This is a genomic window from Ramlibacter pallidus (assembly GCF_015070875.1).
In the GTDB taxonomy this organism is placed as follows: Bacteria; Pseudomonadota; Gammaproteobacteria; order Burkholderiales; family Burkholderiaceae_C; genus Ramlibacter; species Ramlibacter pallidus.
In genome coordinates, this window is record NZ_JADDIV010000001.1 from 880,148 (window position 1) to 929,898 (window position 49,751).

Sequence of the window (49,751 nt, forward strand, 5' to 3'; positions counted from 1 at the left end):
GGTCGACCATCGCCAGCCGCTCGACGATCTCGGGCCGCATCCATTCCGGCCGGCACAGCGCGGCCTCGCTCGTGAGGAAGACCACCAGCGTGAGGATGGCCAGGATGTGGGCGTACTGCAGCAGGGATTCGAGGATCATGCGTGTTGGCCGGCCATCCAGAAGTGCGGCTGGGCGTAGTGGTGTTTCAGGAAGTCGATCCACAGGCGCACCCGCAGCGGCAGGTGCTTGCGCTGCGGGAACACGGCGTAGATCCCGTTCGGGGGCGCGGCGAAACCGGAGAGCACTTCGACCAGCCGGCCGTCGCCGATCTCCTGCTCCACCTCCCAGGTGCTGCGCCAGGCGATGCCCCAGCCCTGCAGGCACCAGTCGTGCAGCACCTGGCCGTCGGAGCAATCCAGCGGCCCGGCCGGCTTGAAGTGCGCAATCTCCCCGTCGTCCAGCTGGAAGGCCCAGCCGCGCGTCTGCGAAGCATCGCTGGACAGCGTGAGGCAGTCGAACTTCACCAGCTCGTGCGGATGCTGCGGCGTGCCGTGCCGCTGCAGGTACTGCGGCGTGGCCACGCAGAGGCGGCGGTTGTCGGCGAGCCGCACGCTGACCAGCGACGAATCGGGGAAGTCGCCGACGCGCACGGCGCAGTCGAACCCCTCGCCCGCAAGGTCCACCACGCGGTCGCTCAGGTTCAGCGAGATGGTGACGTCGGTGTGCTGCTCGCGAAAGCGCGGCACCAGCGGCGCGACGTGGCGCCGCCCGAAGCCGGCCGGCGCGGTGATGCGCAGGTGGCCGCTGGCCTTGACGCCGCCGGCGCTCACGCTGGCTTCGGCGTTGGCCAGGTCGGACAGCAGCCGCTGGCAATCCTCGAGGAAGGCACTGCCCTCGTGCGTCAGCGTGATGCGGCGGGTGGTGCGCACCAGCAGCTTCACGCCCAGCCGCTCTTCCAGGGCGTCGAGCCGCCGGCCCATGATGGCCGGCGCCACGCCCTCGGCGCGCGCGGCGGCCGTGAGGCTGCCCTTGGTGGCGACCGAGACGAAGGATTCCAGCTGCTTGAGCTTGTCCATGCCGCGCGCATTATGCGCGCGCAGGTCATGAATCCGTGAGGGTCACGAAGGCATTGCGCCGCGGTCGACCGCCGCGATGCGTGCGATCGCGGCGGCGTCGTAGCCCAGGCCGCGCAGCACGTCCTGCGTGTGTTCGCCGATCTTCGGCGGGTGCAGGCGCACGCCGGGGCGCTCGCCGTCCAGCGTCACCGGCAGCAGCGGCACGCGGGTGGAACGCCCGTCGGGCAACTCCAGCGGTGCCAGCCCGCCGGTGGCGGCGAGGTGCGGGTCGTCGAGCAGGTCCTGCGGACGCGTGATGGGTGCGAACGGCAGGCCATGGCGTTCGAAGGTGGCGCTGAGTTCGGCGGCGGAATGCGAGGCGAGCCGCTGGCGCAGTTCGCCGAGCAGCCAGGCGCGCACGCGCACACGGTCGTTGTTGGTGGCCAGGCGCGGGTCGGCCGCGAGATCGTCGAAGCCGAACGCGCCGCAGAACGCCTTCCACTGGCTGTCGGTCACCACCGCCAGGAAGACCTGCTCGCCGTCGCGGACGGTGAACACGTCGTACACCGCCCAGGCGGAGATGCGCGCCGGCATCGGGTCCGCCGGCTGGCCGGTCACCGCGAACTGCATCATGTGCTGCGCCACCAGGAACACGTTGTTCTCGAACAGCGCGGACTGAACCTCCTGGCCGCGGCCGGTGCGCTCACGCTGCGCCAGCGCCGCCATCGCGCCGATGGCGCCGAACATGCCGCCCATGATGTCGTTGACGCTGCTGCCCGCGCGCAGCGGGTCGCCGGGGCGCCCCGTCATGTAGGCGAGGCCGCCCATCATCTGCACCACCTCGTCGAGCGCGGTGCGGTGGTCGTACGGCCCGGGGAGGAAACCCTTGAGGCTCACGTACACGACGCGCGGGTTCAGGCGCGACACCGAGGCGTAGTCCAGCCCCAGCTTGGCCATGGTGCCCGGCTTGAAGTTCTCGCAGACCACGTCGGCCTGCGCCACCAGCCTGAGCGCCGCCTCCCTTCCCTCGTCCGACTGCAGGTCGAGCGCGACGCTCTTCTTGTTGCGGTTGAACAGCGGATAGAAGCCCGCGCCGGAGCCGAGCAGCCGGCGCGTGTTGTCGCCGGCGGGCGGCTCCACCTTGATGACCTCGGCGCCGAGGTCGGCGAAGACCAGGCCGCAGGTGGGGCCCATGACCATGTGGGTGAACTCGACCACGCGCAGGCCGGCGTAGGGAAGCGGACGTTGCTCGGACATGCGGGCATTCTGCAGGAGCGCGCGGTTGCTGCTATGTTGCGCGCCATGACACGCCCCGTCCTCTATTCCGGTCCGCTCAGCATGTTCGGCGCCAAGGTGCAGATCGCCGCCCTCGAGAAGGGCCTCGACTTCAACGTCGTGATGGTGCCGTTCGACTTCCAGCGGCTCTACACGCCGAAGCACCCGGAGGTGCTGCGCGTGAACCCGAAGCAGCAGGTGCCGGTGCTGGTCGACGGCGACCTGGCGCTGTTCGACTCGACGCAGATCTTCGAGTACCTCGAAGACCTGCAGCCGCAGCCGCCGCTGTGGCCGGCGGAGGTGCGGGGCCGGGCCCGCGCGCGCCAGCTGGAGCACCAGTCGGACGAGGTGTACTTCCCGCACGTCATCAAGCTGATGGGGCTGCAGTCGCAGCTGCAGGAGCCGCCGGCGCAGGCGGCGATCGCCGCGGCGCAGGACTTCTGCCGCCGCATGGACGCGCTGCTGCGCGACCGCGAATGGCTGGCCGGCAGTTACGGCTACGCAGACATCGCCTTCTACATGGCGGCCCTGTTCGGCGAGCGGCAGGGCGCGCCGCTCACGCCGGACATGCCCAACCTGCTGGCCTGGCGCGACCGCATGACGGCGCGGCCGGCGGTCGCGCAAGTCGCGGGGGCGATGGCGCGCTACCTCGCGTCGGTGCCGCGGCCGGTGCCCGGGTTCCTGCGCCGCGCGATGTGACGCAGCCGGCCGCGCGCCCCCCCCGCCTGCGGTCACTCCGCCTTGAAGCCCGAGGCCTTGATCGGCGCTTCCCAGCGCTTCAGGTGCGTGGCCTGCGTTTCGCCCAGCTGGGCCGCGGAGCCGTGGTTCGGCACGAGGCCGAAGCCGTAGATCCGTTCCTGGATCGCCGGGTCGCGCAGCGCGTCGGCGACGGCACGGTCGATGCGCCCGACGGTTTCGGCCGGCATGCCGGGCGGGCCGTACAGGCCGAAGAACGCGTCGGCCTCGATGTTGATGCCCGCCTCCTTCAGCGTGGGGACGTCCGGGAGCGCGCGCGTGCGCTGGCTGCCGGTGACCGCCAGGATCCGCACCTTGCCGGCCTTGTGGTGCTCCAGCGTCTCGGAAGCCGTGTCGACCATCAGCGGCACCTGCCCGCCGATCAGGTCTTGCGCCGCGGGCGCGCCGCCGCGGTAGGCCACGTGCGTGAGCGGCACGCCCGCCACCTGGCTGAGCAGCAGGCCGGCGAAGTGCGGCACGGTGCCCGCACCGGAAGTGGCGTAGTTGGCACGCGCCGGGTTCGCCTTCATCCACGCCAGCACCGACCTGATGTCGCCGGCCGGCGCCGCGGGCCCCGCCGTCACGGCGAAGTCGAAGGTCACGATGCGCGCGACCGGCGTGAAATCCTTGATGGGGTCGTAGCCGAGGTTCGGGTAGAGCCAGGGCGCGATCACGGTGGCGCCGCTGGGCGACAGCACCAGGTTCTGCCCATCCGGCGTCATGCGCTTGAGCTCGCCCAGGATGAGCCGGCCGGCGGCGCCCGGCTTGTTCTCCACGATCACGTTCTGGCCCAGCGACGCCTTCATCTTCTCGGCCAGCAGGCGCGCAATGGTGTCGGCCGAGCCGCCCGGCGGGAACCCGACCCAGATGCGCATCGTGCGCTCCTGCGCCAGTGCCGACGGGGCGGCGAAGGCGGCGAGCGTGGCCAGCGCGGCGGCGGCGAGGGCGGCGAATCGACGGCGAAGCATGGGTGTCTCCTGCGGCTGCGTTTGAAGCCGCCGACGTTAGCAAGCTACCATTCCCGTCGCCATCCGGGCGCACCCGGAGAAGACCCGCAGGAGACAAGGAAAGCCATGACCGTGATCGACGTCCACACCCACATGTTCACCACGAAGTGGCTCGAGCTGCTGAAGGCGAAGGGGGGCAGCTACAACATCCAGACGCGCCCGGACGGCCAGCAGGAGATCTTCCGCGGCGACACGCCGGTGGTGATCCCGCAGAAGGGCCACTTCGACTGGGAACTGCGCATCCGGCACATGGACCAGGCGAAGATCGATGTCTCGGTGGTGTCCCTCACCTGCCCCAACGTGTACTGGGGCGGCGAGGAGGTCAGCGTGCAGGCCGCGCGCGAGGCCAACGACAACGTTGCCGACGCGCAGTCGCGCTACCCCGACCGCATCCGCTGGTTCGCCTCGCTGCCCTGGGAGTATCCGCAGCGTGCGGTCGAAGAACTGGAACGCAGCTGCGCGAGGGGCGCCGTGGGCGTGATGGTGCTGGCCAACGTGTCCGGCAAGAGCCTGACCGACCCGATGTTCGAGCCGGTGTGGGCGGAGATCGACCGGCGCGCGCTGCCGGTGCTCGTGCATCCCACCGACCCGCCGGGCGTCGACCTGATGGACATGACGAAGTTCGACCTGAGCTGGTCGGTCGGCTTCATGTTCGACACCACGCTGGCGATCACGCGGATGATCTTCGAGGGCTTCTTCGACCGCTACCCGAACATGAAGGTGATCGCCTCGCACGGCGGCGGCACCCTTCCGTACCTGGTGGGCCGGTTCGAAAAGGGCGACGAGGTCGAGCTGCCCTCGCGCCGCAAGATGCAGCGCAAGCCGACCGACTACCTGCGCCATATCTATTACGACAGCATCACCTACAACCTGGGCGCCCTGCAGTACCTGGTCTCGGTGGTGGGCGCCGAGCACGTCATGTTCGGGACCGACTGGCCGCACTGGGTGCACGACACGAAGGGATCGATGGCGAACACCGGCGCACTGCCGGAAGCGCAGATGCACGCCGTCCGCTCTCGCAATGCGGAACGTGTTTTCGGGTTCTGAGCCCGATTACCTGCGTGGAAGTTCAGGATTCAAGCGCATCGAGGTCATCAATCCGGGAGAAAGTTCGCAATAAAGTATCGCCATGGACCAACCCCAGGCGGTGCTGTTCGATGCCTATGGCACGCTGTTCGACGTGTACAGCGTCGGCCTGCTCGCGGAACAGCTGTTCCCGGGGCAGGGCCAGGCGCTGTCCGTCCTGTGGCGCGACAAGCAGATCGAATACACGCGGCTGGTCACCACCAGCAATGACGGCGCGCACTACCGGCCGTTCTGGGACCTGACCCGCGCCGGGCTGCGCTACGCGTGCAAGCGCCTCCGCCTGGACCTCACGCCGGAGCGCGAGCAGCAGCTGATGAACCAGTACCGGCACCTCTCCGCCTTCCCGGAAGGCCGCGAGGTGCTGCAGGCCCTGCGCACCCGCGGCGTCGTCACCGGCATCCTGAGCAACGGCGACCCGGAGATGCTGGGCATCGCCGTGCGCAGCGCCGGGCTCGATGGCCTGCTCGACCACGTGATCAGCGTGGACCGCGTGCGCAAGTACAAGACGCACCCCGACGCCTATCGCCTCGGCACGCAGGCGGTGAAGAAGCCGGCCGCCCATGTCCTGTTCGTCAGCTGCAACGCGTGGGATGCGCTGGCCGCCACCTGGTTCGGCTACCGCACGCTCTGGGTCAACCGCTACCAGCTGCCGTTCGAGGAACTGGACACGCAGCCGACCCGCACCGGCCCGACGCTCGACGACGTGCTGGCCTTCTTCGAATGACCGATTCCCAGAACCCTCCGCAGGAGAAAACGATGACAGCCCGTACCGCCATCCACGGCCTCCAGGTCGACACCGCGCTCAAGCGCTTCGTGGACGAACAGGTCCTGCCCACCGTGGGCGTGGACGCCGCGAAGTTCTGGCAGGGCTTCGACGCGATCGTGCGCGAGCTCTCGCCGAAGAACGAAGCCCTGCTCGCCGAGCGCGACCGCCTGCAGTCCGAGATGGACGCCTGGCACAAGAAGAACCCGGGGCCGATCCGCGACATGCAGGCCTACCGCCAGCACCTGGAGCGCATAGGCTACCTGGTGCCGGCCCCCAGGGATGCGAAGGCCACCACCGCGAACGTCGACGCAGAGCTCGCGCTGCAGGCCGGCCCGCAGCTGGTGGTGCCGATCCTGAACGCGCGCTACGCGCTCAACGCCGCGAACGCGCGCTGGGGCTCGCTGTACGACGCGTTCTACGGCACCGACGTGATCCCGGAGACGGGCGGCGCCGACAAGGGCCCCGGCTACAACGAGGTGCGCGGCGAGAAGGTGATCGCCCGCGCGCGCCAGGTGCTGGACCAGGCCGCGCCGCTGGAGAGCGGCTCGCATGCGGACGCCACCGCGTACCAGGTCGAAGGCGGCCGGCTGGTCGTCAAGCTCAAGGGCGGGAAGAGCGCGGGCCTGAAGGACCCCGCGAAGTTCGTCGGCTACCAGGGCGACGCCGCGGCGCCGTCATCGATCCTCCTGAAGAACAACGGCCTGCACCTGGACATCCAGGTCGATCGCAACCATTCGATCGGCCGCACCGACGCCGCGGGCGTCAGCGACGTCGTGGTGGAAGCGGCGCTCTCCACCATCCTCGACCTGGAGGATTCGATCGCGGCGGTGGACGCGCAGGACAAGCTGCTCGCCTACCGCAACTGGTTCGGCATCCTGCAGGGCACGCTGACCGAGCAGGTGAACAAGGGCGGCAAGAGCTTCACGCGCGGGCTCAACCCGGACCGCATCTACCGGTCCGCGCAGGGCGACGGCGAGGTGCGCCTGCACGGCCGCTCGCTCCTGTTCCTGCGCAACGTCGGCCACCTGATGACGAACCCCGCCATCCTTTGGGACGGCGGCAAGGAGATCCCCGAAGGCATCATGGACGCGGTGATCACCACGGCGATCGCGATGGTGGACCTGCAGGGCAAGGGCGCGAACGGCATCCGCAACTCGCGGCAGGGCTCCGTCTACATCGTCAAGCCGAAGATGCACGGTCCCGCCGAGGTCGCGTTCGCGTCCGAGCTGTTCGGCCGGGTCGAGCAGCTGCTGGGCCTGCCGGCCAATACCGTGAAGCTGGGCATCATGGACGAGGAGCGCCGCACCAGCGTCAACCTGCAGGCCTGCATCGCCGCGGCCGCCGCGCGCGTGGCCTTCATCAACACCGGCTTCCTCGACCGCACCGGCGACGAGATGCACACCGCGATGCACGCGGGCCCGATGATCCGCAAGGGCGACATGAAGTCCAGCGCCTGGATCCAGGCCTACGAGAAGAGCAACGTCCTCGTGGGACTGGCTTGCGGCCTGCGCGGCCGGGCCCAGATCGGCAAGGGCATGTGGGCGATGCCGGACATGATGGCGGCGATGCTGGAACAGAAGATCGTGCACCCGAAGGCCGGCGCCAACACCGCCTGGGTGCCCTCGCCCACGGCGGCCACGCTGCACGCCCTGCACTACCACCAGGTCGACGTGTTCGCGGTGATGCAGGAGCTGGAGAAAGGCGACGCGGCGGCCGAACGCGAGAACCTGCTGGCGGGCCTGCTCACGGTGCCCGTCGCGCCCGAAGTGAAGTGGACGCCGCAGGAGCGCCAGCAGGAACTCGACAACAACGCGCAGGGCATCCTGGGCTACGTGGTGCGCTGGATCGACCAGGGCGTCGGCTGCTCGAAGGTGCCCGACATCCACAACGTCGGCCTGATGGAGGACCGCGCGACGCTGCGCATCTCCAGCCAGCACATCTGCAACTGGCTGCTGCACGGCGTGGTGACCGAACAGCAGGTGATCGAGACCTTCCAGCGCATGGCCGCGGTGGTGGACAAGCAGAACGCGGGCGACCCGTTTTACCAGCCGATGGCCGGGAACTGGGAGACCTCGTTCGCCTACCGCGCGGCGCTGGACCTGGTGTTCAAGGGGAAGGAGCAGCCGAGCGGCTACACCGAGCCGCTGCTGCACGCCTGGCGCCTGAAGGTCAAGGCCGCGGCCTGATCAGGCCGGTGCCGCCGTGCCCGCCATGCGGCGCGACAGCGCCGAGCCGCGGGCGAGCAGGTAGGCGGTGAGGCGCGCCGGATAGTCCGGCCGCACCGCGTCCCGCACCGAGGGACGCGCGTGGAGCGCCTCGCGCCAGCGCTGCACCCGCGGGAGGCCGTCGAAGAAGCCGGCCTCGCCGACGGTCTCGAAGAGGTTGAAGTAGCGGAACACCGGCCCGAACACCGCATCGACCAGGCCGAAGCGCTCGCCGGCGAACCACGGACCGAGCGGATCCAGCGCCGCCTCCAGCCGTTCGAAGCGTTCCCGCAGCGCGGCGCGCTTTCGCTCCAGCGAAACCTCGTCCGGCGCGCCGTAGAAGGCCGCGACCGCGTCCAGCACCGCGGAGCCGAACTCCATCCAGCCGCGTTCGCGGGCGCGCTGCAGCGCGCCTTGCGGATGCAGCCGCGGCCCGGTCGCCTCGTCGAGGTATTCGCAGATCACGGCGGATTCGAAGACGGGCTGTCCGTCGACCAGCAGCACCGGCGTCTGGCCCAGCGGCGAGACGGCGAGGAACCAGTCCGGCTTGTCGGCCAGGTCGATCCAGCGGCGCTCGAAGCGGGCGCCCTTCTCGGCCAGCACGATCGCCGCGCGCTGCACGTAAGGGCACAGCTCGTGGCTCACGAGCACCAGGGCGCTCATGCCTTCACCAGCCCTTCGGCCTGCAGGGCGGCCAGCACCGCCGGACGCGCCGCGATGCGCTGGAGGTAGCCCTCGAGGCGCGGGTAGGCCTTGAGCGACAGGCCCAGCATCGGCGCCCAGCGCAGGATCGTGAACGCGTAGGCATCGGCGATGGTGAAGGCGTCCGAAGCGATGAAGTCGCGGCCGGCGAGCACCTGCTCGATCTCGGCGAAGCGCAGGGCCAGCTTGTCCTTCACGGCCTTGCGCGTCGAATCCGCGGTCTCCTTGTGCCACAGCCAGGGGCTGAACACCTTGTGCAGTTCGGTCGAGACGAAGGTCACCCACTCCAGCACCTGCAGGCGTTCGCGCGAACCGGCGGCGGGCAACAGCCGCGCGGAAGGCGCGGCGTCGGCGACGTGCTGCAGCAGCGCCGCGCCTTCGGTGTGGCGGCTGCCGTCGTCCAGCTCCAGCAGCGGCACGTAGCCGCGCGGGTTGACGGTGCGGTAGTCGGTGCCATCCGCCAGCTTCTGCGTGGCCAGGTCGACCGCCACCAGCTCGGGCTGGACACCGGTTTCGCGCAACGCGATGTGCACGGCGAGGGAGCAGGCGGCGGGAGAGAAATAGAGCTTCATCGGGGCGTCCTTTGTGGGAGGGAGCCCGGACTGTAGGATTGCGCCGTTGCAATGAAAATACGCGGCTATGAAAACACTGATTGCACCTTCGCAATACGCGCCGACCGCCGCGGACCTCCAGGTCGTGCTGGCCCTGGCCCGTGGCCGCACGCTGGCGCAGGCCGCGCAGCGCCTCGGCGCCGATGCCTCCACGGTGTTCCGTTCGCTGCAGAAGATCGAGAAGAACCTCGGCCAGCGGCTGTTCGAACGCTCGCGCGAGGGCTACCTGCCGCTGGAGGCGGCGCAGGCGATCGCCGCGCACGCCGAACGCATCGAAGCCGAACTCGAGGCCGCGCGCGCGGTCTTGCGCGGCCCGGGCGAAGAGGTGTCCGGGCGCGTGCGCGTCAGCACGACCGACTCCGTGCTGCGGGGACTGGTGCTGCCCTCCCTCCCCCTGCTGGCGCGCAGGCATCCAGCGCTGCAGCTGGAACTCGACGCCACGAAGGAAGCGGTCAGCCTGACGCGGCGGGACGCCGACCTGGCGCTGCGCGCCACGCCCAGGCCGCCGCAGCACCTGGTGGGGCGGCACCTGGGCACCATCCGCTTCGTGGCCTGCGTCGGCAAGGCCATGCCGGCCGCGCAGCGCCGGCGCCCGCTGGAAGCCCACGCATGGATTGGCGCGGACGAGGGCATGCCGGAGCATCCCAGCGTGCGCTGGCGGCGCAAGCAACTGCCGCGCGTGACGCCCCGCCTGCTGGTGGACACCATCTCGGCCGTGGTGGACGTGGTGCGCGCCGGGCTGGGCGCCGGGGTCGTGCCGCTCTTCATGCTGGAGCGGGAGACCGACCTGGTGCCGCTCGGCCCGCCGCTGGAAGGCTGCAGTTCGGAGCTGTGGCTGCTGGCGCACCCGGAGTCGCGCCACCTGCGGCGCATCGCCGCCACATACCAGCACTTCGGCGAGCACCTCGTGCTGCCCTGAAAGCGCCTTCATCCCGCGGAACGCGCCGCTGGTCGTGTTCGCGTCTGTAACAGACGTGACGAAGGCGGCCGCCGTCAGGTATCGATGAGCCTGCGTCGCCGCTCCTGCATAGACTGCGGTGCTGAAATGGCCGCATTACCCGCCATCGCGAAGCAGTGCACGGATCTCGCCGGTGCCCGTGCGTCCGCCCTCCTGGGCCGGGCCATCGACCAGGCGATCGCGGGCCTGCAGCAGGAAGAACAGCGCTGCCCCCTGGTGGCGCAGCGCCGTGAACTGGCCGATGCATGGCTGGAACTCACCCGCCGGCGCGACGACTGGGCGCAGCGCTATGCCCATGCGCTCGACCGCGCCCGTGCGGAAGTGGAGCCCGTGGCGACGGCGAAGGCGGCCCCGGACCGCTTCGGCGGCCTGTCCCTGGTCGACGACGAAGCGGTGGTCCACGAGATCGAAAGCGCACGGGTGCTGCAGCTGATCGCACCCCGCCTGGAGCAACCGCTGACGGAACTCGACGGACTGATGAGCACGGCGCTCGGCCTCGAAACCGTCCACCCCGAACAGAACCCGCTGCGGCCGCAGGTGTTCGCGCGCGCCTTGCAGGAGTTGATGCAGGCGCCGCCGCAGCCCGGGCTGCCCAAGATCTGGGCGCGCCACCTTGCGGCACCGCTCGCCGAGGAGGTCGCGGGCCTCTATGGTGATGCGCTGAAGGTGCTGCGCGGGGCCAGGCTCGCGACGGCGACATACCGCGTGCTGCCCACCGCCTCCGCGGTGGCGGCCGCGGCCCCGCAGCCGACCGCACCACCCGCGCAGGCCGGATCGGGCGGCGGTGGCGGACAGGGCACCGGCACCGGCACGGGCGGTGGCAGCGGCCTGGCCGGCCACGACGGGCCAGGAGCGGGCGGTGGCGCCGGCCTCGGCAACTCCGGCGTGGGGGGTGCCGCTTCGCTCGGTGGCGCATCCTGGGCCGACCTTTCCGGCTACCAGCTCGGCGACGAGCTGTTCCAGAACTTCCTCTTCTCGCGCGCGCAACCTTCGACCCAGCCGCTGGCGCCTGCGTACTACGCACGCATCGACCAGCAGGTCGCCGCCGTCGAAGCAGGCGCGGAGAACTACGAGCCGTACGAGGCGCAGGTCGTCCACCAGCAGCGCACGCTGGCACCGGTCGAACGCCCGCCGCGCGCGGTCGCCACCACGCGCGAGCTGGACGACGCGGTCTGGGGCCGCTGGGCGCAGGCGCGCGAACGTTCGCTGCACCGCTCGCGCCTGAAGAAGGAAGCGAAGCAGGTCGGCCAGGTGCTGGGCCTGGAGGTGGTGCGCAAGCTCGTCGACCAGGTGGCGCAGGACCCGCGCCTGCTCGCGCCGGTTCGCGAAGCCATCGTCGCCGTCGAACCCGCGCTGCTGCGGCTCGCGCTGGCGGAGCCCCGCTTCTTCAGCGAGGAAGACCACGCCGGCCGCCGCCTCGTGGAGCGCGTGGCGGAGCGCAGCTTCCGCTACAACGACGAGTTCTCCAGCGAGTTCCAGGAGTTCTTCACCGGGGTCCGTTCCGCCTTCCAGGGCCTGAACGAACAGGACGTCCAGGACGACCAGCCGTTCGCGCAGGTGCTGCGCAAGCTGGAGGAGCACTGGACCGCCGAAGACACGGTGGAAGAGCGCGGCCGCAAGATCGCGGTCGACGCGATCCACTTCGCCGAGGCGCGCGAAGCCGAGGCCGCGCAGATCGCCTGGACCCTGAGCCAGCGCTCCGACCTGGAGGGCGTGCCGGCCGTGGTGCAGGACTTCCTGTACGGGCCGTGGTCGCTGGTGATGGCGCACGCGCGCCTCACCGAACCGGACAACAAGATGGATCCGGGCGGCTGGACCGCCGTGGTCACCGACCTGCTGTGGAGCGTGAAGCCGGAGCAGACCCTGCGCGACCCGGCCCGCCTGTTCACCACCGTCCCCGGCATGCTGGAGCGCCTGCGCAGCGGCATGAACCTGCTGGGCCAGGAGCATGCCGAGAACGACACCTTCTTCGGCGCCCTCGAGAAACTGCACAGTCCGGTGCTGCGCCTGCGGGCGAAGAGCCGCCGCGCGGCACAGGGACTCGAGGCGGTGCCGGAGGTCGACCCGGCGCTGCTGTCGACCGAACGCCAGAAGCCGCGCGCCCCCGGTGGCGATCCCTGGCTGTCGCGCCGGGAACTGCATGCGGCCGGCTTCGAGGACGAACAGCCCAGCGGCCCGGCACCGCTCGAAGCCCAGGGCGAGGCGGACGAGGACGTCAACGTCGCGGCCGTGATCGCCAGCCTGCGGCAAGGCAGCTGGGTCGACCTGTTCGCGCGCGGCCGCTGGCGCCGTGCCAGCCTGACCTGGGTCAGCAGCCGCGCGACCCTCTTCATGTTCGTCAGCAACGGCGGCCAGCCGCATTCGATGACGCGCCGCAGCCTCGAGCGGCTGCTGCGCGACCGCCTGCTGCGCCCGGTCGAGGCCGGTGCCGTGGTGCCGCGCGCCATCGAAGCGCTGTCCCAGCAGCGCGCGCACGCCGGTGCCCCGCCGCCGCCGCGGCGCATGGCCGGAGAGGTCCGCCTCGCCGCGTGAGCGGACGCTACACTGCGTCCGTGCCTGCCCTTCCCGCGTCTCCCGTGCAGCCGCAGCTCTGCCCCCTGTGCGGGCAGTCCAACCGCTGTGCCATGGAAGTGCAGCGGGAGACCGGCGTCCCCCAGGGCGACTGCTGGTGCACGCAGGTGGACTTCAGCGCCGAGCTGCTCGCGCGCGTGCCGCCGGCCGCGCAACGCCTGGCCTGCATCTGCGCCGCCTGTGCCGCCAAGGGCACGCCGGCCGCGTGACGGACCCGGGTTCCATCGCCGCCCTGCGCGAGCGCCACGGCGCCCGCTACCGCTGGCTGCTGCTGATGTCGGTGATGGTCGGCACGATGGCGTCGATCATGTCGTCGACCGTGGTCAACGTCGCCATTCCCGACATGACGCACCACTTCACGCTCAACCAGGAGCGCGCGCAGTGGGTCAGCTCGGGCTTCATGGTCGCCATGACGGTCTCCATGCTCACGACGCCATGGCTGCTGGCGCGCTACGGCTACCGCAGGACGTATGTTGGCACCATGCTGCTGCTGATGGCGGGCGGCATCGCTGGCGGCGTCGCCGCGCATTTCCCGGTGGTGCTCGCCGCCCGCGTCGCCGAAGGCCTGGCCGCCGGCGTGGTGCAGCCGATCCCGGCGATCATCATGTTGCGCGCCTTCGAGCCGCACGAGCAGGGCCGCGCCAGCGGCATCTTCGGCATGGGCGTGGTGCTCGCGCCGGCGCTCGGGCCCAGCATCGGCGGGCTGCTGGTGGACTGGTGGGGCTGGCGCTCGATCTTCTTCATGGTGCTGCCCTTCTGCCTGCTGTCGATCTGGCTGGCGTACCGGTACGTGCCGACCAGCGCGCCGGGCGGCGCCGCGGCGCAGGGCAAGGGGCCGAGGCTCGACTGGCGCGGACTCCTGCTGGGAAGCACCGGCACGCTGTGCCTGCTCAATGGCCTGGTGGAAGTGCGCGGTGGCGACCCCTGGCTGGCGGCCGCGTTGCTGGCCGGCGCCGCCGCCGCGCTCGCCGCGACGCTGGCCTGGCTGCGGCACGCCGCGCGCAGCGGCCGCGAGCCGCTGCTGAACCTCGACCTGTTCGCGCACCGGACCTATGCCTTCGGCTCGCTGGTGGCCTTCATCTACGGCATCGCGCTGTTCGGCTCGACGTACCTGCTGCCGGTGTACATGCAGCTCGGTCTGGCTCTGCCCGCTTCGCACGTGGGAACCATCCTGCTGCCCTCGGGCATCGTGCTGGCGGTCACGATCGGGGTGGCGGGGCGCCTGACCAACCGCCTGCCCACCCGCGTCATGGTCGGTGGCGGGCTGGTGCTGCTGGCGCTCTCCTTCGCGCTCATGCCCACGATCGGATTGCAGAGCCCGCTGGCGCTGCTGGTGGCGTGGGCGATCCTGGGGCGCATCGGCCTGGGCTTCATCCTGCCCTCGCTGAACCTCGGCGCGATGCGCCCGCTGGACCGCGCGCAGATCGCGCAAGGCGCGAGCGCCATCAACTTCGTGCGCATGCTGGGCGGCGCCGCCGGCGTGAGCCTGTGCGCGATCGTGCTCGAATGGCGCATCGCCGCGCACGGGGACGTGCTCACCCGCGCCGGCACCAGCCCCGCGCGGCTGGCCGCCTTCAACGAGTCGTTCCTGCTGCTGGCCGCCATCTGCGCCCTCGCCGTGGTGGCGGCCTGGCAGCTGCGCGACGCGCCCCGCGCGGGCGCGGCTGCCCAATAATGGATCCATGTGCCAGCTGCTCGGGATGAACTGCAACACGCCGACCGACGTGACGTTCAGCTTCGCGGGCTTCCGGCAGCGCGGCGGCCGCACCGACCATCACGCCGACGGCTGGGGCATCGCCTTCTTCGAGGGACTGGGCCTTCGGCATTTCGTCGACCACCAGCCCGCCTGTGATTCGCCGGTGGCCGACCTGATCCGCCGCTACCCCATCAAGAGCCGCCACGTCGTCGCGCACATCCGCAAGGCGACGCAGGGCGAGGTCGCGCTGCAGAACTGCCACCCGTTCGTGCGCGAGCTGTGGGGCCGCTACTGGGTGTTCGCCCACAACGGCGACCTCCAGGACTTCCACCCGCGCCTGCACGCCAGCTTCCGTCCGGTGGGTTCGACCGACAGCGAGCGCGCGTTCTGCTGGCTGATGCAGGAGATGGCGAAGTCGCACGCCGGCGTGCCGAGCGTGGAGGAGCTGACGCTGACGCTGCGCGAGCTGACGCCCTGGATCGCGAAGCACGGGCGCTTCAACTTCCTGCTGTCCAACGGGGACGCCCTGTGGGCGCACTGCTCGACCCACCTCTACTACGTGGAGCGCCGGCATCCGTTCGCGCATGCGCAACTGACCGACGAGGACCTGAGCATGGACTTCGCGCAGCACACCACGCCGGACGACCGCGTGGCGGTCGTGGTGACCGCGCCGCTGACCGTCAACGAGCCGTGGACGCCGTTCCAGCCCGGGGAGCTGAAGGTGTTCGTGGACGGCCGGGCGCTCGCCTGAGCCTCAGAGCACCGTGCGGTCGCGGTCGACCGCTTCCTCCAGCGCGTCGATGAACATCGCCGGCACGTCGAAGCCGGCCTGCTGCGTGATCTCCTGGAAGCAGGTCGGGCTGGTGACGTTGATCTCGGTCAGGCAGTCGCCGATGACGTCCAGGCCGATCAGCAGCAGCCCGCGCTGCACCAGCAGCGGCCCGATGGTCTCCGCGATCTCGCGGTCGCGCTCCGTCAGCGGCTGCGCGACGCCCTTGCCGCCAGCGGCCAGGTTGCCGCGGATCTCGCTGCCCTGCGGGATGCGCGCCAGGCTGAAGGGCACAGGCTTGCCCCCGATCACCAGCACGCGCTTGTCGCCCTGGGAGATCTCCGGCACGTAGCGCTGCACCATGAGCGTGGTCGCGCCGTCGTGGTTCAGCGTCTCGATGATGGACCCGAGGTTCATGCCGTCCGGGCCGACGCGGAAGATGCCCATGCCGCCCATGCCGTCGAGCGGCTTGAGGATGATGTCGCCGTGCTCTTCGTGGAAGCGGCGCACGTCGGCGGCCTGGCGCGTGACCAGCGTCGGGCTGACGAACTGGGGGAACTCCATGATCGCCAGCTTCTCCGGGTGGTCGCGCAGCGCCGCGGGCTTGTTGAACACCTTCGCGCCCTCCCGCTCGGCCTGTTCGAGCAGGTGCGTCGCATAGAAGTACTCGTCGTCGAACGGCGGGTCCTTGCGCATGACCACCGCGTCGAACTCGCGCAGCGCATGCACCGGGGTGCGCGCCTCCTGGAACCATTCCTCGTCCTCGCCCGTGAGCACGATCTCGCGCACCCTGGCCTCGACGAGGCTGCCCGAGCGCCAGCCGAGGTCACGCGGTTCGCAGGCGGAGACGCGGTGGCCGCGCCGCTGCGCCTCGCGCATCATGGAAAAGGTGGTGTCCTTGTAGATCTTGAAGACCTCGAGCGGGTCGGCGACGAAGAGGATGTTCATGGAGCGGATGGATCTTTCGCGTCACTGTCGCACAAATCGCCGTGCACGGCGCGCGCCGCCTCGTCCAGCCATGCCGCCGTCGCGGCTGCTGCGGTGACGGGCAGCATGTGGCCGCCGTCGACGACGCGCAGGTCCGCGGCGGGCAGCTTCGCCTGCAGCGCCGCGCCCTGCGCCTGCCAGTCCAGCACGCGGTCGCCCCGGCCGTACAGCACGTGCACCGGCAGGCGGATCTCGCCATAGCGCTCCTGCTGCGGCAGCAGGTCGGCCTCCACCGCGGCCATGTCCTCGGACGCCGCGATGAACGCGGAGGGCCGAAGGGTCATCAGCCCGCCGCCGCGCACCGCGAAATCGCGCGGCGCCCGGTCGGGCCCGAACAGCGCGGCCATCGCCGCCGGCGTGTTGGCGATCGCGACCGGCGCGGAGAACGTGTGCGCGAAAAGGCGCCGCAGCCAGGGCGTGCGGATCGCCATGGGGCGGAAAGGACGCGGCACGTGCGGCTGGAAGTGCGTCAGCGGCGCGATGAGCGCGAGTCCCGCGATGCCCTCCGGCTCCTGCAACGCGACCGAGAGGGCGATGGCGCCGCCCAGCGAATGGCCGACCAGCAGCGGCTTGCGTTCGAACCGCATGGCGCGGATGAAGCCGGCGACCAGGCGGGCCTGCGCCGCGATGCCGGCCTTGCCGGCATCGGCGCGGGGGGAGTGGCCGGCGCCGGGCCGGTCCACCAGCACCACGCGCCACCGCGTCGCGAGCTCCTTCAGCGGGAGGTAGTCGAAGTTGCGCGACTCGCCGGCCAGGCCGTGCACCAGCACCAGGGGCGGGCCATCGCCCAGGCTGCGGTAGTGCAGGCGTTCGCCGTCGACTTCCAGCCATTGCCCGCGCGGCGGAAAGGCCGCCGTGACGCGGCGCGCCAGGAAGAAGGTGAACAGCGCCACCACGGCGAGCGTGAACAGCAGCAGCAACAGGAAGTTCAGGACGGTCATGCGAGGCCTCAGCGCAGGGGTTCGCCGCGGCGGCCGAAGCGCAGCGCGCCGTCGCGCAGCGGGCCGAACTTCAGCGCGAACAGGTCGAGGAGGTAGTTCTGGTGGATGCGCCAGGGCTTGCGCGTCCCCTGCCGCGGAAGTTCGCCGGCGGCGCGTTGCGCGTAGCCGGAGCGCAGGTCGATCGCCGGCCGCAGTTCGCCGGCGGATCCATCGCGCACCGCCATGCAGACGTCCAGGCCCTTGGCACGCAGGTGGTTCAGGATGCGGCACACCTGCCGCGCGATGAGTTCGGCCTTCAGCGTCCAGGAGGCATTGGTGTAGCCCATCGACAGCGCGAGGTTGGGCACGCCGCTGAGCATCATGCCCTTGTACGACAGGGCATCGGCCACCTGCACCGGCCGGCCGTCCACCGTGAGGCGCGCACCGCCCAACATCTGGAGCTCGAGTCCGGTCGCGGTGACCACGATGTCCGCGGGGAGTTCCTGGCCGGAGGCGAGCCGCAGGCCGGCCGCGGTGAAGGCGGCGATCTCTCCGGTCACGATGTCCGCGCGGCCCGAGCGCAAGGCCCGGAACATCTGCGCGTCCGGGTCGATGCACAGGCGCTGGTCCCACGGGTCGTAGCGTGGCTGCAGATGGCGCGCCTCGACGCGACCGCCCCCCTGCTTCACGGCCTGCCGCACCAGCCAGTCACGCACGGCGGCGGGGCGGCGGCGCGAGAGCTGGAAGAAGGCCAGCGACAGCAGCACGTTCTTCCAGCGGATCAGTCCGTACGCCCAGCGCCGCGGCAGCAGGCGCTGCAGCAGGGCCCCGAAGCCGTCGCGCGCCGGCAGCGCGAGGATGTAGCTGGGCGAACGCTGCAGCAGGGTGACGTGCGCGGCCACCGCGGCGAGCGACGGCAGGAGCGTCACCGCCGTCGCGCCGCTGCCGATCACCACCACCCGCCGGCCCGCCAGCGCGAGGTCCTCCGGCCAGTGCTGGGGGTGCACGATGCGGCCGGCGAAGGTCTCCTGGCCCGGCCAGCGCGGCGCGTGGCCCTGCGCGTAGTCGTAGTAGCCGCTGCAGAAGAACACGAAGCGGCAGGTGATGTGCAGCAGCGCTCCCTCGGCCTGCACCTCCAGCGTCCAGCGCGCGTGCGCCGAGTCCCAATGGGCCGCGACCACGCGGTGGCCGAAGCGGATCTGCTCCAGCGTGCCTTCCGCCCGGGCCGTGTCCGCGATGTAGCGGCGGATGTCCGGGCCCTGCGCGATGGTGGCATCGCTCGTCCACGGCCGGAAGCTGTAGCCCAGGGTGAACATGTCGGAGTCGGAGCGCACGCCGGGATAGCGGAACAGGTCCCAGGTGCCGCCGATCGCGCCGCGTCCTTCGAGGATGACGAAGCGCTCCCGCGGGCAGCGCTGCCGCAGGTGGTGGGCCGCGGCGATGCCGGAGAGGCCGGCGCCGACCACGACCACGTCGAAGTCGGTGGACGTGCCGTGGGACATGCTGCTAGGGGCGGGCCGCCGCGCGCATGCGCTTCGCCCGCCGGACGACGAGCCCCTGGTAGCCGGGGCCGAGCGTGCGCGCCATGAGATCGAGCACCACCGCGTCGGGCCCGACCAGCACCCGGCGCGCATTGCGCCGCACGCCGGCAAGGATGCGGCGCGCCGCGGCGTCCGGGGCGGTGGTCTGGATCAGCCGTTCCGAGTCCTGCCGGAAGCGGGCCTCGTCCTGGCCGGTGAGGTGCAGCACCCGCGCGTCGACGCGTGCCGACCGCGCAATGGCGGTGGCCACGCCGCCGGGGTGCACGCAGGTCACGCCGACCGGCGCGCCTTCCAGCTCCAGCTCCATCCGCAGCGCCTCGGTGTAGCCGCGCACCGCGAACTTGCTGGCGTTGTAGGCCGACTGGGTCGGCATGGACACCATGCCGAAGACGCTGGAGACGTTGACCACGTGCCCGTCGCCGCTGGCCCGCAGGTGCGGCAGGAAGGCCTGGGTGCCGTGCACGACGCCCCAGAAGTTGATGCCCATCAGCCACTCGAAGTCCTCGATGCGCACCGCTTCGGCGGACGCCGTGAGGGACACGCCCGCGTTGTTGAAGACCAGGTTGACGCGGCCGTGCGCCGCGCGACAGTCGTCGGCCCACGCCAGCACCGCGGCGCGGTCGGCCACGTCCAGCCGCGTGCTGCGGCAGGGCGCGCCCAGCGCCTGCACCAGGCGCCCGGTTTCCGCCAGGCCCTCGGGAGCGATGTCACTGATGGCAAGGTGCGCGCCGGCGCGCGCCAGTTCCAGCGCGAGGGCCCGGCCGATGCCGGAACCCGCGCCCGTGACCGCCGCGACCTGGCCGCGGAAGTCCTTCATATCTCGACCTTGCTCCCCAGTTCCACCACCTGGTTGCTGGGCAGGTTGAGGAAGTCGGCGGCCGCGCCCGCGTTGTGGTGCATCTGCGCGAACAGCTTCTCGCGCCACGGGGCCATGCCGTGGCCGATGGTGGGCACCACGACGTCGCGCGAGAGGAAGTAGCTGGTGGTCATCGGCTCGAGGTCGCAGCCGTGGCCGCGCACCTGCTGCAGCGCCCGGGGGATGTCGATGTCGTTCTTGAAGCCGTAGTGCAGGATCACCTGCCAGCAGTCGTGGCCGAGCGACTCGATCTGCACCCGCTTGTCCAGCCCGATCCAGGGCACCTCGTGGTTGCGCACCGTGACGAACAGGTTGTGCTCGTGCAGCACCTTGTTGTGCTTCAGGTTGTGCAGCAGGGCGTTGGGCACGGTGCCCGGCTCGGGGGTGAGGAACACCGCGGTGCCCTGCACGCGCGTCGGCGGGCTGACGAAGACGGATTCGAGGAAGTCGCGCAGGCTGAACGATTCGCTGCGCAGCTTCTCGGCCAGGATCGCGCGGCCCTTCTTCCACGTCATCATCACCATGAACATGACCAGGCCGATCAGCACGGGGAACCAGCCGCCCTCGATGAACTTCAGCGCGTTGGAGGTGAAGAACAGCAGGTCGACGACGAAGAACAGGCTGGTGGCCGCGATGCACAGCCACAGCGGCAGCTTCCACGCATAGCGGATCACGAAGAAGGTGAGCACCGTCGTGATCAGCATGTCGGTCGTCACCGCGATGCCGTAGGCGGAGGCGAGGTTGGTGGAGTTGCGGAACAGGCCGACCGCCACCACGATGGTCGCGAACAGGATCCAGTTGACGGCCGGCACGTAGACCTGGCCGGTCTCGTGCACCGACGTGTGGCGGATCAGCATGCGCGGGAGGTAACCCAGCTGGATCGCCTGCTTGGTCACGGAGAACGCCGCCGAGAGCAGCGCCTGCGACGCGATCACCGTGGCGGCCGTCGCCAGCAGCACGAGCGGCATCAGCAGCCACTCGGGGGCCATGCGGTAGAAGGGGTTCTCCAGCGCCTGCGGGTTCTCCAGCAGCAGGGCGCCCTGGCCGAAGTAGTTGATCAACAGCGCGGGCATCACCAGGAGGAACCAGGCGAGCCGGATCGGCTTCTTGCCGAAGTGGCCCATGTCCGCGTAAAGCGCTTCCGTGCCCGTCACGGTGAGGACCAGCGCACCGAGCAGCACGAAGACGGTGCCGGGCTGCTGGGCGACGAAGCGCAGGGCGTGGTGCGGGCTGATCGCCCCCAGCACCTCGGGATGGGCCACGATGTGCGGCACGCCCAATGCCGCGATCGACAGGAACCACAGCGCGCAGATCGGACCGAAGAAGCGGCCGATCCCGCTGGTGCCGTTCTTCTGCACGTAGAACAGCAGGAAGATGATCACCAGCGCCGCCGGCACGACGTAGGGCGTGAAGTCGGGCGAGATCAGCGACAGCCCTTCCACCGCCGACAGCACCGAGATCGCCGGCGTGATGACGCCGTCGCCGTAGAAGATCGCCGTGCCGAAGATGCCGATGCCCAGCAGCACGTTGCGCAGCGCCGGCCGGTCCGCGACCGCATTGGAGGCCAGCGCCAGCATGGCGATCAGCCCGCCCTCGCCGTTGTTGTCCGCGCGCAGGATCAGCGTCACGTACTTCAGCGAGACGATCACGGTGACCGTCCAGAACACCAGCGACAGGACGCCGTAGACGTTGGCCGGGGTGAGCGGCACGCTCGACGTGGTGAACAGCACCTTGAGCGCATACAGCACGCTGGTGCCGATGTCGCCGTAGACGATGCCGATGGCGCCCAGGGTGAGCGCCGCGAGGGAGGACTTCGAGTTCTGCACGAACGGCCCGGTCCCGGCGCGGTCGCCGGCCGGGTCTTGGCCTTTGGGACCGTTATTGTGCGCCTGCCCGGCGGCGGGTGCCGCGCGATGTTGCGGCGCAGCAACCCGCCGTGGGGCTACTCGTAGACTTCCTGTTCGGGGTCCGTCGCTTCCAGTTCATAGCTGGCGGCCAGCATGGCCAGCCGGCCGATCACGCCGTACATGTAGAAGCGGTTCGGCGCGCTGGCGCCCGGCTTCTGGCCGGGCTGGGGTAAGCGCGTACTTTCCGCGAAAGCCAGTGGCACGAAGGAAGCACCGGGTGCGTTGAGGTTCTCGTCCACGCCGCGCTCGGCATGCACGCGGTAGAAGCCGCCGACCACATAGCGGTCCATCATGTACACCACCGGCTCGGCCACGGCATCGTTGATGCGCTCGGCGGTCAGCACGCCTTCCTGGATGATCACGTCGGTGATCGCCTTGTTGCCCTTCACGACGGGCGGCTTGGCCTTGGGGCGGCTCAGGATCGCGTCGAGGTCCTTCACGTCGCGCACGGTCATGATGCCCATCCCGTGGCTGCCGTTGTCGGCCTTGACGATCACGAACGGCTTCTCGTTGATGCCGTATTCCTTGTACTTCTTGCGGATCTTGCCCAGCAGCGCGTCGACGTTGGTGCGCAGGCATTCCATGCCCTCTTCCTTCGCGAAGTCGAGCTCGCCGCAGCGGTTGAACATCGGGTTCACCAGCCACGGGTCGATGCCGAGCATCTTCCCGAAGCGCTTGGCGACCTCCTCGTAGCTCTGGAAGTGCCGGCTCTTGCGCCGCACGGACCAGCCCGCGTGCAGCGGCGGCAGCAGGTACTGCTCGTGCAGGTCTTCCAGGATGCCGGGCGGGCCGGCGGTGAGGTCGTTGTTCAGCAGGATCGTGCAGGGGTCGAAGTTCTTCAGGCCCAGGCGCCGCTTGCTGCGCACCACCGGCTCCAGCGTGATCGTGTCCCCGCCCGGCAGCTCCACCGTCGTCGCCTTCTGGATGTCGGCGTCGATCGAGCCGACCCGGACGTTCAGCCCCGCCATCCGGAAGATGCGCTGCAGCTGCGCGATGTTGCTCAGGTAGAAGCTGTTCTTCGTGTTCTCCGGCACCACCAGCAGGTTCTTCGCCTCCGGGCAGATCTTCTCGATCGCCGCCATCGCGGCCTGCACCGCCAGCGGCAGCATCTCCGGCGTCAGGTTGTTCCAGCCGCCGGGATAGAGGTTGGTGTCGACCGGTGCCAGCTTGAAGCCGGCGTTGCGGATGTCCACCGAGCTGTAGAACGGCGGCGTGTGCTCCATCCATTCCAGCCGGAACCAGCGCTCCACCGCCGGCATGGACTCCAGGATGCGTTGCTCGAGCTCGTTGATCGGGCCGGTGAGGGCCGTGATGAGATGCGGGACCATGCGGCCTTCTTGTGATGGCGGGACTCAGCGGATTCTAGGAGCTGAGGGCGCCGGCGCGGCTTGCAAGGCCGCCGGCGGCGCTCAGGAGCGCACTTCCCCGTTGCCGAGCACGATCCACTTCAGCGACGTCAGCCCCTCGATGCCGACCGGCCCGCGCGCATGGAACTTGTCGGTGCTGATGCCGATTTCCGCGCCCAGCCCGAACTCGAAGCCATCGGCGAAGCGGGGACTCGCGTTCACCATCACGCTGGCCGAATCGACCTCGCGCAGGAAGCGCTGCGCGTGGACGTGGTCGCGCGTCAGGATCGCGTCGGTGTGGTGCGAGGAATAGCGGTTGATGTGGGCGATGGCCTCGTCGATCCCCGCCACCACCTTGATGCTGATGATGGGCGCCAGGTACTCCTCGAACCAGTCCTGCTCGGTGGCTTCCTTCAGGTTCGCGTCCGGCACGTGCCGCAGGATCTCCCAGGCTTCGGGGTCGCAGCGCATCTCGACGCCCTTGGCGGAGAACACTTCGCCGATGCGCGGCAGGAAGGCGCCGGCCACGCTGCGGGCGACCAGCAGGCCCTCGATCGCGTTGCAGGGGCTGTACTTCTGGGTCTTGGCGTTGTCCGTGACCCGCACCGCCATCTCGAGGTCGCAAGGGTCGTCGACGTACACGTGGCAGTTGCCGTCCAGGTGCTTGATGACCGGCACCTTGGCGTCGCGGCTGATGCGCTCGATCAGGCCCTTGCCGCCGCGCGGGATGATCACGTCCACGTACTCGGGCATCGCGATCAGGTGGCCGACCGCCTCGCGGTCCGTGGTCTGCACCAGCTGCACGGCTTCGGCCGGCAGGCCGCCCCCGGCGAGTGCCTGCTGCACCAGCCGCGCCAGCGCCTTGTTCGATTCGATTGCCTCGGAGCCGCCGCGCAGGATGCAGGCGTTGCCGCTCTTGATCGACAGGCTGGCGGCCTCGATGGTGACGTTCGGCCGGCTCTCGTAGACCATGCCGAACACGCCGATCGGCACGCGCATCTGCCCGACGCGGATGCCGCTGGGCTGCTGCTTGAGGCCGACGACGTCGCCGATGATGTCGGGCATCGTGGCGAGCTGCTCGCAGCCGACCGCCAGCGTCTCGATGGTCTTCGGCGTGAGCTTGAGGCGGTCCACCATCGGCGCGGCCAGGCCGGCGGCGGTGGCCCGCTCGAGGTCCTTCGCGTTGTCGGCCTGCAGCGCCTGCACGTTGGCGCGCAGCAGCGCGGCCAGCCCGCGCAGGACGCCGCTGCGGGCGGCCGCGCTCGCCGAAGCCATGCGGGCGGACGCTTCCCGGGCCTGCAGGCCCAGGGTGTGCATGTGCTCGGCGAGGTTGACGGCGTTCATGCCTGCATTATCCCTCCCCCTCCGGGGGAAGGCGGGGTGGGCGCTATCCCCGCGCCGGCCGCGCCTTGCCGGCGCACTCCAGGCACAGCCCCATGGCCAGCCGGTGCAGCGCCTGCCAGCCGTCGGTCGGCCAGCCGGGGGCCTTGAGTCCCTTCACAATGCCGTCCACCACGTGGGCGCCGTGCAGCAGGTTCTCCAGCGCGGTGGCGGACAGCCGCGGCAGCACGCGCTCGAAGAGCTTTTCCTTCAGGCCCCAGACCCGCTGCTCGCGCAGCGCCATCGGCAGCGGCCGGCCGGCCGCCATCGCGTCCTTCACCCGCTTCAGGGCGCGGATGTCCTCGGAGAGCGTGTAGTGCACCAGCACTTCTGCTTCGCCTTCGGCCTGCAGGCCGTCGAGCATCCGCTGCACCCGCGCCACCTGGCCGGCGAGCACCGCCTCGGACAGCTTGAACACGTCGTAGCGCGCGACGTTCAGCACCGCGCTTTCGACCTGCTCGAACCGCAGTTCGCCCGCGGGGAAGAGCAGCGCCAGCTTCTGGATTTCCTGGTGCGCGGCGAGCAGGTTGCCTTCCACGCGGTCGGCGAAGAACTGCAGCGTGCGCTGGCCCTCCTCGCCCGCCGCGACGCGCTGGCCCTGCTGGGCGAGACGCTGCGTGATCCATTGCGGCAGCGCACCACGCTCCACCGGCTGCACTTCGACGGCGACACCGGAGCCCTCCAGGGCGGCGAACCAAGCGGACTTCTTCGTCGCGAAATCCAGCCGCGGCAGCAGCACCAGCGTCAGCGTGCTGTCGTTGCCGGCCGCGCTCTCGGCCAGCTGCTGCAGCGCCGTGCTGCCGTCCTTGCCCGGCTTGCCGGAAGGGATGCGCACCTCGACGATCTGCTTATCGGCGAACAGGCTCAGCGAGCCGCCGGCCGCCAGCACCGCGCTCCAGTCGAAGTGCGCGCCGGCCACGGTGTGCACGGTGCGCTCGGTGTAGCCCTGCGTGCGTGCGGCCGCGCGGATGGCATCCGCCGCTTCCTGCACCAGCAGCGGCTCGTCCCCGTGCAGCGTGTACAGCGGCCGCAGCCCGCGTTGCAGGTGCTGCGTGAGTTGGGCCGGGGCGAGCTGCATGCCGGGAGTTTACCCAGCGCGCCCGCGGCGGCAAGGCTAGGCGATGATGGCTCGCTGGTTGCGGCGGCGGTCCAGCCCCAGCTCGTGGTGCCGCTCGCGCGCCACGCGATGGAAGATGTCCACGGCGCGGTCGATCAGCTCATGGGAGATGGTCAGCGGCGGCGCGAAGCGGATCACCGTGTCGTGCGTTTCCTTGGACAGCACGCCGTTGGCGGCCAGCCGCTCGACCAGGTCGCGCGCCGAGGTGGCGGCCGGGTCGATGTCCACGCCGATCCAGAGGCCGCGGCCGCGCACGTCGCGGACCAGCGGCTGCACCTGCGCCTGCACTTCGCGCAGGCGCCGGAACAGGTACGCGCCCTTCTCGGCGCATTGCGCGACCAGGCCCTCCTCCTCCAGCACCCTCAGGCCTTCCAGCGCCACGGCGGCCGCCAGCGCGTTGCCGCCGAAGGTGGAGCCGTGGCTGTTGGGGAGGAAGACGTCCATCACGCGGTCGTCGGCGCAGAAGGCGCTGACCGGCAGCAGGCCGGCGCCCAGCGCCTTGCCCAGGACCAGCGCGTCCGGCCGGATGCCTTCGTGCTCGAACGCGAACCACTTGCCGGTGCGGCCAAGGCCGGCCTGCACCTCGTCGTCGATCAGCAGCACGTCGTTCGCGGTGCACCACTCGCGCAGCTCCCGGAAGAAGCCCGGCGGCGGCACGATCACGCCGGCCTCGCCCTGGATCGGTTCGATCAGGACGGCACACGTGTCCGGCGTCGCCGCGGCCCGGATGCTGGCCATGTCCCCGTAGTCGAAGTGCTGGAAGCCGTCGCAGAACGGCCCGAAGCCGCTGCGGTACGCCTCCTCGCTCGAGAAGCCGATGATGGTGCTGGTGCGGCCATGGAAGTTGCCGCGCGCGACCAGGATGCGCTGGCGGCCGTCCGGGATGCCCTTGACGCGGTGGCCCCAGCGGCGGGCGCACTTGATCGCCGTCTCCACCGCCTCCGCGCCCGTGTTCATCGGCAGGGCCCGCTGGAAGCCCGTGACTTCCGACAGCTTTTCCAGCAGCGGCCCCAGCGTGGTGCCGTAATAGGCCCTGGACGTCACCGCCACCTTCTCCAGCTGGCGGTGCGCCGCCGCGACGATGCGCGGATGCAGGTGGCCGTGGCTCACCGAGGAGTACGCGCTCATCATGTCCACGTACTCGCGGCCTTCCACGTCCCAGACCAGGCAGTCCCTCGCGTGGTCCACCACCACCGGCACCGGGGCGTAGTTGCGCGCCCCGAAGCGCGCCTCCCGGGCGATGTGGCTCTCGGTCGCGTTCATGTTGCACATGGTGCGTGCCTCCCGTCGTGAGAGGACGAGCTTGGCACGCCGGCGTGCGGCCGAGGTGTAGGACGCGTCGGAGTCGCTTGCAGGCGCCGCGACGACGGCGCCCTGCGCGCGGTCTTACAGCGCCGGAAGCGCCGCCAGCCGGCGCATCAGCTGCTGCACGATGTCGTTCTGCATGTCGCGGTAAAGCAGCGCCTCTTCCGCCTCCTTGGCGAGCACCGCCGCTTCGTTGAAGCTGATGTCGCGCTGCTGCAGGAGCTCGGTTTCCGGCACGAGTTCGCGCCCGCCCGGCGTGCGCACGCGAAAGCGCACGCGCAGGCGCAGCTGGAACTCGCGCACCTGGCCGCTCGCGTTGAGGCCGACGACCACCTTCTCGCGCAGTTCGACCGGGATGTCGAGGATGATGTCCGTGCTGGCGGGCGCCGCGCCGCCACGAAGGACGGTGACGCGGCCGTCCGCGGACAGGCTGCGCCCCAGCTGGTTGGCCAGCGCGGAGTTCGGGTCGCCGTTGATGGCGATCTCGTCGAAGACGAAGTCGGGCGCCTTGCGCAGCTGGAAGCCACAGGCGCCCAGGGCGAGGACGGAGGCGGAAGCAAGCAGGAGTCGGCGCTGCATCGTCAGACCACCACGTTCACGAGGCGCCCGGGCACCACGATGACCTTCCTGGGCGCCGCGCCGGCGGCGAACTTCGTGAACGCCTCGCTCGCGAGCGCGACGCGCTCGATCTCCGCCTTGTCGGCCGTCGCCGGGACCAGGATCGCGCCGCGGTGCTTGCCGTTGACCTGCAGCACCAGCTCCACCTCGTCCTGCTTCAGCGCGCTTTCGTCCACCTGGGGCCACGGCGCGTCGAGCAGGTCGCCCACGTACGAGAGTCCCTTCCACAGCGCGTGCGTGATGTGCGGCGTGACCGGGTACAGCACGCGCAGCAGGATGCCGAAGCCCTCGCGCAGAGCGGCTTCGGCGCCGGGCTCGTCGGTGCCCTTGAAGTCCTCCAGCGCGTTCAGCATCTTCATCGCGCCGGACACCACGGTGTTGTACTGCATGCGGTGGTAGTCGTAGTCCACCTGGCGCAGCACCGTGTGCAGCTCGCGGCGCAGCGCCTGGACCGGCTTGCCGTAGCTGGCGGCCTTCGACTCGCCCGGGGTGAGCTTCAGGCCGAAGTTCCAGACCCGGCGCAGGAAACGGTAGCTGCCTTCCAGCGCCGCGTCGTTCCACTCCAGCGTCGCTTCCGGCGGCGCGGTGAACATCGTGTAAAGGCGCGCGGTGTCGGCGCCGTACTTCTCGATGAGGTCCTGCGGGTCCACGCCGTTGTTCTTGGACTTGGACATCGTGGTCCAGCCCTCGTACGCGACCGGCTGGCCGTCGGCCTTCGCGGTGGCGGAGACCACCTTCGCGTGCTCGTCGCGCACGATGTCGAGCTCGTGGGCCCAGAAGTACTGCTTGCCGGTGGTGGTGCGCGAGAACGCCTCGTTGAGCACCATGCCCTGCGTGAGCAGCTTCGTGAACGGCTCGTCGATCTTCACCAGCCCGAGGTCGCGCATCACCTTGGTCCAGAAGCGCGCGTACAGCAGGTGCAGGATGGCGTGCTCGATGCCGCCGATGTACTGGTCCATCGGCATCCAGTACTGCGTCCCTTCGCCGACCATCGCCCGGTCGTTCTTCGGGTCGCAGTAGCGCATGAAGTACCAGGACGAGTCCACGAACGTGTCCATCGTGTCGGTCTCGCGCCGCGCCGGCTTGCCGCACACCGGGCACTGGCAGGCCAGGAAGTCCTCGCGCTTGTTCAGCGGGTTGCCGCTGCCGTCCGGCACGCAGTCCTGCGGCAGCACCACCGGCAGGTCCCTCTCGGGCACCGGCACGGCACCGTGGACGTCGCAGTGGATGATGGGGATCGGCGTGCCCCAGTAGCGCTGGCGGCTCACCCCCCAGTCGCGCAGGCGCCAGGTGGTCTTCTTTTCGCCCAGGCCGCGCTGCTCCAGCTGGTGCGCCACCGCGTTCACCGCCTCGCGATAGCCGAAGCCGCTGAAGATGTCGGAGTTGATGGTGACGCCGTTCTCCTTGTCGGCGTACCAGTCCTGCCAGCGCTTGTAGTCGTAGTGCTCGCCGTCCACGTGCACCACCTGCACGATGGGCAGGCCGTACTTCAGCGCAAAGGCGAAGTCGCGCTCGTCGTGGCCGGGCACGCCCATCACGGCGCCGTCGCCATAGCCCATGAGCACGTAGTTGCCGACCCAGACCTCGACGGGTTCGTTGGTGAGCGGGTGCGTGACCTTCAGCCCCGTGGCCATGCCTTCCTTCTCGCGCAGCGCGAGTTCCGCCTCGGTCGTGCCGCCCTTCTTGCAGTCCTCGATGAAGGCGGCGAGCTTCGGGTTCGACTTCGCCGCGTGCGTGGCGAGCGGATGCTCCGGCGCCACCGCGCAGAAGGTGACGCCCATGATGGTGTCGGCGCGCGTCGTGAAGACGTACATGCGGCCGTCGCCGATCGGCTTGCCGTCGTCGCCCTGGATGTCGTGCGTGAAGGCGAAGCGCACGCCTTCGCTGCGGCCGATCCAGTTCTCCTGCATCAGCTTCACGCGTTCCGGCCAGCCGGGCAGCTTCTCCTGCACGTGCTCCAGCAGTTCCTGCGCGTAGTCGGTGATCTTGAGGTAGTAGCCAGGGATCTCGCGCTTTTCCACCACCGCGCCGGTGCGCCAGCCCTTGCCGTCGATCACCTGCTCGTTGGCCAGCACGGTCTGGTCCACCGGGTCCCAGTTCACGACCTGCGTCTTGCGGTAGGCGATGCCCTTTTCCAGCATCTTCAGGAACAGCCACTGGTTCCACTTGTAGTAGCTGGGGTCGCACGTGGCGACTTCGCGCGACCAGTCGATGGCGAGGCCCATGGCCTGCATCTGCCGCTTCATGTAGGCGATGTTCTCGTACGTCCACTTCGCCGGCGGCACGCCGTTCTTCAGCGCCGCGTTCTCCGCCGGCAGGCCGAAGGCGTCCCAGCCCATGGGCATCAAGACGTTGTAGCCGTTCATGCGCAGGTACCGGGTCAACATGTCGTTGATGGTGTAGTTGCGCACGTGCCCCATGTGGAGCTTGCCCGAGGGATAGGGCAGCATCGAGCAGGCGTAGAACTTCTTCCGGCCCGGCTGCTCCGTCACGCGATAGGCGTCGCGCGCGGTCCACTCGGCCTGGGCCGCCTGTTCGACGGCCAGGTGGTTGTACTTGTCTTCCATGATGGGGAAATTGTAGGGTGCGGGGCCGCTGGCCACCCGCTCAGGCGCTAGTTCTTCGCCGGTTCGGCCACGAAGCCGATGCGCGTCAGGCCCGACTGGTGCGCCAGGCCCATGACTTCCACCACCCGGCCGTAGGGCACCTTGGCGTCGGCCCGCAGCTGCAATTCGACGTCCGGGTTGCGCTTCGCCTCGGCCGTGAGCCGTTCGGCCAGCTGCGCCGGCGCCACCGGCTGGTCGTCCAGGAACACCTGGCCGGCCGGATTGAGCACCACGGTCACGAACCGGGGCGCGTCGGTGGACTGGGTGCCCTCCGCCTTGGGCAGGTCCAGCCGGATCGAGCTCGCCAGCAGCGGCGCGGTAATGATCAGGATCACCACCAGCACCAGCATCACGTCGACCAGCGGCGTGACGTTGATCTCGCTGATCGGCGGGTCGCCGCGGGTGCGTTCGAGGCGGCCGAAGGCCATGTCAGGACGCCGCCGGCGTGGGCGTGCCGTGGACCAGCAGTTCGCGCAGGTCGCGGGCGAAGCCTTCCAGGTCGGCCTCGATGCGGCCGATCAGGCGGCCGAAGACGTTGTAGCCGAGGACGGCGGGGATGGCGACCGCCAGCCCGGCGGCCGTCATGATCAGGGCCTCGCCGACCGGACCGGACACCTTGTCGATGGTGATCTGGCCGGCATTGGCGATGCCGGTGAGCGCGTGGTAGATGCCCCAGACGGTGCCGAGCAGGCCGACGAAGGGGGCGGTGGACCCCACCGTGGCCAGCAGCACCTGGCCAGACTGCAGCTTGTGCAGCACGCGGTGCAGGGCGTCGCGCAGCACCCGGGTGAGCTGTTGCGAACGGTCGCCGGCCGCTGCCAGCGAGCCCGGCGCCTGCGCCTCGGTCGCGGCCATGAGGGGCAGCACCAGCGCCTCGCGGTCGAAGGCGGCGACCTTCTGGCGCGCCTCGGCCACGGAGGCGGACTGCCAGAACGCGGCCGTGCTGCGGGCGACGTCGCGGCCGGCGCGCTGCAGCAGCCAGGCCTTCCAGAGAATGACCACCCAGCTGGAGACCGACATCGCGAACAGGAGGATCGCCACCACCCGGGTGACCGCGTCGCCCTGGCGGAAGAGATCTCCCAGGCTCAAGCGGCGCCCCTCGCGCTCACTTCAGCCCCAGCACGTCGAACATGTCGAACAACCCGCTGTCCTGCCCGGCCAGGAAGCGCACGGCGCGCAGGCTGCCTTGCGCGTACGTCGCCCGGCTGGAGGACCGGTGGGTGATCTCGATGCGCTCGCCGGTGCCGGCGAACAGGACCGTGTGGTCGCCGACGATGTCGCCGCCGCGGATGGTGGAAAAGCCGATGGTGGAGGGATCGCGTTCGCCGGTGACGCCCTCGCGCGCGAACACGCCCACTTCCTTCAGGTCGCGCCCGATCGCCTGGGCGATGACCTCGCCCATCTTCAGCGCGGTGCCCGAAGGCGCGTCGACCTTGTGGCGGTGGTGCGCCTCGATGATCTCGATGTCGTAGCCGGTGGCCAGCGCCTTGGCGGCCATCTCCAGCAGCTTGAGCGTGACGTTGACGCCCACGCTCATGTTGGGCGCCATCACGATGGCGATGTCGCGCGCGCAGTCGGCGATCTGGCGCTTCTGGGCTTCGTCGAAGCCCGTGGTGCCGATCACCGCCTTCACGCCCAGCTCGCGGCAGACCTGCAGGTGCGCCAGCGTGCCTTCGGGGCGGGTGAAGTCGATCAGCACCTGCGCGTGCGCCAGGCCGGCGGCGATGTCGGAAGAGACGGGCACGCCGCTCGCGTGGCCGAGGAAGGCGGCAGCGTCGTTGCCGATGGCGGGACTGGAGGCGATGTCCAGCGCGCCGGCCAGGCGGCAGTCGTCGGCCGCGCGGATCGCCTCGATCAGCATGTGGCCCATGCGGCCCGACGCGCCGGCCACGGCGACCTGGTGCTGCGTGGTGCCGGCGGGCGGGGGCTGGACGGCGCCGGCGACGGCCACGTTCTTCAGTGCCTGCGTGCCCTTGCCCATGCCGGCCTCAGCGTGCCGCCGGCTCGAGCGGCGGGTAGTTGGTGGCCGGCGCCGTGGCGGCGGGCACCGCCGGCGTGGCGACGGGCGCGGCGGGCTGCTTGCTGCTGAACGCGCGCAGCTGCTCCTCGGTGGCTTCCAGCGGCGGGATCTTGCCGGTCTTGCGCTTGTTGTCCAGCGTGGTGACGAATTCGGACTCGCTGGGCATGGTGTCGCCCTCGACGCGGTCCATCATGCCGTTGGCGAACCACACGGTCAGGCGGCGCTGCTGCGGGGCGAGGCCCTGGCGCTTGAGCGTGAACACGTAGTCCCAGCGCTCGCCGTGGAACAGGCTCGTCACCAGCGGCGTGCCGAGCACCTGCCGCACCTGGTCCGTCGTCATGCCCTTCTGCAAGGCCTCGACCTGCTCGCGCGAGACGAAGTTGCCCTGCACGACCTCCACCTTGTAGGGGGTGATCGCATCGAGCACGCGGGGGGCGGTACCGGACAACGAGCCGCAGCCGGCGAGGAGCGCGAGGGCCGCGGCGGCCAGGACGAGGCGCGACTGGCGCAGGGGCATGGCAGGCATGGGAGGGGGTGGCGATATGATCGGGGGATTGTAGCGGCAGCCCCCCATGGCCAACATCGACGAACTCAAGAGCACCGGCCTCAAGGCGACGCTGCCCCGCCTGAAGATCCTCGACGTCTTCCATCGCGGCACGCAGCGCCACATGACGGCGGAGGACGTGTTCCGCGTCCTGCTGGAGGAACGTTCGGACATCGGCCTGGCGACGGTGTACCGCGTGCTCACCCAGTTCGAGCAGGCCGGCATCCTGAGCCGCAGCCATTTCGAGAGCGGCAAGGCGGTCTACGAGTTGAACGAGGGCACGCACCACGACCACCTGGTCTGCCTGGACTGCGGCCGCGTCGAGGAGTTCTACGACGCCGAGATCGAGAAGCGGCAGCACGACGTCGCCAAGCTCAAGGGCTTCGAGATCGCCGACCACGCGCTGAGCCTCTACGCGCACTGCACGAAGAATCCCTGCCCGAACCGGGCGAAGTGACGCCGCAGGCGTCTTCCCCGGGCCGGCCGGGGAATCCGTTCCCTCAGCCGCCCTTTTCCATCGCGCGGCGGTGCCGCTCGACGAACTCTTGGTAGGTGTCCACGCCCCGCAGCTGCAGGATGGTGTTGCGCACGGCGGCTTCCACCAGCACGGCCATGTTGCGGCCGGCGACCACCGGGATCACGGCCTTGCGGATCGGCACGCCCAGCACGTCCTGCGTGAGCGGCTCGTAGGGCAGCCGTTCGTACTCGCGTTCCATGGTCTCGCGCCGCACCAGGTGGACGATCAGCCGCAGCCGCATCTTCCGCCGCACCGCCGTCTCGCCGAAGATCGCGCGGATGTCGAGCAGGCCGATGCCGCGCACTTCCAGCAGGTTCTGCAGCAGTTCCGGGCAGCGGCCCTCGATGGTGGTCTGGTTCACGCGATAAAGGTCCACCGCGTCGTCGGCGACCAGGCCATTGCCGCGCGTGATCAGCTCCAGCCCCAGCTCGCTCTTGCCCAGGCCGGACTCGCCCGTGATCAGCACGCCCAGCCCGAGGATGTCCATGAACACGCCGTGCATGGACGTGCGCTCGGCGAAGTGCTTGGACAGGTAGGCGCGCAGGACGTCGATGACGAAGGCGGAGGCGCCCTCGGTGGCGAACATCGGGATCTGGGCCCGCTCGCACATGGAAAGCAGCGCCTGCGGCGCCGCCTGGCCGTCGGTCAGCACCAGCACCGGCGGCTCCAGCGTCACGATGCGCGCGATGCGCCGGGCGCAGTCGTCGGCGGTGGCATTGGTCAGGTAGGCGATCTCGCGTTCGCCCAGGATCTGCACGCGGTACGGGTGGATGTAGTTCAGGTAGCCGACCAGGTCGGCGCCGGAGCGGGCAGCACGGACCGCGACTTCGTCGAACCGGCGCTCGGACGCGCCCAGTCCGGCGACCCATTCCCATTTCAGCTGGGCCCGGTGGTCTTCGAACAGGACGTCGGCGCTGACGACGGTGGGCTTCAAGCGCGCACGGCCTTCTTACTGCGGCTGGGCCGAATGCCAGGTGGCGATCAGGTCGTGCAGCACGACAGCGTCGCCGCTGGACTTGATCTTCTCTCGCAGCGGGGCATCGCTCAGCAGCTCGGCGATCTCCGAGAGGATCTCCAGGTGCTTCTGGGTCGCGGCTTCGGGCACCAGGAGGAAGATCAGCAAGTTGACCGGCTGTTCGTCCGGCGCGTCGAAGCCGATCGGGCTGGCCAGCTGGAACAGCGCCGCCATGGGCGCCTTCAGGCCCTTGATGCGTCCGTGCGGGATGGCCACGCCGTGGCCCAGCCCGGTGGAGCCCAGGCGTTCGCGCGCGAACAGGCTGTCGGTGATCAGCGCCCGCGAGAGGCCGTGCAGGTTCTCGAACAGGAGCCCGGCTTCCTCGAAAGCCCGCTTCTTGCTGGTGGCGTCGACGCCGACCAGGACCTGGGCGGGCGGCAGGATGGACGCAAGGCGGTTCATGGTGGCTGGGGCGGATTATGCACAGATGGCTGGTGCACCGCACCAAAACGGCCGCGCAGCCCCGGCGGAGGACGCCGCCAAGCAACAGGGCCCCTTGCGGGGCCCTGGTTCACGCGGCATTCACATGATGCGCTTGGGTGCGTCGTGGTGGTGTTCCTGCAGGCGCGTCTTGTGGCGTCCGACCTGCCGGTCCAGCTTGTCGACGAGTTCGTCGAGCGCCGCGTACAGGTCCGCGTGGGAGCTCTCGGCGAACATGTCGCTGCCCTTCACGTGGATCTTGCATTCGGCTCTCTGCCTTCGTTCCTTCTCGCGCTGCTTCTCGACGGTGAGCAGGACCTTGATGTCCACGACCTGGTCAAAGTGGCGGGTGATGCGATCGAGCTTGGTGGTCACGTAATTCCGCAGGGCGGGGGTAACTTCGAGATGGTGACCGCTGATCGTCAGGTTCATGGAGCCTCCTGTTGCACTCGGGTTGAGGGGCGCCGTTGCGGCGCGGGAAGGAACGCGAAGGAATCTGGAAAGCTTCGGGCCACTATGCCCCTCGCCCCTGCAAAAGTCCATTGATTTCCCTCAAGGCAGAGGCGCGAATTCGCAAGCGGATGCAGCGTCGCGCAGGAGGTCGCGCGGCGCGGTGCGGCAAGGAATCGAAGAGGGAAATGCGAAGCGGCCCCGGAGGGCCGCGCAAGGACGAAGACGGCCGCGCGGGCCGTCTTTCAGGAAGAAAAGGCGAGGATCAGCGGCGCCAGGCGGCGGCGTAATCCACCGGCGTCCAGCCGGCAGCCTTCGGGTGCGCCTGGGCGCCCGGGCGCTCCAGGTTGGCGTGCTCCACGCGGTCGGCCTGCGGCTTGTCGCGCGGCGTGTCGTTGAAGCGGTTGGTGGACTTGGGTTCCTTGTACATGACTGTGCTCCTTGCGGCGGGCTCTCAGCTACCGTTGTCGGTGCCGGGGGCGCGCTTGTGATCCTGCTGGGCGACGGGGCGGTCGGCATGCCGGCTGATGAACGGCCAGGCATGGCTGCGGGGACGGCGGGCCAGGGTGTTGTCCTTGGCTTCGCCCGCGGCGGGACGCCAGTTCGAGCGGCTGGCGTTCGGGTCGGTCGCTAGCTGGATCATCTCGGCTCCTTGCAGGTACTACCGGACAGCTGTCCGGGGCGATGGAGTCAATGTAGGGGGGCCTCCTGAGCCGTGGTGTCGGACGTTCTGGCCCAGCCGTGTAGGATTTGTCCTTCGGGCCCAGCCCAGCCGTACGCCGTCAGGCGAACACCCCGGCGGCCTCGCTGCAGCGCGGCATAATCGCGCCCATCCTCGAAGGAGCCTTCCTTGGAAATCGACCCTAGTCGGTAGCTTTCCGAGAATTGGGGTCAGATTCCAATTTCTCGGAGAGCTGCACTCACCCGCCCAGCCCCGCGTCCGGAATCCTGGAGTCCGAGCCCCATGCTCAACATCTTCACGCTCGTCAACGGCCGGCTCTTCCAGGAAGAGATCGAGTCGCTCGAGGAGCTCTCCCGCTTCAAGCCGATCTGGGTCGACCTCGAGTCGCCGACGCTGGAGGAGAAGCGCTGGGTCAAGCAGTACTACGGCCTGTCCATCCCGGAAGACGCGATGGACGAGGACATCGAGGAATCCGCGCGCTTCTACGAAGAGGACAACGGCGACCTCCACATCCGCAGCGACTTCCTGCTGGCCGGCGGCAACGACGACGAGCCTCGCACGGTGCGCGTCGCCTTCGTCCTGAACCTGCTGAACGACTCGGCCAAGAGCCATGGCGTGCTGTTCTCCATCCACGACGAGGACGTGCCCGTGTTCCGGCTGCTCCGGCTGCGGGCGCGCCGCGCACCGGGCCTGATCGAGGACGCGAAGGAAGTCCTGCTCAAGCTGTTCGACGCCGACGCGGAATACTCCGCCGACACGCTGGAAGGCATCTACGACGACCTGGAGAAGGTCAGCAAGCAGGTGCTGTCCGGCGAGGTGACCGACACCCTGGCCGGCGAGGCGCTCGAAGCCATCGCCCGGCAGGAAGACCTGAACGGGCGCATCCGCCGCAACATGATGGACACGCGCCGCGCGGTGAGCTTCATGATGCGCAGCCGCATGCTCACGGCCGAGCAGTTCGAGGAGGCCCGGCAGATCCTGCGCGACATCGAATCGCTGGACAGCCACACGGCCTTCCTGTTCGACAAGATCAACTTCCTGATGGACGCCATCGTCGGCTTCATCAACATCAACCAGAACAAGATCATCAAGATCTTCTCGGTGGCCAGCGTCGCCCTGCTGCCCCCCACGCTGATCGCCAGCATCTACGGCATGAACTTCCAGTTCATGCCCGAGCTCACCCAGCGCTGGGGCTATCCCTTTTCGCTCGGCCTGATGGTCGCTTCGGCGCTGGGACCGATGCTGTACTTCCGCAAGCGCGGCTGGCTGCGCTAGCCGCCGGCCAGGAAGGCCTCGACGATGGCGGCCGAATGCCGGCTCGCCACGTCCTCGATGAACTGCAGGAAATCGCCATGGGCCGCGTCGTCGGCGCGGTCGGACACGGTGCGCACGGCCGCGAAAGGCACGCGGTAGTCGTGGCACACCTGGGCGAAGGCGGCGCCTTCCATCTCCACCGCCAGCACGTCGGGCAACGCGAAGTGCAGCGCCCGGCTCTCCGCCGCGCTGGAGACGAAGCGGTCGCCGCTGGCGACCAGCCCCCGGTGCAGGTGGGTGCCCGGCAGCGCCCGGCGGACCGCGGCCTCCAGCGCCTGCGTCAGCGCGGCGTCGGTGGCGAACCGGTCGGTGCCGTAAAGCGGCACCTCGTAGCGCGGAAAGATCGGCGAGGCGTCCAGGTCGTGCTGCAGGAAACCGTTGGCCACGACCACGTCGCCCCGGTGCACGCCGCGGCCGATGCCGCCGGCCACGCCGGTGAAGACGATGCGGTCCACGTGAAAGCGCTCGATGAGGGCGGTGGCGGTGGTCGCCGCCGCCACCTTGCCGATGCGCGAGAGCACGGCGACCACCTCCTGCCCGTGCAGGTGGCCGACCCAGAACTCGCGGCCGGCCGCGGCCTGCTTCTGCTCGTCGGGCAGCAGCGCCAGCACCGCGGCGAGCTCCTGGTGCATGGCGGCGACGATGGCGGTGCGCATGCGGGGATTTTGCTCCCTCCCCCGCCGGGGGAGGGCTGGGGTGGGGGCGCCCCATCCGACCTTCCCCCGGAGGGGGAAGGAGGAGGAAACTACTTCTTGTCGCGCAGTTCGCGCCGCAGGATCTTGCCCACGGGCGTCTTCGGCATCTCGGTGCGGAACTCGACCACGCGCGGCTGCTTGTAGCCGGTGAGGTTGGCGCGGCAGTACTCCTTGACCTTCTCCTCGGTCAGGGACGCATCCTTGCGCACGATCACCAGCTTCACGGCCTCGCCGGTCTTCTCGTCCGGCACGCCGACCACGGCGCACTCCAGCACGCCGGGCAGCATGGCGACGACTTCCTCGACCTCGTTCGGGTACACGTTGAAGCCGGAGACCAGCACCATGTCCTTCTTGCGGTCGACGATCTTGAAGAAGCCGCGCTCGTCCATGATGCCGATGTCGCCGCTCTTGAAGTAGCCGTCGGCCGTCATGACCTTGGCGGTCTCGTCCGGACGCTGCCAGTAGCCCGCCATCACCTGCGGGCCCTTGATGGCGATCTCGCCCGGCTGGCCGACCTGCACCTCGTTGCCGTCGTCGTCGATGCACTTCATGGACGTGGACGGCAGCGGCACGCCGATGGTGCCGGTGAACTCGGTGCTGGTCACCGGGTTGCAGCTGGCCGAGGGCGACGTCTCCGACAGGCCGTAGCCTTCGCAGATCGGGCACTTCGTCTTCTCCAGCCACAGCCTGGCGACGGCGCCCTGCACCGCCATGCCGCCGCCGACGGAGACCTTGAGGTTGCTCCAGTCCACCTTGCCGAAATCGGGATGGTTGGCCAGGCCGTTGAAGAGCGTGTTGACGGCGGGGAAGCTGTGGAACTTGTGCTTGGAAAGCTCCTTCAGCACCGCCGGCAGGTCGCGCGGATTGGGGATCAGGATCAGCTTCCCGCCCGTGCGCATGGACAGCATCATCCCGACCGTGAAGGCGAAGATGTGGTACAGCGGCAGCGCGCAGATGCCCGTGGGCTGCTCGCTGCCGGGCACCTTGCTCATCACCGGCTGGTTCCAGGCTTCGGACTGCAGCACGTTGGCGATCACGTTGCGATGCAACAGCACCGCCCCCTTGGACACGCCGGTGGTGCCGCCGGTGTACTGCAGCACGGCGACGTCGTCGGGCTTGATCTCCGGCTTGCGCAGCGTGCCGCGCTGGCCCTGCGTGATGGCGTCGCGGAACTTCACCGCCTGGGGCAGGCTGTACGCCGGCACCATCTTCTTCACCTTGCGCACCACGTAGTTCACCAGCGAACCCTTCAGGCCGCCGAGCATGTCGCCCATGGTCGCCAGCACCACGTGCTTGACCGGCGTGTTCGCGATGCACTGCTGCAGCGTCGCCGCGAAGTTCTCGATGATGACGATCGCCTTGGACCCGGAGTCCTTCAGCTGGTGTTCCAGCTCGCGCGGGGTGTAGAGCGGGTTGACGTTGACCACGACGAACCCGGCGCGCAGGATGGCGGCCACCGCCACGGGGTACTGCGGCACGTTGGGCATCATGATCGCGACGCGGTCGCCCTTGACCAGGCCGAGCCCCTGCAGGAAGGCGGCGAAGGCGCGGCTGAGCGAATCGGTCTCGCCGAAGCTGACTTCCTTGCCCATGAACGAATAGGCCGGCCGCGCCGCGTACTTCTGGAAGCTCTCCTCCATCAGCTGCACCAGGGACTGGTACTGGGAGGGGTCGATGTCGTGCGGCACGCCTTGCGGGTAGGCGCCCAGCCAGGGGCGGTTGGTCATTCCGGGTCTCCTTCTCTGTTCTGTTCCGGTGCGCGATTCTCTATGACTTCAGCGCCGCCAGGACCTCGTCGAGCATCTTCTTGGCATCGCCGAACAGCATGCGGTTGTTGTCCTTGTAGAAGAGCGGGTTGTCCACCCCCGCATAGCCGGACGCCATGCTGCGCTTCATCACGATGGAGGTCTTGGCTTTCCAGACCTCCAGCACCGGCATGCCGGCGATCGGGCTGGACGGGTCGTCCTGCGCGGCGGGGTTCACGATGTCGTTGGCGCCGATCACCATGGCGACGTCCGTCTGCGGGAAATCCTCGTTGATCTCGTCCATCTCCAGCACGATGTCGTAGGGCACCTTGGCTTCGGCCAGCAGCACGTTCATGTGCCCGGGCATGCGGCCGGCCACCGGGTGGATGCCGAAACGCACCGTGACGCCCTGCTCGCGCAGGTGCCGGGTGATCTCGTAGACCGTGTGCTGGGCCTGGGCCACCGCCATCCCGTAGCCGGGCACGATGATCACGCTGCGGGCTTCGCGCAGCAGCTCCGCCGTCTCGACGGCGGCGATGGGCGACACCTCGCCCGCCGGCTCGCTGCCGCCGGCCGCAGCCGTCGGCGCGCCGCCACCGGTGCCGAAGCCGCCGGCGATCACGCTGAGGAAGTTGCGGTTCATCGCGCGGCACATGATGTACGACAGGATGGCGCCCGAGGAGCCGACCAGCGCGCCGACAACGATCAGCAGGTCGTTGCTCAGCATGAAGCCGGTGGCCGCGGCCGCCCAGCCCGAGTAGCTGTTGAGCATGGACACCACCACCGGCATGTCGGCGCCGCCGATGGCCATCACCATGTGGATGCCGAACAGCAGTGCGATGACGGTCATCACCAGCAGCGGCACCATGCCGGCGTCGATGCTGCCGGCGCGCAGGAACTCGCGCCCGAACCAGACCACCAGCAGCAGCCCGGCCAGGTTGATCCAGTGGCGGCCCGGCAGCAGCAGCGGCTTGCCGCCGATCTTGCCCGACAGCTTGCCGAAGGCCACGATGGACCCGGAGAAGGTCACCGCGCCGATCAGGATGCCGATGTAGATCTCCACTTCGTGGATCGTCTTCTCGGCCGGCGTCGGGAAGACGGTGGAGGTGTCCACGTAGCTGGCGAAGCCCACGAGGCAGGCCGCCAGGCCCACCAGGCTGTGCATCAGCGCGACCAGCTCGGGCATCTGCGTCATCTGCACCTTCTTCGCGGCGATGAGGCCGATGGCCGCACCGACGACGAGGGCGCCGACGATCCACGCGTAGCCGGCCGGCGTGACGCGCGGGCCCAGCACGGTGGCCAGCACGGCCACGGCCATGCCGATGATGCCGAACAGGTTGCCGCGGCGGGCCGTCTCCGGGTTGGACAGGCCCCCGAGGCTCAGGATGAACAGGATGATCGAGCCGATGTAGGCGACGGTGGCGAGGCTGGCGGTCATGGCGTCTGGGCTCTTCTTATTTGCGGAACATCGCCAGCATGCGACGGGTCACGGCGAAGCCGCCGAACATGTTGATGGCCGTCAGGGTCAGCGCCAGCACGGCCAGCACGAGGATCAGGCCCGAGGGCCGGTCGGCCGTGCCGCCGGCCAGCGGCGGGGCCACCTGGATCAGCGCGCCGATGGCGATGATCGAGGAGATCGCGTTGGTCACGCTCATCAGCGGGGTGTGCAGCGAAGGGGTCACGTTCCAGACCACCATGTAGCCGACGAAGCAGGCCAGCACGAAGACGGTGAAGTGCGCCAGGAAGCTGGCCGGTGCGAACAGGCCCACCAGCAGGAACAGCAGCGCGCCGACGCCGAACACGATGGCGAGCGTCTTCGCCGCCATCGGCTCGCCCGGTCCGTGGCCGTGCGCCTTGGGCGCCGCCGCGACCGCCGCGGGCTTCGCCGGGGGCTTGGCGGCCGGCAGCTTGGGCGGCGGGGCGGGCCAGGTGATCTCGCCTTCCTTGATCACCGTGAGGCCGCGGATCGCGTCGTCCTCCATGTTGACGTCGATGCGGCCGTCCTTGCCCTTGCACAGCTCCTCGGCCAGGCGCAGCAGGTTGTTCGAATACAGCGTGGAAGACTGCTTGGCCAGGCGGCTCACGAGGTCGGTGTAGCCGATGATCGTCACGCCGTGCTTCACCACCGCCTGCCCGGGCTCGGTCAGCTCGCAGTTGCCGCCCTGTTCGGCCGCCATGTCCACGATGACGCTGCCCGGCTTCATGGTCCGCACCATCTCGGCGGTGATCAGCTTGGGCGCGGGCTTGCCAGGGATGAGGGCCGTCGTGATGATGATGTCGGCGTCCTTCGCCTCGCGCGCATACATCTCGCGCTGGGCCTGCTGGAAGCCTTCGCTCATGACCTTGGCGTAGCCGCCGCCGCCGGAGCCCTCTTCCTCGTAGTCGACCTTCACGAATTCGCCGCCCAGGGACACCACCTGGTCCGCCACTTCGGCCCGGGTGTCGTTGGCCCGCACGATCGCGCCCAGGTTGGCCGCCGTGCCGATCGCCGCGAGGCCGGCCACGCCGGCGCCGGCGATGAACACGCGCGCCGGCGGGATCTTGCCGGCGGCCGTCACCTGGCCGTTGAAGAAGCGGCCGAAGGCGTTGGCCGCCTCGATGACGGCGCGATAGCCGCTGATGCCGGCCATCGAGGTCAGGGCATCCATCTTCTGGGCCCGCGAGAGCTGGCGCGGCAGCGCGTCGATGGCGAGCACCGTGGCGCGCCGGGCCGCCAGCTGCTGCATGAGTTCCGGGTTCTGCGCCGGCCAGACGAAGCCGACGAGCGTCGCGCCTTCACGCAATGCGTCCACCTCTGCGGGGCTCGGCGGGCGGACCTTGAACACGATGTCGCTGCGCGACCAGACCTCCGCGGCCGTCGGCACGACCTGCGCGCCGGCGGCGCGGTAGGTGTCGTCCGCGAAGTTCGCGGCATCGCCGGCGCCGCTCTCGACCGCCACGGAAAACCCCAGCTTGACCAGCTTCTGGACGACGTCGGGGACGGTGGCCACGCGCTTCTCGCCCGGGGCGGTTTCCTTCGGCACGCCGATCAGCAGGCCGGGCACGGCCACTGGCGGGGTGTCGGACGCGCGTGGTTCCGCCGCCGGGGTTCCGGCGGAGACGCCGATCTGCATGAGGCTTCTCCTCTGAGGATACGTTGATCTTGTCGCGTGCCCCTGCGCGGGACCGTTGCTGAACGCAAGCTTACATGAAAGGTTGTCGAGCTCTGCGTCACCAGGACGCAAGACACTTGCACCCGGCGCCGCCGCCCGCACCTGAAGGGACCTCCATGTCGCTCGCCACCCTCTTCGCCTTCTCCGCCGTCCTGCACCTGTACATCGGCGCGCGCCTCCTTCCCGACCTGGGCTCGACGCCGGCGGGCATCGCATTCGGGGCGGTCCTGGTCGCGTCGGCCCTGCTGGTCCCGTCGGGCATGGTGGCGCGCCGCCTGCTGCAGCCGCCGTGGACCGACCGCCTGGTGTGGGTGGGCATGGTGGCGCTGGGGCTGTTCTCCTCCCTGTTCGTCCTGACCCTCCTGCGCGACGTGTCGCTGCTGGTGGCCGGGCTCGCGGGCCTGGATTCCGCGGGCTGGCGCCGGGCCAGCGCGGCCGGCGTGCCGCTCGCGGCGCTGGCGTCGACCGCCATCGGCTTCTTCAATGCGCGACGCACGGCCGCCGTGCGGCGAGTCCGCATCCCGCTGGCGGGCCTGGACCCGCGGCTGGAAGGCCTGCGGATCGTGCAGATCTCGGACATCCACGTCGGGCCGACCATCAAGCACGGCTACCTGCAGAAGATCGTCGACCGGGTGAACGCGCTGCAGCCGGACATCGTCGCGGTCACCGGCGACCTGGTGGACGGCAGCGTGCCGGAACTGCGCGAGCACGTGGCGCCGCTGGCGCAACTGCGTGCCCGCCACGGCGTCTACTTCGTGACCGGCAACCACGAGTACTACGCCGGCGTGCACGCCTGGGTGCAGGAGGTGCAGCGCCTCGGGCTGCGCGTGCTGCACAACGAGCACGTGGTGCTGCGGCACGGCGACGCACCGCTGGTGCTGGCGGGCGTCACCGACTTCACCGGCGGGCACTTCGATGCCGGCCACCGCAGCGATCCGGAGGCCGCACTGCGCGGTGCGCCCGCGGGTGCAGCCCGCGTGCTGCTGGCGCACCAGCCACGCAGCGCAGCGGCGGCGGCGGCCGCGGGCTTCGACCTGCAGGTCTCCGGGCACACCCACGGCGGCCAGTTCTTCCCCTGGAGCTTCTTCGTGCCCCTGCAGCAGCCGTACACGGCCGGGCTGCACCAGCTCGGCCGTTTGAAGGTCTACGTCAGCCGTGGCACGGGGTATTGGGGTCCACCCAAGCGCTTCGGTGCACCATCTGAAATTTCGGAGCTGCTTCTGTCCCGCGAAGGCTGAGTCCTACAGGCCGGTGGGTGGGTGTCCGACGTGGATGAGCTAGACCGGTGCCGAACACTGACCGCATGGCACGAGCAGCTTTCCTTCCCTTCCCCCTCTCCGGAGCCGGCGCAAACAACGTCATCTACCTTGGCGCGGCGCATTGCCGCCGCAAGTTCGAGCTGTTCTATCCCGAAGGTTTCGAGGACGAGACCTACCTCGTCGCGGAGCGCGCGTACAAGGAGCGCGCCCACATCGAGTGGGAGGCCGAACTGGCGCCCGCGACCTTCCGCAAGCTGCTGGCACGCGGCGAATTCCGCGCCGTCGCGGATGCGGCCGTGCGCATCGAGTCACGCTCCAACCTGCTGTTCTCCTTCGAGCGCATGGCCCTGCGCGACGCGGTGAAGACCCCGGCCGGGGCGCGCCTGTTCGCGACCGAGCTGTATGCCTTCCTCTATGGGCACGGTTCGTCGCAGCGGCGCTTCAACGACTGGATCGAGGCGCTCGGCGACCTGCCGCAGCGCCAGAGCAAGGTGCTCACCTGGCCGGTGGCGACGGTGTTCGGTTTCATCGCGCGGCCCGACCGGCACCTGTTCTTCAAGCCCCGCGCCATGCGCAAGGCGGCCCACCTCTATGGCTACGCGCTCGACTACCGGCCGGCGCCGAGCTGGCCGCAGTACCAGGACCTGCTCACCTTCGCCGCCGTGGTGCGGCGCGACCTGGACCGCAAGCCGGGGTTCAAGGCCCGCGACATGATCGACCTGCAGTCCTTCATGTGGATCCAGGGCGCGCCGGAATACGAGACCTGAGGCAGCGCCGGGTTTCCTCGGCCATGGGCAGGAGGTTGCACAGGGCCACGGCCGCCAGGACGCCCGCGAGGTAGGCGGGCGGCCACGGCGCGGACTTCCATTTCGGGCCGAAGTCCGCCGCCCGTTCCCACCCGGTCACGGCCAGCAGCAGCAGCAGCGCGAGCGGCAGGATCTCCAGCAGGCTGTGCACCATCTGCTCGCCGGGCCGCACGTCCCGGCGCGGCACCGTGTAGCGCAGCTCGAGGAAGGTGGTCGCCTCGTGCGCGAGGAACACGCCGGCCACCAGCAGCAGCACGAAGCCGTTGGCTTCCAGCAGGCATGCGGCCAGCACCGCGACGCCGCCTTGCGCCAGCAGGACCCAATGGAACAGGTTCTCCGCCAGGCCGCTCGTGGTTTCGATGCGGGTGCGGCGATGGCACCACCAGTCGGCGAGGCCGGCCGCGATCCACAGCGGGATCACTGCATGCATCAGCAGCTGCCGGGCGGCGTCCTGCATGGCTAGCGGGCGAACTGCTCCGTCCCGACGATGCCGATCTTCTGCAGGCCCAGCCGGCGGGCGCTGGTGAGCGCCGCGGCCACCGCGTCGTAGCGGGCCTGGCGGTGCGGCCGCACGTGGATCTCCGGCGGCTCGGCCTGGGCCGCCGCCTCGCGCAGCTTCGCCTCGAGCGCGGCGCGATCGGCCAGCGGTTCGGCATTCCAGCGGAAGCGGCCGAGCGGATCGATCTCGATCTGCACCACCGCCGGCGCCTGCGGCGGCACGGGGGCGTTGCGGCCCGGCATCTCCAGGTCGACCGCGTGCATCTGGATCGGGATGGTGATGATCAGCATCACCAGCAACACCAGCAGCACGTCGACCAGCGGCGTGGTGTTGATGTCCACCATCGGTTCGGGATCGGGTTCCGTGCCGGCGCGGATGTGCATGGCGTCAGCGTCCGGGCGGTTCGGTGAGGAAACCGATGCGGGCGATGCCGGCCTGCTGCGCGGCGAGGATGACGCGGCCGACCGGCTCGTACTCCGCGCGCACGTCGCCGCGGATGTGCAGTTCGGGCTGCGGCTGCATCGCCGCCACCTTGGCCAGCAGCTCGGCCAGCCCGGAGGCGTCCGGCAGCCGCGTTTCGAACCACCAGATGCCGCCCTGCGCATCGACGGTGACAATCACGTTCTCCTGCTGCGGCTGGCGCTGCTGGTTCTGCTCGCGCGGCAGGTTCACGGCGATGGAGCTGTTCACCACCGGGATGGTGATGAGGAAGATGATCAGCAGCACCAGCATCACGTCGACCAGCGGGGTCGTGTTGATCTCCGCGATCAGCGCGTCCTCGCCTTCCTGCTGCGCGGCGTAGCGGATCGCCATCTACGCGCCCCGCCCGCCCGTGGCGAGCAGCACCGTGTGCAGGTCCGAGCCGAAGGCGCGCACCGTGTCCATGGCCACCTTGTTGCGGCGCACCAGCCAGTTGTAGCCCAGCACCGCGGGCACGGCGACCGCCAGCCCGATCGCCGTCATGATCAGTGCCTCGCCCACCGGGCCGGCGACCTTGTCGATCGACGCCTGCCCCGACGCGCCGATGCGCACGAGTGCGTTGTAGATGCCCCAGACCGTGCCGAACAGGCCCACGAAGGACGCGGTGGAACCGACGGTCGCCAGCACCGCCAGCCCTTCCTGCGTGCGGCTGTGCACGGTGCCGACCGCGCGCTCGATGCTCTGCGCCACCCAGGTGTTCAGGTCCACCTTGCCGATCAGGCCGTCGTGCTTGCGCGTCGCTTCCAGCGCCGACTCCGCGATGAAGCGATAGGGGCTGCCGGGCTGCAGGCCCTCCGCACCCTGCTGCACGCTGTCGGCCTTCCAGAAGCTGGCGTTCGCCGCCCGGCCCTGGCCGCCCATGCGCGATTGCGCCAGCAGCTTGGTGAGCAGCACGTACCAGCTGGCCAGCGACATCAGCACCAGGATCACCAGCGTCAGGCGCGAGACGATGTCGCCCTGCGCCCAGAGCGCGCCGAGGCCGTACGGGTTGGCGGGAGCGGGCGCCTGGATCGGCGGGAGGTTGGCCTGGGCGGCCGCCTGGAAGGCGGCGAGGCCGGCGAGTGCGGCAAGGAAGGCGGCGGCGGTTCGGTGCATGGAGCGTGCAGGGCCGTGAGGCCACCATTCTGCTGAGAAACAAGATAATGCACCATGGACCAGCGTTGGCGACCGAGCGTGACCGTGGCCGCCGTCATCGAGCATGGCGGCCGCTTCCTGATGATCGAGGAGGAAACCTCGGAGGGGCTGCGCATCAACAATCCCGCCGGCCACCTCGACCCGGGAGAGACGCCGGCCGAAGGCTGCGCCCGCGAGGCGTTGGAAGAGACCGCCTGGCACTTCCGGCCGACCCACCTGCTCGGCGTGTACATCTCGCGCTTCCAGCGCTCGACCACCGGCGAGGACATCACCTACCTGCGCTTCGCCTTCACCGGCGAACTGGGCGAGGAAGAGAAGGGCCGCGCGCTGGACCACGGGATCGTCCGCACGCTGTGGATGACGGCGGACGAACTGCGCGCCACCGCCGACCGCCACCGCAGCCCGCTCGTGCTGCGCTGCCTGGAGGATTACCTGGCCGGCGTGCGCCACCCCCTATCCGCCGTGTACTGCGACCCGAGCATCCGCGGGCCCGGGCTGGAGGAGCACGCGCAGCGGGGCGACGGCGAAGGGAAGTAGCGGCCTCAGTCCGCCTTGATCTGCGCGCGCCGCACGATGTCCTTCCAGATGCCCTGCTCGCGGGCGATGAAGGACGCGAATTCGCTGGAAGGCCCGCCGCCGCCCACCGCGTTGTCGGTGGCGAACCGCTCCGTCACCGCGCTGGACCGCAACGCCTTCAACGACTCCTCCTGCAGGCGCTTGACCACGTCGGGCGGCGTGCCGGCCGGCGCGAGGATGCCGTACCACTGGGAAGTCTCGAAGTCCTTGTAGCCCATCTCCTGCACGGTCGGCACGTCGGGCAGCGCGGGGATGCGCTGCTGCGTGCCGACCGCGATGGCGCGCAGCTTGCCGGCGCGGATGTGCGCGCCCAGCGCGGGCATGCCGGCCGAGGACGCCTGCGTGCGCCCGGCCAGCAGGTCGGTGAGCTGCGGGCCGGTGCCGCGGTACGGGATGTGCGTGATGAACATCCCGGTCACCAGCTTCAGGTATTCCATCGCCAGGTGGCCCGCACTCGCGTTGCCGGCCGAGCCGTAGCTCAGCTTGCCGGGGTGGGCCTTGGCGTGGGCGACGAACTCGCGGAAGTTCTTCGCCGGCACGTCGGGGTGGATCACGAAGACATTGGGCACCTTCGCCAGCAGCGTGACGGGGAGGAAGTCCTTGTTCACGTCGTAGGGCTGGTTGGCCAGCATGTACGGATTGACCGCCAGCGTGCCGACGTGGCCCAGGATGATCGTGTGCCCGTCGGGCGCGGCCTTGGCCGCTTCGGCCATCGCCACGACGCCGGCGCCGCCCGGCTTGTTCTCCACGAACACGCTCTGCCCGAGCTGCTTGCCCAGTTCGGCGGCGACCGAGCGCGCGACGATCTCCGACGTGCCGCCCGGCGCGAACGGCACGAGGAAGCGGATCGGCCGGGAGGGCCAGGCCTGCGCCCGCAGGGTGGGCAGCGCCAGGGCCGCGGCGGTGCCGGCCAGCAGCCGGCGGCGGCGCGTGGAGAAAGCGTGGGACATGCGAGGGCCTCCTTGCGGAGCCCAGCTTAGGGGGCGGGCCTCAGAACTGGTACCGGCGCAAACCCCCATCCACGGGAATGACCGCGCCCGTGATGTAGCTGGCGCGCGGCGACGCGAGGAAGGCGACCAGGTTGGCGATCTCCTCCGGCTCGCCGTACCGGCCGACCGGGATCTCGTGCTCCGACTGCCACTGGCGGTACTCGGGCGTGTAGTTGCGCAGGATCTGCTCGGAGTGGATGCGCCCCGGCGGCACGCAGTTCACCGTGACCCCGTGCTTGCCGACCATGCGCGACAGGCCCTTCGCCCAGCTGTGGATCCCCGCCTTGGCGCAGAACGCGCCGTTGACGTGCTCCGGCTCGCTCTTGCCGGTGATGTTGATGATGCGGCCCCAGCCGCGCGCGACCATGCCGTCGATGAGCGCATCGGCGACCTGGCGCGGGCGGTGGAAGTTCAGCGTCATGGCTTCCTGCCAGCGCGCCTCGTCGACGTGCAGGTCGGTGAAGCTGCGCGAGCCGCCGGCGTTGTTGACCAGGATGTCGACGCGCCCCAGGCCCTGCAGCGCCGCACCGGCCAGGGTGGCCGCGGCGTCGTCGGCATACAGGTCGCAGCCGATCACGACCGGCCGCGCGCCGCCGCGCGCCACGATGTCGGCGGCCAGCTGCTCCAGCAGATTCACGCGCCGGGCCGCGATCGCGAGCTGCACGCCTTCGGCGGCCAGCGCCAGCGCGATGCCGCGGCCGATGCCGGTGGAAGCGCCGGTCACCAGCGCGGTCTTGTCGGCGAGCTGCAGGTCCATGGTGCGTCCTTTCGGTTCAGCGCGGGCAGTTGCCGGTGATCGCGCGGCCGATCACCGAGGGTGCGTTCAGCAGGCCCCGTTCGGAACCGGGGGTACCGCCGCGCAGGCAGTCCTCGCGCGCCGCCTCCTCCATGCCCTGCTCCAACAGGTCCCTGGGCTTGCCGCGGCGCAGCTGCTCGTTCGCCATGTCGGCGAGGCTGCGGCGCTGCGTGTTCCAGGGGCCGGGCACGATCGCGCGCGGCGACGGCGGCAGGATCACGGGGGCCGGCGGAAGGGCGGGGGCCGCCGGGGGCGCGACTCCCGGGGCGCCCCAGCCCGGCGCCGCGGGGGCCGTGGAGGGTGCGGCCGTTCCCGGCGTCGTGCCGGAGGGCGCGGGAGCGGACGGGCCCGGGGCGGGGACGGAAGGGCCCGGCACCGGCAGGGGCGCCGGGGCCGCCGCGGGCGGCGCAGGAACGGCCACGGGTGCCGGCGGCGCCGCGATGGGCGCAGGCGGCGCGGGGACGGGTGCAGGCGCCGGTGGAGCGGGCACCGGAGCGGGCGCCGGCGGGGCGGGGACTGGAGCGGGCGCCGGCGGCGCCGGAACGGGGGCCGGTGCCGGCTCGGGCGCAGGCACAGGTTGGGGCGCGGGGACCGGCGCGGGTTGCGGCGCGGGCAAGGGTGCGGGTGCCGGAACGGGGACGGGCGCCGGTGCCGGCAAAG

At 70.0% G+C, this 49,751-nt stretch carries 51 protein-coding genes (1 of these 51 cut by a window edge); 14 read left to right on the plus strand and 37 right to left on the minus strand.

Features of this window, described 5'->3' with window-relative positions; all coding sequences use genetic code 11:
* The 3 genes in view from IM787_RS04560 to IM787_RS04570 are tightly spaced (at most 42 nt apart) and all read right to left on the minus strand, a layout consistent with a single transcriptional unit that may run on beyond the window.
* Nucleotides 1-139: the start of a DUF2214 family protein gene (locus tag IM787_RS04560; protein WP_193675421.1), read on the minus strand. 320 nt of this gene lie to the left of the window's left edge; 139 of the gene's 459 nt are visible here — the first part of the coding sequence; the start codon lies at nt 137-139; the stop codon falls past the left edge of the window.
* Entirely contained in the window at nt 136-1,056 is a 921-nt protein-coding gene (locus IM787_RS04565; protein ID WP_193675422.1) for a LysR family transcriptional regulator, read from the minus strand. The genes IM787_RS04560 and IM787_RS04565 overlap by 4 nt, the downstream gene beginning before the upstream one ends.
* A 42-nt stretch (nt 1,057-1,098) precedes the next feature.
* Entirely contained in the window at nt 1,099-2,292 is a 1,194-nt protein-coding gene (locus IM787_RS04570) for a CaiB/BaiF CoA transferase family protein (protein WP_193675423.1), read from the minus strand.
* Between the two features lie 45 nt (nt 2,293-2,337).
* On the opposite strand from IM787_RS04570, the gene IM787_RS04575 reads away from it, so the two are divergent.
* Entirely contained in the window at nt 2,338-3,009 is a 672-nt protein-coding gene (locus IM787_RS04575) for a glutathione S-transferase family protein (RefSeq protein ID WP_193675424.1), read from the plus strand.
* 32 nt (nt 3,010-3,041) lie between these two features.
* On the opposite strand, the gene IM787_RS04580 is transcribed toward IM787_RS04575, so the two are convergent.
* Nucleotides 3,042-4,013 carry a Bug family tripartite tricarboxylate transporter substrate binding protein gene (locus IM787_RS04580; RefSeq protein WP_193675425.1) on the minus strand — a complete coding sequence of 324 codons (972 nt, stop codon included), beginning with the start codon at nt 4,011-4,013 and terminating at the stop codon, nt 3,042-3,044.
* 105 nt (nt 4,014-4,118) lie between these two features.
* Between IM787_RS04580 and IM787_RS04585 the strand changes: the two genes are divergently transcribed.
* From IM787_RS04585 to IM787_RS04595, 3 genes are all read left to right on the plus strand, one after another.
* A complete protein-coding gene (locus IM787_RS04585) occupies nt 4,119-5,099 on the plus strand; it encodes an amidohydrolase family protein (RefSeq protein ID WP_193675426.1) in 981 nt (326 codons plus the stop codon).
* Nucleotides 5,100-5,181: 82 nt separating this feature from the next.
* Nucleotides 5,182-5,862, plus strand: coding sequence for a haloacid dehalogenase type II (locus IM787_RS04590; RefSeq protein WP_193675427.1), 681 nt, complete (start codon nt 5,182-5,184; stop codon nt 5,860-5,862).
* A 32-nt stretch (nt 5,863-5,894) separates the two neighbouring features.
* A complete protein-coding gene (locus IM787_RS04595) occupies nt 5,895-8,090 on the plus strand; it encodes a malate synthase G (RefSeq protein ID WP_193675428.1) in 2,196 nt (731 codons plus the stop codon).
* On the opposite strand, the gene IM787_RS04600 is transcribed toward IM787_RS04595, so the two are convergent.
* Together IM787_RS04600 and gstA are read right to left on the minus strand one after the other, a co-directional pair.
* Nucleotides 8,091-8,771, minus strand: coding sequence for a glutathione S-transferase family protein (locus IM787_RS04600; protein WP_193675429.1), 681 nt, complete (start codon nt 8,769-8,771; stop codon nt 8,091-8,093).
* Nucleotides 8,768-9,382, minus strand: a complete 615-nt coding sequence (gene gstA, locus IM787_RS04605) for a glutathione transferase GstA (RefSeq protein ID WP_193675430.1) — start codon at nt 9,380-9,382, stop codon at nt 8,768-8,770. The genes IM787_RS04600 and gstA overlap by 4 nt, the downstream gene beginning before the upstream one ends.
* Nucleotides 9,383-9,449: 67 nt before the next feature.
* On the opposite strand from gstA, the gene IM787_RS04610 reads away from it, so the two are divergent.
* From IM787_RS04610 to IM787_RS04630, 5 genes are all read left to right on the plus strand, one after another.
* Nucleotides 9,450-10,340, plus strand: coding sequence for a LysR family transcriptional regulator (locus IM787_RS04610; protein ID WP_435531139.1), 891 nt, complete (start codon nt 9,450-9,452; stop codon nt 10,338-10,340).
* Between the two features lie 126 nt (nt 10,341-10,466).
* Nucleotides 10,467-12,911 (plus strand): DUF1631 family protein, encoded by a 2,445-nt coding sequence (locus IM787_RS04615; protein ID WP_193675431.1) that lies wholly within the window; start codon nt 10,467-10,469, stop codon nt 12,909-12,911.
* A gap of 20 nt (nt 12,912-12,931) precedes the next feature.
* Entirely contained in the window at nt 12,932-13,159 is a 228-nt protein-coding gene (locus IM787_RS04620) for a cysteine-rich CWC family protein (protein ID WP_354004348.1), read from the plus strand.
* Nucleotides 13,156-14,625 (plus strand): MFS transporter, encoded by a 1,470-nt coding sequence (locus IM787_RS04625; protein ID WP_354004349.1) that lies wholly within the window; start codon nt 13,156-13,158, stop codon nt 14,623-14,625. The genes IM787_RS04620 and IM787_RS04625 overlap by 4 nt, the downstream gene beginning before the upstream one ends.
* Before the next feature lie 7 nt (nt 14,626-14,632).
* Nucleotides 14,633-15,397 (plus strand): class II glutamine amidotransferase, encoded by a 765-nt coding sequence (locus IM787_RS04630; RefSeq protein WP_193675432.1) that lies wholly within the window; start codon nt 14,633-14,635, stop codon nt 15,395-15,397.
* Nucleotides 15,398-15,400: 3 nt separating this feature from the next.
* Here IM787_RS04630 and gshB read toward each other — a convergent pair whose 3' ends face one another.
* From gshB to IM787_RS04705, 15 genes are all read right to left on the minus strand, one after another.
* Nucleotides 15,401-16,363 carry a glutathione synthase gene (gene gshB, locus IM787_RS04635; protein WP_193675433.1) on the minus strand — a complete coding sequence of 321 codons (963 nt, stop codon included), beginning with the start codon at nt 16,361-16,363 and terminating at the stop codon, nt 15,401-15,403.
* The gene (locus tag IM787_RS04640) at nt 16,360-17,343 is read right to left on the minus strand and encodes an alpha/beta fold hydrolase (RefSeq protein ID WP_193675434.1); all 984 of its coding nucleotides are present in this window, start codon (nt 17,341-17,343) and stop codon (nt 16,360-16,362) included. The genes gshB and IM787_RS04640 overlap by 4 nt, the downstream gene beginning before the upstream one ends.
* Nucleotides 17,344-17,351: 8 nt before the next feature.
* Nucleotides 17,352-18,824: a flavin-containing monooxygenase gene (locus IM787_RS04645; protein ID WP_193675435.1), complete on the minus strand. Its 1,473-nt coding sequence runs from the start codon at nt 18,822-18,824 to the stop codon at nt 17,352-17,354.
* Between the two features lie 4 nt (nt 18,825-18,828).
* Nucleotides 18,829-19,680, minus strand: a complete 852-nt coding sequence (locus IM787_RS04650) for an SDR family NAD(P)-dependent oxidoreductase (protein WP_193675436.1) — start codon at nt 19,678-19,680, stop codon at nt 18,829-18,831.
* Nucleotides 19,677-21,545, minus strand: a complete 1,869-nt coding sequence (locus IM787_RS04655) for a potassium transporter Kup (protein WP_193675437.1) — start codon at nt 21,543-21,545, stop codon at nt 19,677-19,679. Before IM787_RS04655 ends, IM787_RS04650 begins: the two co-directional genes overlap by 4 nt.
* 116 nt (nt 21,546-21,661) lie before the next feature.
* Complete coding sequence (gene gshA / locus IM787_RS04660; protein WP_193675438.1) at nt 21,662-22,954, minus strand: glutamate--cysteine ligase; 1,293 nt, start codon at nt 22,952-22,954, stop codon at nt 21,662-21,664.
* Nucleotides 22,955-23,035: 81 nt separating this feature from the next.
* On the minus strand, nt 23,036-24,316 hold the full coding sequence (locus IM787_RS04665) for a glutamate-5-semialdehyde dehydrogenase (RefSeq protein WP_193675439.1): 1,281 nt from the start codon (nt 24,314-24,316) through the stop codon (nt 23,036-23,038).
* 43 nt (nt 24,317-24,359) lie between these two features.
* Entirely contained in the window at nt 24,360-25,430 is a 1,071-nt protein-coding gene (holA, locus tag IM787_RS04670) for a DNA polymerase III subunit delta (RefSeq protein WP_193675440.1), read from the minus strand.
* 36 nt (nt 25,431-25,466) lie between these two features.
* Nucleotides 25,467-26,732 (minus strand): ornithine--oxo-acid transaminase, encoded by a 1,266-nt coding sequence (rocD, locus tag IM787_RS04675; protein WP_290427329.1) that lies wholly within the window; start codon nt 26,730-26,732, stop codon nt 25,467-25,469.
* 123 nt (nt 26,733-26,855) lie between these two features.
* Complete coding sequence (locus IM787_RS04680; protein WP_193675442.1) at nt 26,856-27,353, minus strand: LPS-assembly lipoprotein LptE; 498 nt, start codon at nt 27,351-27,353, stop codon at nt 26,856-26,858.
* A 2-nt stretch (nt 27,354-27,355) separates the two neighbouring features.
* On the minus strand, nt 27,356-29,959 hold the full coding sequence (gene leuS, locus IM787_RS04685) for a leucine--tRNA ligase (protein ID WP_193675443.1): 2,604 nt from the start codon (nt 29,957-29,959) through the stop codon (nt 27,356-27,358).
* Between the two features lie 47 nt (nt 29,960-30,006).
* Nucleotides 30,007-30,426 carry an ExbD/TolR family protein gene (locus IM787_RS04690; RefSeq protein WP_193675444.1) on the minus strand — a complete coding sequence of 140 codons (420 nt, stop codon included), beginning with the start codon at nt 30,424-30,426 and terminating at the stop codon, nt 30,007-30,009.
* Nucleotide 30,427: 1 nt separating this feature from the next.
* On the minus strand, nt 30,428-31,087 hold the full coding sequence (locus IM787_RS04695; RefSeq protein WP_227494055.1) for a MotA/TolQ/ExbB proton channel family protein: 660 nt from the start codon (nt 31,085-31,087) through the stop codon (nt 30,428-30,430).
* Between the two features lie 16 nt (nt 31,088-31,103).
* On the minus strand, nt 31,104-31,979 hold the full coding sequence (gene dapB / locus IM787_RS04700; protein ID WP_193675445.1) for a 4-hydroxy-tetrahydrodipicolinate reductase: 876 nt from the start codon (nt 31,977-31,979) through the stop codon (nt 31,104-31,106).
* A gap of 7 nt (nt 31,980-31,986) precedes the next feature.
* Nucleotides 31,987-32,544, minus strand: a complete 558-nt coding sequence (locus tag IM787_RS04705; RefSeq protein WP_193675446.1) for an outer membrane protein assembly factor BamE — start codon at nt 32,542-32,544, stop codon at nt 31,987-31,989.
* A gap of 46 nt (nt 32,545-32,590) precedes the next feature.
* Here IM787_RS04705 and fur point away from each other — a divergent pair, with 46 nt between their 5' ends.
* Nucleotides 32,591-33,019, plus strand: coding sequence for a ferric iron uptake transcriptional regulator (gene fur / locus IM787_RS04710; RefSeq protein ID WP_193675447.1), 429 nt, complete (start codon nt 32,591-32,593; stop codon nt 33,017-33,019).
* 43 nt (nt 33,020-33,062) lie between these two features.
* On the opposite strand, the gene hprK is transcribed toward fur, so the two are convergent.
* The 5 genes from hprK to IM787_RS04735 all read right to left on the minus strand — a co-directional run bounded on the left by hprK (nt 33,063) and on the right by IM787_RS04735 (nt 35,607).
* Entirely contained in the window at nt 33,063-34,013 is a 951-nt protein-coding gene (gene hprK, locus IM787_RS04715) for an HPr(Ser) kinase/phosphatase (protein WP_193675448.1), read from the minus strand.
* A gap of 15 nt (nt 34,014-34,028) precedes the next feature.
* Entirely contained in the window at nt 34,029-34,496 is a 468-nt protein-coding gene (locus tag IM787_RS04720; RefSeq protein WP_193675449.1) for a PTS sugar transporter subunit IIA, read from the minus strand.
* Between the two features lie 120 nt (nt 34,497-34,616).
* A complete protein-coding gene (hpf, locus tag IM787_RS04725) occupies nt 34,617-34,946 on the minus strand; it encodes a ribosome hibernation-promoting factor, HPF/YfiA family (protein ID WP_193675450.1) in 330 nt (109 codons plus the stop codon).
* Nucleotides 34,947-35,229: 283 nt separating this feature from the next.
* Entirely contained in the window at nt 35,230-35,394 is a 165-nt protein-coding gene (locus tag IM787_RS04730; protein ID WP_193675451.1) for a hypothetical protein, read from the minus strand.
* Nucleotides 35,395-35,418: 24 nt separating this feature from the next.
* A complete protein-coding gene (locus IM787_RS04735) occupies nt 35,419-35,607 on the minus strand; it encodes a hypothetical protein (RefSeq protein WP_193675452.1) in 189 nt (62 codons plus the stop codon).
* A gap of 321 nt (nt 35,608-35,928) precedes the next feature.
* On the opposite strand from IM787_RS04735, the gene corA reads away from it, so the two are divergent.
* Entirely contained in the window at nt 35,929-36,921 is a 993-nt protein-coding gene (gene corA / locus IM787_RS04740; RefSeq protein WP_193675453.1) for a magnesium/cobalt transporter CorA, read from the plus strand.
* Here corA and IM787_RS04745 read toward each other — a convergent pair.
* The 4 genes from IM787_RS04745 to IM787_RS04760 form a co-directional block, all read right to left on the minus strand.
* Nucleotides 36,918-37,616 (minus strand): 5'-methylthioadenosine/adenosylhomocysteine nucleosidase, encoded by a 699-nt coding sequence (locus IM787_RS04745; protein WP_193675454.1) that lies wholly within the window; start codon nt 37,614-37,616, stop codon nt 36,918-36,920. The genes corA and IM787_RS04745 overlap by 4 nt on opposite strands.
* An 89-nt stretch (nt 37,617-37,705) precedes the next feature.
* Nucleotides 37,706-39,382 (minus strand): long-chain-fatty-acid--CoA ligase, encoded by a 1,677-nt coding sequence (locus tag IM787_RS04750; RefSeq protein WP_193675455.1) that lies wholly within the window; start codon nt 39,380-39,382, stop codon nt 37,706-37,708.
* A 40-nt stretch (nt 39,383-39,422) separates the two neighbouring features.
* Entirely contained in the window at nt 39,423-40,838 is a 1,416-nt protein-coding gene (pntB, locus tag IM787_RS04755) for a Re/Si-specific NAD(P)(+) transhydrogenase subunit beta (protein WP_193675456.1), read from the minus strand.
* A 16-nt stretch (nt 40,839-40,854) separates the two neighbouring features.
* Nucleotides 40,855-42,513, minus strand: coding sequence for a Re/Si-specific NAD(P)(+) transhydrogenase subunit alpha (locus IM787_RS04760; protein WP_193675457.1), 1,659 nt, complete (start codon nt 42,511-42,513; stop codon nt 40,855-40,857).
* 155 nt (nt 42,514-42,668) lie between these two features.
* Between IM787_RS04760 and IM787_RS04765 the strand changes: the two genes are divergently transcribed.
* Together IM787_RS04765 and IM787_RS04770 are read left to right on the plus strand one after the other, a co-directional pair.
* Nucleotides 42,669-43,790 (plus strand): metallophosphoesterase, encoded by a 1,122-nt coding sequence (locus tag IM787_RS04765; RefSeq protein ID WP_193675458.1) that lies wholly within the window; start codon nt 42,669-42,671, stop codon nt 43,788-43,790.
* 65 nt (nt 43,791-43,855) lie between these two features.
* A complete protein-coding gene (locus IM787_RS04770) occupies nt 43,856-44,578 on the plus strand; it encodes a hypothetical protein (RefSeq protein ID WP_193675459.1) in 723 nt (240 codons plus the stop codon).
* On the opposite strand, the gene IM787_RS04775 is transcribed toward IM787_RS04770, so the two are convergent.
* From IM787_RS04775 to IM787_RS04790, 4 genes are read right to left on the minus strand one after another with little or no spacing between them, the layout of a single operon-like run.
* Nucleotides 44,541-45,074 carry a hypothetical protein gene (locus tag IM787_RS04775; RefSeq protein WP_193675460.1) on the minus strand — a complete coding sequence of 178 codons (534 nt, stop codon included), beginning with the start codon at nt 45,072-45,074 and terminating at the stop codon, nt 44,541-44,543. The two genes, IM787_RS04770 and IM787_RS04775, sit on opposite strands and share 38 nt — an antisense overlap.
* Before the next feature lie 2 nt (nt 45,075-45,076).
* Nucleotides 45,077-45,499, minus strand: a complete 423-nt coding sequence (locus IM787_RS04780) for an ExbD/TolR family protein (protein WP_193675461.1) — start codon at nt 45,497-45,499, stop codon at nt 45,077-45,079.
* 4 nt (nt 45,500-45,503) lie between these two features.
* Nucleotides 45,504-45,929 (minus strand): ExbD/TolR family protein, encoded by a 426-nt coding sequence (locus tag IM787_RS04785; protein ID WP_193675462.1) that lies wholly within the window; start codon nt 45,927-45,929, stop codon nt 45,504-45,506.
* A complete protein-coding gene (locus tag IM787_RS04790) occupies nt 45,930-46,691 on the minus strand; it encodes a MotA/TolQ/ExbB proton channel family protein (RefSeq protein WP_193675463.1) in 762 nt (253 codons plus the stop codon). It abuts the gene before it with no gap.
* A gap of 54 nt (nt 46,692-46,745) precedes the next feature.
* Between IM787_RS04790 and IM787_RS04795 the strand changes: the two genes are divergently transcribed.
* The gene (locus IM787_RS04795; protein ID WP_193675464.1) at nt 46,746-47,267 is read left to right on the plus strand and encodes an NUDIX hydrolase; all 522 of its coding nucleotides are present in this window, start codon (nt 46,746-46,748) and stop codon (nt 47,265-47,267) included.
* Between the two features lie 5 nt (nt 47,268-47,272).
* Here the strand turns inward: IM787_RS04795 and IM787_RS04800 are convergent, their stop codons facing one another.
* Genes IM787_RS04800 through IM787_RS04810 form a run of 3 tightly spaced genes read right to left on the minus strand, consistent with a single transcriptional unit; the run spans nt 47,273 to nt 49,311 of the window.
* Nucleotides 47,273-48,256, minus strand: coding sequence for a Bug family tripartite tricarboxylate transporter substrate binding protein (locus tag IM787_RS04800; protein ID WP_193675465.1), 984 nt, complete (start codon nt 48,254-48,256; stop codon nt 47,273-47,275).
* Between the two features lie 40 nt (nt 48,257-48,296).
* Nucleotides 48,297-49,052 (minus strand): SDR family oxidoreductase, encoded by a 756-nt coding sequence (locus IM787_RS04805; RefSeq protein ID WP_193675466.1) that lies wholly within the window; start codon nt 49,050-49,052, stop codon nt 48,297-48,299.
* Nucleotides 49,053-49,068: 16 nt separating this feature from the next.
* Nucleotides 49,069-49,311 (minus strand): hypothetical protein, encoded by a 243-nt coding sequence (locus IM787_RS04810; RefSeq protein ID WP_193675467.1) that lies wholly within the window; start codon nt 49,309-49,311, stop codon nt 49,069-49,071.
* Between the last annotated feature and the right edge of the window lie 440 nt (nt 49,312-49,751).

Bases quoted from the DNA above. Each gene is read 5' to 3' on its own strand.
- IM787_RS04565 (WP_193675422.1), bottom strand. From the start codon at position 1,056: ATGGACAAGCTCAAGCAGCTGGAATCCTTCGTCTCGGTCGCCACCAAG.
- IM787_RS04570 (WP_193675423.1), bottom strand. From the start codon at position 2,292: ATGTCCGAGCAACGTCCGCTTCCCTACGCCGGCCTGCGCGTGGTCGAG.
- IM787_RS04575 (WP_193675424.1), top strand. From the start codon at position 2,338: ATGACACGCCCCGTCCTCTATTCCGGTCCGCTCAGCATGTTCGGCGCC.
- IM787_RS04580 (WP_193675425.1), bottom strand. From the start codon at position 4,013: ATGCTTCGCCGTCGATTCGCCGCCCTCGCCGCCGCCGCGCTGGCCACG.
- IM787_RS04585 (WP_193675426.1), top strand. From the start codon at position 4,119: ATGACCGTGATCGACGTCCACACCCACATGTTCACCACGAAGTGGCTC.
- IM787_RS04590 (WP_193675427.1), top strand. From the start codon at position 5,182: ATGGACCAACCCCAGGCGGTGCTGTTCGATGCCTATGGCACGCTGTTC.
- IM787_RS04595 (WP_193675428.1), top strand. From the start codon at position 5,895: ATGACAGCCCGTACCGCCATCCACGGCCTCCAGGTCGACACCGCGCTC.
- IM787_RS04600 (WP_193675429.1), bottom strand. From the start codon at position 8,771: ATGAGCGCCCTGGTGCTCGTGAGCCACGAGCTGTGCCCTTACGTGCAG.
- gstA (WP_193675430.1), bottom strand. From the start codon at position 9,382: ATGAAGCTCTATTTCTCTCCCGCCGCCTGCTCCCTCGCCGTGCACATC.
- IM787_RS04610 (WP_435531139.1), top strand. From the start codon at position 9,450: ATGAAAACACTGATTGCACCTTCGCAATACGCGCCGACCGCCGCGGAC.
- IM787_RS04615 (WP_193675431.1), top strand. From the start codon at position 10,467: ATGGCCGCATTACCCGCCATCGCGAAGCAGTGCACGGATCTCGCCGGT.
- IM787_RS04630 (WP_193675432.1), top strand. From the start codon at position 14,633: ATGTGCCAGCTGCTCGGGATGAACTGCAACACGCCGACCGACGTGACG.
- gshB (WP_193675433.1), bottom strand. From the start codon at position 16,363: ATGAACATCCTCTTCGTCGCCGACCCGCTCGAGGTCTTCAAGATCTAC.
- IM787_RS04640 (WP_193675434.1), bottom strand. From the start codon at position 17,343: ATGACCGTCCTGAACTTCCTGTTGCTGCTGCTGTTCACGCTCGCCGTG.
- IM787_RS04645 (WP_193675435.1), bottom strand. From the start codon at position 18,824: ATGTCCCACGGCACGTCCACCGACTTCGACGTGGTCGTGGTCGGCGCC.
- IM787_RS04650 (WP_193675436.1), bottom strand. From the start codon at position 19,680: ATGAAGGACTTCCGCGGCCAGGTCGCGGCGGTCACGGGCGCGGGTTCC.
- gshA (WP_193675438.1), bottom strand. From the start codon at position 22,954: ATGGTCCCGCATCTCATCACGGCCCTCACCGGCCCGATCAACGAGCTC.
- IM787_RS04665 (WP_193675439.1), bottom strand. From the start codon at position 24,316: ATGAACGCCGTCAACCTCGCCGAGCACATGCACACCCTGGGCCTGCAG.
- holA (WP_193675440.1), bottom strand. From the start codon at position 25,430: ATGCAGCTCGCCCCGGCCCAACTCACGCAGCACCTGCAACGCGGGCTG.
- rocD (WP_290427329.1), bottom strand. From the start codon at position 26,732: ATGAACGCGACCGAGAGCCACATCGCCCGGGAGGCGCGCTTCGGGGCG.
- IM787_RS04680 (WP_193675442.1), bottom strand. From the start codon at position 27,353: ATGCAGCGCCGACTCCTGCTTGCTTCCGCCTCCGTCCTCGCCCTGGGC.
- leuS (WP_193675443.1), bottom strand. From the start codon at position 29,959: ATGGAAGACAAGTACAACCACCTGGCCGTCGAACAGGCGGCCCAGGCC.
- IM787_RS04690 (WP_193675444.1), bottom strand. From the start codon at position 30,426: ATGGCCTTCGGCCGCCTCGAACGCACCCGCGGCGACCCGCCGATCAGC.
- dapB (WP_193675445.1), bottom strand. From the start codon at position 31,979: ATGGGCAAGGGCACGCAGGCACTGAAGAACGTGGCCGTCGCCGGCGCC.
- IM787_RS04705 (WP_193675446.1), bottom strand. From the start codon at position 32,544: ATGCCTGCCATGCCCCTGCGCCAGTCGCGCCTCGTCCTGGCCGCCGCG.
- fur (WP_193675447.1), top strand. From the start codon at position 32,591: ATGGCCAACATCGACGAACTCAAGAGCACCGGCCTCAAGGCGACGCTG.
- IM787_RS04720 (WP_193675449.1), bottom strand. From the start codon at position 34,496: ATGAACCGCCTTGCGTCCATCCTGCCGCCCGCCCAGGTCCTGGTCGGC.
- hpf (WP_193675450.1), bottom strand. From the start codon at position 34,946: ATGAACCTGACGATCAGCGGTCACCATCTCGAAGTTACCCCCGCCCTG.
- IM787_RS04730 (WP_193675451.1), bottom strand. From the start codon at position 35,394: ATGTACAAGGAACCCAAGTCCACCAACCGCTTCAACGACACGCCGCGC.
- IM787_RS04735 (WP_193675452.1), bottom strand. From the start codon at position 35,607: ATGATCCAGCTAGCGACCGACCCGAACGCCAGCCGCTCGAACTGGCGT.
- corA (WP_193675453.1), top strand. From the start codon at position 35,929: ATGCTCAACATCTTCACGCTCGTCAACGGCCGGCTCTTCCAGGAAGAG.
- IM787_RS04745 (WP_193675454.1), bottom strand. From the start codon at position 37,616: ATGCGCACCGCCATCGTCGCCGCCATGCACCAGGAGCTCGCCGCGGTG.
- IM787_RS04750 (WP_193675455.1), bottom strand. From the start codon at position 39,382: ATGACCAACCGCCCCTGGCTGGGCGCCTACCCGCAAGGCGTGCCGCAC.
- pntB (WP_193675456.1), bottom strand. From the start codon at position 40,838: ATGACCGCCAGCCTCGCCACCGTCGCCTACATCGGCTCGATCATCCTG.
- IM787_RS04760 (WP_193675457.1), bottom strand. From the start codon at position 42,513: ATGCAGATCGGCGTCTCCGCCGGAACCCCGGCGGCGGAACCACGCGCG.
- IM787_RS04765 (WP_193675458.1), top strand. From the start codon at position 42,669: ATGTCGCTCGCCACCCTCTTCGCCTTCTCCGCCGTCCTGCACCTGTAC.
- IM787_RS04770 (WP_193675459.1), top strand. From the start codon at position 43,856: ATGGCACGAGCAGCTTTCCTTCCCTTCCCCCTCTCCGGAGCCGGCGCA.
- IM787_RS04775 (WP_193675460.1), bottom strand. From the start codon at position 45,074: ATGCAGGACGCCGCCCGGCAGCTGCTGATGCATGCAGTGATCCCGCTG.
- IM787_RS04780 (WP_193675461.1), bottom strand. From the start codon at position 45,499: ATGCACATCCGCGCCGGCACGGAACCCGATCCCGAACCGATGGTGGAC.
- IM787_RS04785 (WP_193675462.1), bottom strand. From the start codon at position 45,929: ATGGCGATCCGCTACGCCGCGCAGCAGGAAGGCGAGGACGCGCTGATC.
- IM787_RS04790 (WP_193675463.1), bottom strand. From the start codon at position 46,691: ATGCACCGAACCGCCGCCGCCTTCCTTGCCGCACTCGCCGGCCTCGCC.
- IM787_RS04795 (WP_193675464.1), top strand. From the start codon at position 46,746: ATGGACCAGCGTTGGCGACCGAGCGTGACCGTGGCCGCCGTCATCGAG.
- IM787_RS04800 (WP_193675465.1), bottom strand. From the start codon at position 48,256: ATGTCCCACGCTTTCTCCACGCGCCGCCGCCGGCTGCTGGCCGGCACC.
- IM787_RS04805 (WP_193675466.1), bottom strand. From the start codon at position 49,052: ATGGACCTGCAGCTCGCCGACAAGACCGCGCTGGTGACCGGCGCTTCC.